This window comes from Mesorhizobium sp. M0478 (assembly GCF_040321305.1).
Lineage (GTDB): Bacteria > Pseudomonadota > Alphaproteobacteria > Rhizobiales > Rhizobiaceae > Mesorhizobium.
On sequence record NZ_JAMYRH010000010.1, the window covers coordinates 113,948 to 170,558 of the forward strand.

50 protein-coding genes, 1 tRNA gene and 1 riboswitch (1 of these 52 only partly in view) are annotated in these 56,611 nt (G+C 63.2%); of the genes, 24 read left to right on the forward strand and 27 right to left on the reverse strand.

The window, feature by feature from the left end; translation table 11 throughout:
- The 3 genes from NKI64_RS22685 to NKI64_RS22695 all read left to right on the forward strand — a co-directional run.
- Nucleotides 1–413, forward strand: the 3' portion of a protein-coding gene (locus tag NKI64_RS22685) for an ATP-binding protein (RefSeq protein WP_023738212.1). 853 nt of this gene lie to the left of the window's left edge; 413 of the gene's 1,266 nt are visible here — the last part of the coding sequence; its start codon lies off the left edge, out of view; it ends in the stop codon at nt 411–413.
- 115 nt (nt 414–528) lie between these two features.
- Nucleotides 529–1,251 carry a phosphate signaling complex protein PhoU gene (phoU, locus tag NKI64_RS22690; protein WP_023692535.1) on the forward strand — a complete coding sequence of 241 codons (723 nt, stop codon included), beginning with the start codon at nt 529–531 and terminating at the stop codon, nt 1,249–1,251.
- A 95-nt stretch (nt 1,252–1,346) separates the two neighbouring features.
- Nucleotides 1,347–2,354, forward strand: coding sequence for a magnesium and cobalt transport protein CorA (locus NKI64_RS22695; protein ID WP_023669626.1), 1,008 nt, complete (start codon nt 1,347–1,349; stop codon nt 2,352–2,354).
- Between the two features lie 132 nt (nt 2,355–2,486).
- Here the strand turns inward: NKI64_RS22695 and NKI64_RS22700 are convergent, their stop codons facing one another.
- A complete protein-coding gene (locus NKI64_RS22700) occupies nt 2,487–3,005 on the reverse strand; it encodes a GcrA family cell cycle regulator (protein WP_352670087.1) in 519 nt (172 codons plus the stop codon).
- Nucleotides 3,006–3,363: 358 nt separating this feature from the next.
- Between NKI64_RS22700 and NKI64_RS22705 the strand changes: the two genes are divergently transcribed.
- The 3 genes from NKI64_RS22705 (at nt 3,364) to NKI64_RS22715 (ending at nt 6,633) form a co-directional block, all read left to right on the forward strand.
- Nucleotides 3,364–4,563, forward strand: coding sequence for an aspartate aminotransferase family protein (locus NKI64_RS22705; protein ID WP_023681950.1), 1,200 nt, complete (start codon nt 3,364–3,366; stop codon nt 4,561–4,563).
- An 18-nt stretch (nt 4,564–4,581) separates the two neighbouring features.
- Nucleotides 4,582–5,493 carry an ornithine carbamoyltransferase gene (gene argF / locus NKI64_RS22710; protein WP_027049367.1) on the forward strand — a complete coding sequence of 304 codons (912 nt, stop codon included), beginning with the start codon at nt 4,582–4,584 and terminating at the stop codon, nt 5,491–5,493.
- Nucleotides 5,494–5,601: 108 nt separating this feature from the next.
- Complete coding sequence (locus NKI64_RS22715) at nt 5,602–6,633, forward strand: Hsp33 family molecular chaperone (RefSeq protein ID WP_027049368.1); 1,032 nt, start codon at nt 5,602–5,604, stop codon at nt 6,631–6,633.
- 186 nt (nt 6,634–6,819) lie between these two features.
- Here NKI64_RS22715 and apaG read toward each other — a convergent pair whose 3' ends face one another.
- A complete protein-coding gene (gene apaG, locus NKI64_RS22720) occupies nt 6,820–7,212 on the reverse strand; it encodes a Co2+/Mg2+ efflux facilitator ApaG/CorD (protein WP_023681948.1) in 393 nt (130 codons plus the stop codon).
- Between the two features lie 222 nt (nt 7,213–7,434).
- Between apaG and NKI64_RS22725 the strand changes: the two genes are divergently transcribed.
- Nucleotides 7,435–8,586 (forward strand): ceramide glucosyltransferase, encoded by a 1,152-nt coding sequence (locus NKI64_RS22725; protein WP_023669632.1) that lies wholly within the window; start codon nt 7,435–7,437, stop codon nt 8,584–8,586.
- Nucleotides 8,587–8,597: 11 nt separating this feature from the next.
- Here the strand turns inward: NKI64_RS22725 and NKI64_RS22730 are convergent, their stop codons facing one another.
- Complete coding sequence (locus tag NKI64_RS22730; protein ID WP_023669633.1) at nt 8,598–9,788, reverse strand: O-succinylhomoserine sulfhydrylase; 1,191 nt, start codon at nt 9,786–9,788, stop codon at nt 8,598–8,600.
- A 57-nt stretch (nt 9,789–9,845) separates the two neighbouring features.
- Nucleotides 9,846–9,923, reverse strand: a riboswitch (SAM riboswitch).
- 140 nt (nt 9,924–10,063) lie between these two features.
- Here NKI64_RS22730 and NKI64_RS22735 point away from each other — a divergent pair.
- Both NKI64_RS22735 and NKI64_RS22740 read left to right on the forward strand, forming a co-directional pair.
- Nucleotides 10,064–11,158, forward strand: a complete 1,095-nt coding sequence (locus NKI64_RS22735) for a 2'-deoxycytidine 5'-triphosphate deaminase (protein WP_023699517.1) — start codon at nt 10,064–10,066, stop codon at nt 11,156–11,158.
- A 101-nt stretch (nt 11,159–11,259) separates the two neighbouring features.
- Nucleotides 11,260–12,030 (forward strand): ABC transporter substrate-binding protein, encoded by a 771-nt coding sequence (locus NKI64_RS22740; RefSeq protein ID WP_023681945.1) that lies wholly within the window; start codon nt 11,260–11,262, stop codon nt 12,028–12,030.
- A gap of 17 nt (nt 12,031–12,047) precedes the next feature.
- On the opposite strand, the gene NKI64_RS22745 is transcribed toward NKI64_RS22740, so the two are convergent.
- From NKI64_RS22745 to chvE, 5 genes are all read right to left on the reverse strand, one after another.
- Nucleotides 12,048–12,488, reverse strand: a complete 441-nt coding sequence (locus NKI64_RS22745; protein WP_023696690.1) for a hypothetical protein — start codon at nt 12,486–12,488, stop codon at nt 12,048–12,050.
- Between the two features lie 34 nt (nt 12,489–12,522).
- Nucleotides 12,523–13,518, reverse strand: coding sequence for an AraD1 family protein (araD1, locus tag NKI64_RS22750; protein WP_023669636.1), 996 nt, complete (start codon nt 13,516–13,518; stop codon nt 12,523–12,525).
- A gap of 202 nt (nt 13,519–13,720) precedes the next feature.
- Nucleotides 13,721–15,007 carry a multiple monosaccharide ABC transporter permease gene (gene mmsB / locus NKI64_RS22755; protein ID WP_023669637.1) on the reverse strand — a complete coding sequence of 429 codons (1,287 nt, stop codon included), beginning with the start codon at nt 15,005–15,007 and terminating at the stop codon, nt 13,721–13,723.
- Nucleotides 15,004–16,536, reverse strand: a complete 1,533-nt coding sequence (gene mmsA / locus NKI64_RS22760) for a multiple monosaccharide ABC transporter ATP-binding protein (RefSeq protein ID WP_031203726.1) — start codon at nt 16,534–16,536, stop codon at nt 15,004–15,006. The genes mmsB and mmsA overlap by 4 nt, the downstream gene beginning before the upstream one ends.
- A gap of 152 nt (nt 16,537–16,688) precedes the next feature.
- Complete coding sequence (chvE, locus tag NKI64_RS22765; RefSeq protein ID WP_023681943.1) at nt 16,689–17,759, reverse strand: multiple monosaccharide ABC transporter substrate-binding protein; 1,071 nt, start codon at nt 17,757–17,759, stop codon at nt 16,689–16,691.
- A 294-nt stretch (nt 17,760–18,053) separates the two neighbouring features.
- Between chvE and NKI64_RS22770 the strand changes: the two genes are divergently transcribed.
- Nucleotides 18,054–19,061 carry a LysR family transcriptional regulator gene (locus NKI64_RS22770; protein WP_023681942.1) on the forward strand — a complete coding sequence of 336 codons (1,008 nt, stop codon included), beginning with the start codon at nt 18,054–18,056 and terminating at the stop codon, nt 19,059–19,061.
- A gap of 4 nt (nt 19,062–19,065) precedes the next feature.
- Here NKI64_RS22770 and NKI64_RS22775 read toward each other — a convergent pair.
- A tRNA-Gly gene (locus NKI64_RS22775) sits at nt 19,066–19,139 on the reverse strand.
- A 180-nt stretch (nt 19,140–19,319) separates the two neighbouring features.
- Here NKI64_RS22775 and NKI64_RS22780 point away from each other — a divergent pair.
- Nucleotides 19,320–19,583, forward strand: a complete 264-nt coding sequence (locus NKI64_RS22780; RefSeq protein ID WP_023696688.1) for a DUF6460 domain-containing protein — start codon at nt 19,320–19,322, stop codon at nt 19,581–19,583.
- 67 nt (nt 19,584–19,650) lie between these two features.
- On the opposite strand, the gene NKI64_RS22785 is transcribed toward NKI64_RS22780, so the two are convergent.
- Nucleotides 19,651–20,553, reverse strand: coding sequence for a histone deacetylase family protein (locus NKI64_RS22785; protein WP_023827396.1), 903 nt, complete (start codon nt 20,551–20,553; stop codon nt 19,651–19,653).
- 215 nt (nt 20,554–20,768) lie between these two features.
- Between NKI64_RS22785 and NKI64_RS22790 the strand changes: the two genes are divergently transcribed.
- Nucleotides 20,769–22,106, forward strand: a complete 1,338-nt coding sequence (locus tag NKI64_RS22790; RefSeq protein ID WP_352670272.1) for an MATE family efflux transporter — start codon at nt 20,769–20,771, stop codon at nt 22,104–22,106.
- 3 nt (nt 22,107–22,109) lie between these two features.
- Here NKI64_RS22790 and NKI64_RS22795 read toward each other — a convergent pair whose 3' ends face one another.
- The 3 genes from NKI64_RS22795 to NKI64_RS22805 form a co-directional block, all read right to left on the reverse strand.
- A complete protein-coding gene (locus tag NKI64_RS22795; protein ID WP_023692525.1) occupies nt 22,110–22,424 on the reverse strand; it encodes a hypothetical protein in 315 nt (104 codons plus the stop codon).
- Nucleotides 22,425–22,538: 114 nt separating this feature from the next.
- The gene (locus tag NKI64_RS22800; protein WP_023807730.1) at nt 22,539–23,615 is read right to left on the reverse strand and encodes a quinone-dependent dihydroorotate dehydrogenase; all 1,077 of its coding nucleotides are present in this window, start codon (nt 23,613–23,615) and stop codon (nt 22,539–22,541) included.
- Nucleotides 23,612–23,962, reverse strand: a complete 351-nt coding sequence (locus NKI64_RS22805; protein WP_023692523.1) for a DUF952 domain-containing protein — start codon at nt 23,960–23,962, stop codon at nt 23,612–23,614. The genes NKI64_RS22800 and NKI64_RS22805 overlap by 4 nt, the downstream gene beginning before the upstream one ends.
- A 201-nt stretch (nt 23,963–24,163) precedes the next feature.
- On the opposite strand from NKI64_RS22805, the gene NKI64_RS22810 reads away from it, so the two are divergent.
- Both NKI64_RS22810 and NKI64_RS22815 read left to right on the forward strand, forming a co-directional pair.
- Entirely contained in the window at nt 24,164–24,592 is a 429-nt protein-coding gene (locus tag NKI64_RS22810; protein ID WP_352670095.1) for a hypothetical protein, read from the forward strand.
- Between the two features lie 117 nt (nt 24,593–24,709).
- On the forward strand, nt 24,710–25,369 hold the full coding sequence (locus NKI64_RS22815; RefSeq protein ID WP_023715341.1) for a response regulator transcription factor: 660 nt from the start codon (nt 24,710–24,712) through the stop codon (nt 25,367–25,369).
- Between the two features lie 66 nt (nt 25,370–25,435).
- Here the strand turns inward: NKI64_RS22815 and NKI64_RS22820 are convergent, their stop codons facing one another.
- Nucleotides 25,436–28,918: a hybrid sensor histidine kinase/response regulator gene (locus NKI64_RS22820; RefSeq protein WP_352670098.1), complete on the reverse strand. Its 3,483-nt coding sequence runs from the start codon at nt 28,916–28,918 to the stop codon at nt 25,436–25,438.
- Between the two features lie 252 nt (nt 28,919–29,170).
- Here NKI64_RS22820 and mscL point away from each other — a divergent pair, with 252 nt between their 5' ends.
- Both mscL and NKI64_RS22830 read left to right on the forward strand, forming a co-directional pair.
- A complete protein-coding gene (gene mscL / locus NKI64_RS22825; protein ID WP_023681933.1) occupies nt 29,171–29,590 on the forward strand; it encodes a large conductance mechanosensitive channel protein MscL in 420 nt (139 codons plus the stop codon).
- Nucleotides 29,591–29,747: 157 nt separating this feature from the next.
- Nucleotides 29,748–30,914 (forward strand): pyridoxal phosphate-dependent aminotransferase, encoded by a 1,167-nt coding sequence (locus NKI64_RS22830; protein ID WP_023715343.1) that lies wholly within the window; start codon nt 29,748–29,750, stop codon nt 30,912–30,914.
- An 18-nt stretch (nt 30,915–30,932) separates the two neighbouring features.
- Here NKI64_RS22830 and hemA read toward each other — a convergent pair whose 3' ends face one another.
- Complete coding sequence (gene hemA, locus NKI64_RS22835) at nt 30,933–32,210, reverse strand: 5-aminolevulinate synthase (protein ID WP_023711399.1); 1,278 nt, start codon at nt 32,208–32,210, stop codon at nt 30,933–30,935.
- Nucleotides 32,211–32,489: 279 nt separating this feature from the next.
- Between hemA and galE the strand changes: the two genes are divergently transcribed.
- Together galE and NKI64_RS22845 are read left to right on the forward strand one after the other, a co-directional pair.
- Nucleotides 32,490–33,485, forward strand: coding sequence for a UDP-glucose 4-epimerase GalE (gene galE, locus NKI64_RS22840; RefSeq protein ID WP_352670102.1), 996 nt, complete (start codon nt 32,490–32,492; stop codon nt 33,483–33,485).
- Between the two features lie 114 nt (nt 33,486–33,599).
- Complete coding sequence (locus NKI64_RS22845) at nt 33,600–34,850, forward strand: D-amino acid dehydrogenase (RefSeq protein WP_352670105.1); 1,251 nt, start codon at nt 33,600–33,602, stop codon at nt 34,848–34,850.
- Between the two features lie 7 nt (nt 34,851–34,857).
- Here NKI64_RS22845 and NKI64_RS22850 read toward each other — a convergent pair whose 3' ends face one another.
- The gene (locus NKI64_RS22850) at nt 34,858–35,067 is read right to left on the reverse strand and encodes a hypothetical protein (RefSeq protein ID WP_352670108.1); all 210 of its coding nucleotides are present in this window, start codon (nt 35,065–35,067) and stop codon (nt 34,858–34,860) included.
- Between the two features lie 146 nt (nt 35,068–35,213).
- Between NKI64_RS22850 and NKI64_RS22855 the strand changes: the two genes are divergently transcribed.
- Nucleotides 35,214–37,040, forward strand: coding sequence for an alanine racemase (locus NKI64_RS22855; RefSeq protein ID WP_352670111.1), 1,827 nt, complete (start codon nt 35,214–35,216; stop codon nt 37,038–37,040).
- Here the strand turns inward: NKI64_RS22855 and NKI64_RS22860 are convergent, their stop codons facing one another.
- From NKI64_RS22860 to NKI64_RS22890, 7 genes are all read right to left on the reverse strand, one after another.
- Nucleotides 37,041–38,417, reverse strand: a complete 1,377-nt coding sequence (locus NKI64_RS22860) for an FGGY-family carbohydrate kinase (protein WP_352670114.1) — start codon at nt 38,415–38,417, stop codon at nt 37,041–37,043.
- On the reverse strand, nt 38,414–38,731 hold the full coding sequence (gene rhaM, locus NKI64_RS22865; RefSeq protein ID WP_023696675.1) for an L-rhamnose mutarotase: 318 nt from the start codon (nt 38,729–38,731) through the stop codon (nt 38,414–38,416). The genes NKI64_RS22860 and rhaM overlap by 4 nt, the downstream gene beginning before the upstream one ends.
- Nucleotides 38,731–39,726 (reverse strand): ABC transporter permease, encoded by a 996-nt coding sequence (locus NKI64_RS22870; protein WP_023750005.1) that lies wholly within the window; start codon nt 39,724–39,726, stop codon nt 38,731–38,733. The genes rhaM and NKI64_RS22870 overlap by 1 nt, the downstream gene beginning before the upstream one ends.
- The gene (locus NKI64_RS22875; protein ID WP_023696673.1) at nt 39,723–40,700 is read right to left on the reverse strand and encodes an ABC transporter permease; all 978 of its coding nucleotides are present in this window, start codon (nt 40,698–40,700) and stop codon (nt 39,723–39,725) included. The genes NKI64_RS22870 and NKI64_RS22875 overlap by 4 nt, the downstream gene beginning before the upstream one ends.
- On the reverse strand, nt 40,697–42,238 hold the full coding sequence (locus NKI64_RS22880; protein ID WP_023696672.1) for a sugar ABC transporter ATP-binding protein: 1,542 nt from the start codon (nt 42,236–42,238) through the stop codon (nt 40,697–40,699). Before NKI64_RS22880 ends, NKI64_RS22875 begins: the two co-directional genes overlap by 4 nt.
- An 84-nt stretch (nt 42,239–42,322) precedes the next feature.
- Nucleotides 42,323–43,318 carry a rhamnose ABC transporter substrate-binding protein gene (gene rhaS, locus NKI64_RS22885; protein ID WP_023669661.1) on the reverse strand — a complete coding sequence of 332 codons (996 nt, stop codon included), beginning with the start codon at nt 43,316–43,318 and terminating at the stop codon, nt 42,323–42,325.
- A 48-nt stretch (nt 43,319–43,366) separates the two neighbouring features.
- Nucleotides 43,367–44,170 carry a DeoR/GlpR family DNA-binding transcription regulator gene (locus NKI64_RS22890; protein WP_023669662.1) on the reverse strand — a complete coding sequence of 268 codons (804 nt, stop codon included), beginning with the start codon at nt 44,168–44,170 and terminating at the stop codon, nt 43,367–43,369.
- 183 nt (nt 44,171–44,353) lie between these two features.
- On the opposite strand from NKI64_RS22890, the gene NKI64_RS22895 reads away from it, so the two are divergent.
- The 3 genes from NKI64_RS22895 to ggt all read left to right on the forward strand — a co-directional run bounded on the left by NKI64_RS22895 (nt 44,354) and on the right by ggt (nt 49,736).
- Nucleotides 44,354–46,456, forward strand: coding sequence for a bifunctional rhamnulose-1-phosphate aldolase/short-chain dehydrogenase (locus NKI64_RS22895; protein ID WP_023741261.1), 2,103 nt, complete (start codon nt 44,354–44,356; stop codon nt 46,454–46,456).
- Nucleotides 46,457–46,563: 107 nt separating this feature from the next.
- Nucleotides 46,564–47,856, forward strand: a complete 1,293-nt coding sequence (gene rhaI, locus NKI64_RS22900; protein WP_352670120.1) for an L-rhamnose catabolism isomerase — start codon at nt 46,564–46,566, stop codon at nt 47,854–47,856.
- 140 nt (nt 47,857–47,996) lie between these two features.
- Nucleotides 47,997–49,736, forward strand: coding sequence for a gamma-glutamyltransferase (gene ggt / locus NKI64_RS22905; RefSeq protein WP_352670123.1), 1,740 nt, complete (start codon nt 47,997–47,999; stop codon nt 49,734–49,736).
- A 17-nt stretch (nt 49,737–49,753) separates the two neighbouring features.
- On the opposite strand, the gene NKI64_RS22910 is transcribed toward ggt, so the two are convergent.
- The 3 genes from NKI64_RS22910 to NKI64_RS22920 all read right to left on the reverse strand — a co-directional run bounded on the left by NKI64_RS22910 (nt 49,754) and on the right by NKI64_RS22920 (nt 53,491).
- Nucleotides 49,754–50,101: a hypothetical protein gene (locus NKI64_RS22910; protein ID WP_032885862.1), complete on the reverse strand. Its 348-nt coding sequence runs from the start codon at nt 50,099–50,101 to the stop codon at nt 49,754–49,756.
- 184 nt (nt 50,102–50,285) lie between these two features.
- A complete protein-coding gene (locus NKI64_RS22915; protein ID WP_023730992.1) occupies nt 50,286–51,635 on the reverse strand; it encodes a sigma-54-dependent transcriptional regulator in 1,350 nt (449 codons plus the stop codon).
- Nucleotides 51,632–53,491: a sensor histidine kinase gene (locus tag NKI64_RS22920; RefSeq protein ID WP_352670126.1), complete on the reverse strand. Its 1,860-nt coding sequence runs from the start codon at nt 53,489–53,491 to the stop codon at nt 51,632–51,634. The genes NKI64_RS22915 and NKI64_RS22920 overlap by 4 nt, the downstream gene beginning before the upstream one ends.
- Nucleotides 53,492–53,723: 232 nt before the next feature.
- On the opposite strand from NKI64_RS22920, the gene NKI64_RS22925 reads away from it, so the two are divergent.
- Nucleotides 53,724–55,058, forward strand: a complete 1,335-nt coding sequence (locus NKI64_RS22925) for a dicarboxylate/amino acid:cation symporter (protein WP_502901391.1) — start codon at nt 53,724–53,726, stop codon at nt 55,056–55,058.
- A 138-nt stretch (nt 55,059–55,196) separates the two neighbouring features.
- Nucleotides 55,197–55,778, forward strand: a complete 582-nt coding sequence (locus NKI64_RS22930; protein WP_023687390.1) for a histidine phosphatase family protein — start codon at nt 55,197–55,199, stop codon at nt 55,776–55,778.
- Between the two features lie 22 nt (nt 55,779–55,800).
- Here the strand turns inward: NKI64_RS22930 and NKI64_RS22935 are convergent, their stop codons facing one another.
- The gene (locus tag NKI64_RS22935; protein ID WP_352670275.1) at nt 55,801–56,553 is read right to left on the reverse strand and encodes a pseudouridine synthase; all 753 of its coding nucleotides are present in this window, start codon (nt 56,551–56,553) and stop codon (nt 55,801–55,803) included.
- Nucleotides 56,554–56,611 lie beyond the last annotated feature (58 nt).

Consider the following 56,611-nt stretch of genomic DNA (forward strand, 5'->3'; position numbering starts at 1 on the left):
TCGCCAGCGAGAACGGCGTCGTCGTCGAACGCGACTACGCCGAGGGGCCGCTCGACGTGCCCGGAGACCGCGACGAGCTGTTCCAGGTGTTCGAGAATCTCTTGGAAAACGCCTGCAAATACGGCCAGCCTGGCGGACGCGTCACGGTGTCGATCGCGCGGGGCGAGGCCGGCCCGGAACCGGGCATCGATGTCACCATCAGGGACTATGGCCCGGGCATCCCGGAAGAGCACATACCGCGCATTACCGAGCGCTTCTATCGCGTCGACGTGGAGAGCAGCCGCACCCAGAAAGGCACCGGTCTTGGCCTGTCCATCGTCAAGCATATTCTGACGCGCCACAACGCCCGGCTTTCGATCAAGTCGGAAGTTGGCAAGGGAGCGGCGTTCACGGTCCATTTGCCGGCAGGCTGAGGCGGTACTATCTGCTAACTGCCTGTTTCTTCTTTCTGTCATCCGGCTAGCGTATCAGCACAGGGTCGAGGAAAACGACTCAAAAGGCCAAAGATTTAAGGAAGGCATTTCGCCCATGCAGTCCGTACACATTGTCAGCGCCTATGACGAAGAGCTGAAATACCTGGCGAAGCGCATCGCTGCGATGGGCGGCCATGCCGAGCGCATGGTCGAGCAGGCGATCCAGGCGCTGGTCAATGCCGATCCCGGCCTCGCCCAGAAGGTCATTCGTGACGATATCGTGCTTGACGATGGCCAGCGCGAAATCGACGACAAAGCCATCGTCATCATCGCCAAGCGCCAGCCCATGGCGACGGATCTGCGCGAGATCGTCGGCGCCATCCGCATTTCGGCCGACCTCGAACGGGTCGGTGACCTCGCCAAGAACGTCGCCAAGCGTGTGGTCAGCGTCATTGACGGCCGCCAGCCGACCAGCCTGTTTCGCGGCCTCGAGGCGCTGGCCGAACTCGCTTTGACCCAGCTCAAGGAAGTGCTCGACGTCTATGCCTCGCGCTCGGTCGAGAAAATAGGCTTCGTTCGCGACCGCGACGACCAGATCGATGCCATGTACACCTCGCTGTTTCGCGAATTGCTGACCTACATGATGGAAGATCCGCGCAACATCACGCCGTGCACGCATCTGCTGTTTTGCGCCAAGAACATCGAGCGCATCGGCGACCACGCCACCAACATTGCCGAGACGATCTACTACATCGTCACCGGCGAGCAGTTGCCGGCCGAGCGTCCCAAGGGCGACAAGACCGACAAGGTTGCCCTGCCGGCGCTGCCGGTGAAGTGATCGCGCGCCCCTCGAACGCTTAATCATATTGCGCTAAACTGCCCGGATGTTAGCGTCTCGGTTCCTGGCCAAGGCCAGGCGCTCAGGAGGCTGCGATGGAATATGTCCGAGAGTTCAAGCCGGCGCCGGCATCGTCCGGCATCATCGCGTCGAGCGTCTACACCGCCGGCAAGCGCATCGCCGACATACCGATCGAGGAGGCCGGCGAATGGGCCAAGAAGTCGGGCCATGTCGTCTGGATCGGGCTGCTCGAACCCGACCGCGAGCTTCTGCTGCGCGTCAAGGCGCAATTTCATCTGCACGAACTGGCGATCGAAGACGCCGAACATCCGCACCAGCGGCCGAAGATCGAGCAATATGGCGATGCGCTGTTCATCGTTGCCCGCACTGCACAGCTGATCGACGGACGCGTCACCTTCGGCGAGACGCATCTGTTCGTCGGCTCAGGCTATATCGTCAGCGTCAGGCATGGTCCCTCGACCTCATACGCCGCCGTGCGCCAGCACTGGGAAAGCTGTCCGCACTCACTGGCCAAGGGCGAGGATTTCGTCCTCTACGCCATTCTCGACTTCATCGTCGACAACTACATGCCGGTGCTCGAGCAGATCGAGGACGAGGTCGAGGCGATCGAGGACAGGGTGCTGCTGAAGCCGATGACCGGTCCCGACATCGAGCGGCTCTATATGCTGCGCCGCGATCTGTTGCGCCTGCGCAATGCGGCGCTGCCGCTGGTCGAGGTCTGCCGCCGGCTGACCAGCGCCGACCTGCCGCAGATCCATACCGCCATGCATCCGCTGTTTCGCGATGTCACCGATCATATCCGCACCGTGCAGGAAAAGATCGACAGCCTGCGCGAGGTTCTGGCCTTCGCTTTCGAAGCCAGCCTGCTGGTCGGCCAGAGCCAGGAAACCGCGAACACCAAGAAGCTGGCCTCATGGGCCGCGATCCTGGCGGTGCCGACGGCGCTCGCCGGCATTTACGGCATGAATTTCGACGACATGCCGGAGCTGAAGATGCAATACGGCTATCCCGTCGTATTGGTCTCGATCGCGCTGATCTGCTCGTTTTTGTATTGGCGATTTCGGAAGAGTGGGTGGCTGTGATGGTAGGCAGTAGGCAGTAGGCAGTAGGCAGTAGGCAGTAGGCAGTAGGCAGTAGGCAGTAGGCAGAATAAGGTAGCGCCTCACGAGCGCTACCCCATTCCCTACTGCCCAGTCCCCAATCCCTATTCCTAACTACCGGCTTCTGCGCCGCTCTGAAGCCGGCTGGAACGCCACCCTTGCGTGGTACTTGCAGTAAGGTCCGGTTTCGGCCGCCTCGTTGCCGCAGAAGTTGAAGTCTTCCGACAGCGGATCGCCATTCGGCCATTTGCAGGTGCGCTCGGTGAGATCGGTGAGCTGCAGATGCCGCGAGATCGGCACGACGACGTTTTCGACCGGGCGGATGTAGTGGCGCGCCACTGGCTCGGCGTCGAACTGCGCCTGCAGCGCGTTCGCCCCGATCGAAGTCGCGACATGGCGCTGCGTGGTTGCGGCGCGCGGCACCGATTTCTGGATCGAAGATCCCTGCGTTGTCTTCTTCTGACGCGCCGGCGTTGCAGTCGAGCGTCCGCGGCCCGACAGCTTCAGCCGGTGCACCTTGCCGATGACCGCGTTGCGGCTGACCCCGCCGAGTTGGGCGGCGATCTGGCTTGCGCTCAAGCCCTCCGACCACAGTTTCCTGAGAAGTTCGACCCGCTCGTCAGTCCAGTTCATGAGACCGCGCTCCTGCTATGTGTGCGGCAGCCGGAATCCGTTCCCGACCCGGCAATCTTTGCCGGGGCAGACACCACATATATTAGGTGATTAGGTCCGCCGCACGAAATCTAGTTATTTCCCGACTACAATTACCTCATGTGTTGACTCGGTGACAAGAGTCCCAGGTGCAACACGAATCGGTTTTTTAGGTTTTCCCCAACTTGCCCGGTCGCTTATGAGCCGGCGTCTCGTCGGGAGCTGGCCACGCGCCTCTGCACGACGTTTTCGTTGACTTCATGGCCGAAAAACACGATAAGCCGCAAAGGCCGCCGCTTTGGCGGCTTTTTTGATTTTTCCGGTACCGGAGACGCATATAATGAGCGGTTCGGCGCTTTACGAGACCTTTGCCCGCGCCCCTTTGGCCTTCGATCATGGCGAAGGCACCTGGCTGGTTACCGACAAGGGCGAGCGATATCTCGATTTCGCTGGCGGCATCGCGGTCAATTCGCTGGGCCACAGCCATCCGCATCTGGTCTCGGCGCTGACCGAACAGGCGGCCAAGCTCTGGCACGTCTCCAATCTCTACGAGATCCCGGGGCAGGCCCGGCTCGGCGAGCGGCTGGCTGACGCCACCTTCGCCGACAAGGTGTTCTTCACCAATTCCGGCGCCGAGGCGCTCGAATGCGCGATCAAGACGGCGCGGCGCTACCAGTTCGTCAAGGGCCATCCCGAGCGCTTCCGGGTCATTACCTTCGAAGGCGCCTTCCACGGCCGCACGCTGGCGACCATCGCCGCCGGCGGCCAGTACAAATATCTCGAAGGTTTTGGGCCCAAGGTCGAAGGCTTCGACCAGGTCGGCTTCGACGACATCGACGCCGCCGAAAAGGCGATCACACCAGAGACCGCCGCGATCCTGATCGAACCGGTGCAAGGCGAGGGCGGCATCCGCCCGGTGCCGACGCAATCCTTGAAACGGCTGCGGCAGCTCTGCGACCAGCACGGCCTGCTGCTGATCTTCGATGAGGTCCAGTGCGGTATCGGTCGCACCGGAAAGCTGTTCGCGCATGAATGGACCGGCGTGACGCCCGACATCATGGCGATTGCCAAGGGCATTGGCGGCGGCTTTCCGATGGGCGCGTGCCTCGCCACCGACGACGCTGTCGTCGGCATGACGGCAGGCGTGCATGGCACCACTTTCGGCGGCAATCCGCTGGCCATGGCGGTCGGCAACGCTGTGCTCGACGTCGTGCTGGAAGACGGCTTCCTCGAAGACGTCCAGCGCAAGGCATTGCTGATGAAGCAGGGCCTGGCGGCGGTCGCCGACGAATTTCCTGATGTCATCGAAGGCATCAGGGGCAGCGGCCTGATGCTTGGCCTGAAATGCGCCATGCCCAACACCAAGGTCAACATGGCGCTGCGCGACCAGCATCTGCTGGCGGTGCCGGCAGGCGACAACGTCATTCGTCTGCTGCCGCCGCTGACCGTCACCGACGCCGAGATCGGCGAAGCGCTCGATCGCATCCGCGCCGGCGCCAAGGGCCTGACCGACGCCATCGCCGCGGCCGCCGCGAAGTAATCCCGAGAACCATTCCCGATGAGCCTTCGCCATTTCACCGATCTTTCCGCCGTTTCCGAAGGCGATCTGCGCCTGATGCTGGACGATGCGGTGGTGCGCAAGGCGCGCCTCAAGGCCGGCGAACGGACCAAACCGCTCGAAGGCAAGGTGCTGGCCATGATCTTCGACAAGCCGTCGACGCGCACGCGCGTGTCCTTCGACGTCGGCATGCGACAGCTCGGCGGCGAGACCATCATGCTGACCGGGACCGAAATGCAGCTCGGCCGCTCCGAGACCATCGCCGACACCGCCAAGGTGCTGTCGCGCTATGTCGACGCCATCATGATCCGCACCACGTCGCATGAGCGGCTGCTCGAGCTGACCGAGAATGCCACGATTCCGGTCATCAACGGGCTGACCGACGACACTCATCCCTGTCAGCTGATGGCCGACATCATGACCTTCGAAGAGCATCGCGGTGCGGTTGCCGGCAAGACCATCGCCTGGACCGGCGACGGCAACAACGTGCTGCATTCGCTGCTCGAAGCTTCGGCGCGGTTCCGCTTCAACCTCAATGTCGCCGTGCCGGAAGGCAGCGAGCCGGCGCAAAAGCATATCGACTGGTCGAAGAGCAATGGCGGCAAGCTGCACTTCACCCGCTCGCCCGAGGAAGCCGTCGACCAAGCCGACTGCATCGTCACCGACTGCTGGGTGTCGATGGGCCAGGAACACCGCGCCCGCGGCCACAATGTCTTCTCGCCCTATCAGGTCAATGCGGCGCTGATGGCGAGGGCCAAGCCCGACGCCCTGTTCATGCACTGCCTGCCGGCGCATCGCGGCGAGGAAGTCACCGACGAGGTCATCGACGGTCCGCATTCGGTGGTCTTCGACGAAGCCGAGAACCGGCTCCACGCCCAGAAGGCGGTTTTGGCCTGGTGTCTGGGCGCTTGATCTCCAGGCGCTTGCTCTCAAAACGCTTGATCCGGGGCGGCGCGATGCCTATTTGCGCCCCATCACGCAAATCAAGCGCGTTTGGACGCATGCACCCCTCCGGGCCGCATGGCCGCGCCCTGGAGCTTTGTCATGTTGGAAACGCATCAAGTGACTGAACATCACCCCAAACTCGGCGAGTTCGGCTATGCCGGCGACGATCATGTCGTACCCTTCGAGGTCGGCCCGCTCGACGTGCGCGGCCGCACCGTGCAGCTCGGGCCGATGCTCGACGCCATCCTCAACCGTCACGACTATCCCGAGCCGGTCGCCCGCCTGCTCGCGGAAGCCTGTGTGCTGACGGTGCTGCTCGGCACCTCGCTCAAATTCGAAGGCAAGTTCATCCTGCAGACCCGCACCGACGGCCCGGTCGACATGCTGGTCGCGGATTTCTCCACGCCCTCGGCATTGCGCGCCTATGCGCGTTTCGACGCCGACCGGCTGGAGGCCCTGGTGGCCGCAGGCCAGACCTCGCAGCAGACGCTGCTGGGCAGCGGCGTTTTGGCGCTGACCATCGACCAGGGCGCGCACACGCAGCGCTATCAGGGCATCGTCCAGCTCGACGGCGAGACGCTGGAGGACGCCGCGCGCACCTATTTCCGCCAGTCGGAGCAGATCCCGACCGACCTCAGGCTGTCGGTGGCCAAGCTTCTGACGCCAGGTCCCGGCGGCGCTCGTGAGCAGTGGCGCGCCGGCGGCATCCTGGCGCAGTTCCTGCCGCAGTCACCCGAGCGCATGCGCGTGCCCGACATTTCGGGCGGCGACGGCGATCCGCGTGACGTGACGCAGGAGCCGGCCGACAATTCGTGGCGCGAGCTGGTGGCGCTGCTCGGCACCATCGAGCCGACCGAGCTGATCGACCCGACCATCGGCGCCGAGCGGCTGCTCTACAGGCTGTTCCACGAACATGGCGTGCGCGTCTTCGGCGGCGTGCCGGTCGCCGACCAATGTTCCTGCTCAAGGGACAAGATACGCGGCATCCTCGAGGGGTTTTCCGCGCAGGAGATCAAGGACAGCACCGAAGATGGCGGCATCCACGTCGCCTGCGAGTTCTGCTCGAAGCAGTACGACTTCGACCCGGCGGAGTTTGCAGCTCAGTAGCATCTCTTCCTTCTCCCCGTTCACGGGGAGAAGGTGCCCGAAGGGCGGATGAGGGGCAGCGCGAACTTTGGTGAATGCCCGCGCATAGCCTACGTCATGTGCGTGGAAGATAACCTCATGAGTCCGGCGGCGCCCCTCGTTGCACTGCCGGGCATTTCTCCCCGTATAGAGATGGGGAGAAAACCCCTAATTCACCGTCCGCCGCGTCCCCGGCAGATCCAGCGAAAACGCGGGAATAGCGACGTCGAACGTCTCGCCCTTTTTGTTGCGCATGGTGTAGTGGCCGACCATGAAGCCGGAGGGCGTCGAGAGCGGGCAGCCTGACGTGTATTGATAGCTGTCGCCGGGATTGAGCTCAGGCTGGTCGCCGACCACGCCGGCGCCGCGCACTTCCTCGATCCGGCCGCTGCCGTCGGTGATGTGCCAGTAACGCGACATAAGCTGCACGAAATCGTCCGACTGGTTGTCGATCGTCACCTGGTAGCCCCAGACATAGCGGTTCTCCGCCGGGTCCGAGCGGTCCTCCAGGTAGAACGGTCTGACCTGCACTTCGATGTTGCGCGTGACGGCGCGATACATGGGCTGCTCCGGTTGCGCGGCAAGGAACATTTGTCGCGCCATGCGGTTTGATACGCGCAGAGCGGCATGTCCTGCCAGCCTCAAAGCGCAGGTGCCGACAAACAATGTCATTTAAGTGACACATGACAATGTTGGTGTGCGCAAACCTTGCCGGCGACTCAAGGCCCATCTGTCGACTGACAAAGCAGCCGCGAGCGGCCTTTCCGGAGTGACCAGATCTCGATGGAACCAGCTCTCACAGCCGCCTTCGCTTCCTCCGCTTTGCTTCTTTCCAATCTCGCCAGCATCCTGCTTGCTTCGTCGAAACTGCAAGCGCGTCGCCTTATCCCTCCGCCGTCCGGCGAGCAGCCACCGGTCTCGATCGTCGTGCCGTCGCGCGGCGTGGAGCCGTTCACACAAGAGACGCTGCAGCGAGCCTTCTCGCTCGACTGGCCGCGCTACGAACTGATCTTCTGCGTCGCTCACGCCGACGATCCCGTCGTCAAACTGATAAACAGGGCGATCGTCCTGTTTCCCAACGTGCCGGCCCGGCTGCTGATCGGCGACGACCGCGTCAGCAGCAACCCGAAGCTCAACAACTGCGTCAAGGGCTGGGAAGCGGCGCGCTATCATTGGGTTATTCTGGCGGATTCCAACGTGCTGATGCCAAGGGATTACGTCCAGCACCTGATGGCGGCCTGGCGGACCAATACCGGGCTTATCTGCTCGACGCCGATCGGCTCTCGGCCGGATGGCTTTTGGGCCGAGGTCGAATGCGCGTTCCTCAACACGCTGCAGGCGCGCTGGCAATATGCCGGCGAGGCGCTCGGTCTCGGCTTTGCCCAGGGCAAGAGCATGCTGTGGAACAAGCCGATGCTCGATACCAATGGCGGTATCCGCGCGCTGGCCGCCGAGATCGCCGAGGATGCTGCTGCAACCAAGCTGGTCAACGGACTGGGCCTGCACGTCAATCTCGTTGCCTCGCCTTTCGAGCAACCACTGGGGCAGCGCCGACTTGCCGACATCTGGTCGCGCCAGGCGCGCTGGGCGCGGTTGCGCCGCGTCACCTTCCCACTGTTTTTCGCACCCGAGATCCTGACCGGCGTCGCCGTGCCGTTGGCGTTGGCGCTGGTGGCGGCCGCAAGTGCCGGCATCAGCCTGCCGGCCACGGTGATGGCCGTGCTGACGGCGGCCTACATTCCCGAATGCGCGCTGGCCGCGGCCAAGGGCTGGCATCTGTCGCTGCGCATGGTCCCGGCGATGATGGTCCGCGACATGATGCTTCCCGCCATCTGGGCGCGCGGCTGGCTGAGCGGCGCCGTCGACTGGCGCGGCAACACCATGACCATCGGCACCAAGACGGCCGAACTGGAAGAGGTTTCGTCGGGAGCGTGACGCCTCGCGGCCTATCCGGCTGCCTTCAGCGCCTGCGCAACGTCCTCCAGCAGATCGTCCGTATCCTCAAGACCGACCGACAGCCTGAGCGTTCCCGGCCCGATGCCAAGCTCGGCGCGAGCTTCGTCGCTGAGGTTCTTGTGCGTGGTGGTCGCCGGATGGGTGATCAGGCTCTTGGCGTCGCCGAGATTGTTGGAGATCAGCACGATGTCGAGCGCGTTCTGCAAGGCGAAGGCCGCCTGCTTGCCGCCCTTGACGTCGAGGCAGATCAGCGTCGATCCGCCCGTCATCTGCTTCTTGACGATGTCGGCCTGCGGGTGGTCGGCGCGGCCGGGATAGATGACGCGGGCGATTTCCGGCCGTCCTGCCAGGAAATCCGCGATCTTGGCCGCGCTTTCCGTCTGCTGGCGCACCCGAACCGGCAGCGTCTCCAGGCCCTTGAGCAGCGTCCAGGCGTTGAACGGCGACAGGCTCGGGCCGGTGTGGCGGAAATAGTCGTGCAAATTCTCGTCGATCCATTTCTTGTCCGACAGGATGATGCCGCCGAGACAGCGTCCCTGGCCGTCAATGTGCTTGGTCGCGGAGTAGACGACGATATGGGCGCCGAGCTGCAAGGGCTTCTGCTGCAAGGGCGTGGCAAAGACATTGTCGACGATCAGCCTGGCGCCGATCGAGGTGGCGAGCGCCGCCACCGCTGCGATGTCGACCACTTCCAGCGTCGGATTGGTCGGGCTTTCCAGGAAGAACAGTTTCGTGTTCGGCCGCACCGCCTTTTCCCAGTTGGCGATGTCGGTGCCGTCGACCAGCGTTGCCTCGATGCCGTATTTCGGCGCCAGCGTCTCCACCACCCAGCGGCAGGAGCCGAACAGCGCGCGCGCCGCAACGATATGGTCGCCGGCCTTTGCGCTGCACAGGAGCGCTGCCGTCACCGCCGCCATGCCGGACGCCGTGGCGCGCGCATCTTCGGCACCCTCCAGCGCGCACATGCGCTTTTCGAACATGTCGACGGTAGGGTTGGCATAGCGCGAATAGATGAAGCCCGGCTCCTCGCCCTTGAAACGGGCCTCGGCAGCCTGCGCCGTCTCGTAGACATAGCCTTGGGTGAGGTACATCGCTTCGGACGTCTCGCCGAACTGGGAACGCAGCGTTCCCCCGTGCACGAGTGCGGTCTGAGGTTTCCAGTTACGCTTCTTGGTGCTCATCGCTTTTGTTCCAGACACAAAAAAACCGGCCGCGAAAGTCGCAACCGGTCCATATGGCCTTGCGGCCCGACGGTCCTTTAGCGACTTGTTTAACGTGGCTGCAAGCCGACCGGCCAAATCACCACGGGATAACGACCCTTTAGACCTCACCTGCGCTTGCGTCAATTGCCGGCTTCATTAAGAGGTTTGTACCAGGCAGGTTCCGCAATAATATCCAGCGGTTTTGCGGCAAGAACCTGCCACAAAGAGACCGACCTTGGAGCGGAGCCAGCCTTTTGCGGCAGACAGGCATTCTTCCCGATCAGGACATTTCCGCGCTGTTTCAGTCCGGCGCGCTGAAGTCGCCGCGCGCGCTCGATGTCGACCAGGTGCAGCCGGCGAGCCTCGATCTCAGGCTCGGCGACAAGGCTTTTCGCGTGCGCGCCTCCTTCCTGCCGGGTCCCGATCATCTGGTGGCCGACAAGCTTCACCGGCTGAAATTGCACGAATTCAGTCTCGCCGAGGGCGCGGTGCTGGAAACCGGCTGCGTCTACATCGTGCCGCTGCTCGAAAGCCTGGCGCTGCCCGCAAACGTGTCGGCCTCGGCCAACCCGAAAAGCTCGACCGGCCGCCTCGACATCTTCACCCGGGTGATGACCGATCGCGGCCATGAGTTCGACAAGATCGCCCCCGGCTATCACGGGCCGCTTTATCTCGAAGTCAGTCCACGCACCTTCCCGATCGTCGTACGCGCCGGATCGAGGCTGTCGCAGATCCGCTTTCGCACTGGCAACGCGCTGTTGTCGGAGGCAGAACTGAACGAATTGCACCGCGCCGAGATGCTGGTGGCGACCGAGCCGCCCAACATTTCCGGCGGCGGCATTGCGCTGTCGATCGATCTCGACGGCGACCAGAACGGCCTGGTCGGCTATCGCGGCAAGCATCACACCGGCTTGGTCGATGTCGACAAGCGCGCCGCCCAGGATGCCGTCGATTTCTGGGAGCCGCTCTACAAGAGCGGCGCCGGCGAACTGGTGCTCGACCCGGACGAGTTCTACATCCTGGTCAGCCGCGAAGCCGTGCACGTGCCGCCGCTCTACGCCGCCGAGATGACGCCCTTCGATCCGCTGGTTGGCGAATTCCGTGTTCACTATGCCGGCTTCTTCGATCCGGGCTTCGGCCATTCGGCCTCAGGCGGCACCGGCAGCCGGGCGGTGCTCGAAGTGCGCAGCCACGAAGTGCCGTTCATCCTCGACCACGGCCAGATCGTCGGCCGGCTGGTCTACGAACACATGCTGAAGCGGCCGCAGGCGCTTTACGGCACCGATCTCGGCTCGAATTACCAGGCGCAAGGCCTCAAGCTCTCCAAGCATTTCCGCCCCGCCGGCTGAACCTTCGATCACCGTCAGGCAAAATACTTGCCTGCGCTGCCTCACCATGCTTGGCTGCCTTTCGGTGGCCGGCAAGAGAACGGCGCGCAAGGGGAACCAAAATGCAGATTTCAAGATGGATCATATCGGCAGCGAGCGCTGCCATGCTGGTGATATCGGCCGGCTCGCTGGCTGAGGCGCAGGAGAAATTGAAGATCGGCACCGAGGGCGCCTATCCGCCCTTCAACACCATCACCGCGGACGGCAAGATCGAGGGCTTCGACATCGACATTGCCAATGCGCTGTGTGCGCAGATGAAGGTCGAGTGCGAGATCGTCACCCAGGACTGGGACGGCATCATCCCGGCGCTGCAGGCGAAAAAGTTCGACGCCATCATCGCCTCGATGAGCATCACCGAGGAGCGCAAGAAACAGGTCGCCTTCACCAACAAATACTACACGACGCCGCTGGCACTGGTGGCGCCGAAGGACAGCGACCTCACTTCCACCGAACCGGCAGCCCTTGCCGGCAAGACGGTGGGCGCGCAGGCCTCGACCACCCAGGCCGACTATGCGCAGGACGCCTATGGCAAGGCCGGCGCCGAGGCGAAACTCTACCCCACCCAGGAAGAGGCGATCACCGACCTGCAGAACGGCCGTCTCGATGCCGTCATCTCCGACAAGTTCGTGCTGATGGACTGGCTGAAGAAGGCGAGCGAAGGCTGCTGCAAGCTTGTCGGCGACGTCAAGGGCACCGAGACCCAAGCCGGCATCGCTGTCCGCCTGGAAGACACGGCGCTGCGCGACAAGCTGAATGCGGCGATAGACGCCATCGTCGCCGACGGCACTTACAAGAAGATCCAGGCCAAGTATTTCGATTTCGATATTTATTGACTTCCGGCCCGCCGGAGTCAGCCGCGAAAGAGATACTCTTTCGCGGCGCCAAGGCAGGCATGAAAATGGCCGATAAACAGCAGTTCGCGTGCGGCCAAACGTTTCCTGCCCCAAAAGCCTTCGGTCAGTTTGACCTCGTCGAGCGAAGCGTTTGAGCCGCGCTTCAACGGGAACAACTGCTTGTCGAGGCAACCGAGGACATGGGCCTTGGCGGAGTCGATGCCGCAGACCTTGCCATTGTTGTTCAGCCTGTCGGTGCGAAGCGCTGATGTCATGTGATCCGTGTTGCGCATCAGAAAGCTCACCTGGGCTTTCGAATAGCCGGTTGCCAGAAGACGGCTCGTCATCGCCAAACGGGCTTCACGATAGGACTTCGGGCTGCACTGGCCGGCGCTAAAGGCCACCGACGGTTGGGTCAGGAACAGGGCCACGCCCGTGAACACAATGACAAGCCGCATTCCGTTCATTCCGGCTCCCAAATGTGATGCTGCCTCAAAGCGCCTTCACCGCCACCTTCACCGGCTGCTCGATCTCCAGCGGGTTGCGCAGCGGCAGGCCGAAATCCCCGGCCTCGATCTCGAACACGTCGCCGGCCTGAGTCTTGATGCCGTCGGCAAAGGACAGCGTCGCCGTGCCGAACATGTGCACATGCACGTCGCCCGGCTGGCGGAAGGCCGAATATTTGAAGTGATGATGTTCGAGATTGGCGATTGTGTGCGACATGTTCGCTTCGCCCGACAGGAACGGCTTTTCCCACAGCAAATTGCTGTCGCGATAGATTCGCGATGAGCCCCTGACGTCGGCCGGCAGGTCGCCGATCAGGATTTCCGGCCCGAACGAGGCGTTGCGCAGTTTGGAATGTGCCAGGAACAGATAGTTCACCCGCTCGGTAACATGATCGGAAAACTCGTTCGACAGCGTGAAGCCGACGCGGAACGGCGCGCCGTCGTCGCCGATGACATAGATGCCGGCGATTTCCGGCTCCTCGCCGGCGTCCTGCGCAAAGGCCGGCGACATCAGTGCGGCGCCCGGCGCCACCGCCATGGTGCCGTTGCCCTTGTAGAACCATTCCGGCTGCACGCCGGTCTGGCCCTTGGCCGGCTTGCCGCCTTCGAGCCCCATGCGGAACATCTTCATGGAATCGGTAAGCTGCTCCTCGCCGCCATCGCTGAGCTTCTTGTGCATGGAATCGCGCGTCGCCGCCGAGCCGAGATGGGTCAGGCCGGTGCCGGTCAGATGCAGATGCGCAGGATCGGGATGGTTGATCGGCGACACCAGCCGGCCCTTCTTGTAGACGGCGTCGAGGTCTATCGCTTCACCGAACCCCTTGCGCTCGATCAGCGCGGCGAGGCCCGTTCCGGTGCGCGCGGCTTCCATGGCCAGCGAATAGACGCTGCGGGCGCCGTTGATGATCCTGGTCTTGCCGCCGCCATTGCGGGCGACGACGCGGATGGTCTCGGCGTCGTCGAGGATCTGGGAGATTAGCATGATGAAATCCTCTCTCATGTGCCTTGGCCGGGTTGCCCCTTGGCAAACCTTGACCTGCGCGGCTCGGACCTCGCCGCGCCACGGGTTGAACTCTTCGTCCGGATTGCGCTCGCGAGCTCCATCCCTCGGGGGACTTCTTATGCCGACAACTTGCCGGCTGCGCCGCGACCGTATGCCTCCTGCTTGCCTCGCCTGAAGCTTGTCAGGCCTTGTTCTTGTTGTAGACGTCGAAGATCACGGCGCCGAGCAGCACCAGGCCTTTGACCACCTGCTGCCAGTCGACATTGACGCCCATGATCGACATGCCGTTGTTCATCACGCCCATGATGAAGCCGCCGACGACCGCCCCGATAACCTGGCCGACGCCGCCCATCGCCGAGGCGCCGCCGATGAACACTGCGGCGATGACATCGAGCTCCGAGCCGAGACCCGCCGCCGGCACCGCCTGGCCGAGACGAGCCGCGATGATCAGGCCGCCAAGCGCCGACAGCACGCCCATATTGATGAACACCATCAGCGTCAGCCGCTCGGTGTTGATGCCCGACAGCTGCGCCGCCTTGGGATTGCCGCCCATGGCGTAGATGCGCCTCCCGATGGTCATGCGCTTGGTGACGAAGACGAACAGCGTGATCAGCACGCCCATGACCAGCAGCACCACGGGCAGGCCGCGGTAGCTGGCAAACTCATAGACCAGGAACAGCGCCAGCGCGCTGGCGACCAGCGTCTTGACGACGAACAGGGTGAAGGGCTCGGCCTCATAACCATGGCGTTCTCGTTTGCGCCGGGTGCGGACCCCGAAATAGGCATAGGCGAGCACGGCGATCAGCCCCAGCACGACCGTCGTCATGTGCAGGGTCACGCCGCTGCCCATGATGGTCTTGCCGGCTGCGTTCACGACCGGCGGGACGAGCGTCAGTGGGCCGATCACATCCGGGATGAAGCCGGAACTGAGCATCTTGAAGTCGTCGGGAAGCGGACCCACCGACGAGCCGCCGCCAAGCAACGCCTGGCAAATGCCGCGGAAGATCAGCATTCCGGCCAGCGTGACAATGAAGCTCGGTATCCGGTGATAGGCGATCCAATACCCTTGCGCGGCGCCGATCAGGCCACCCGCGACCAGGCAGACGATCGAAACCACCAGGGGATTGCTCAGCGGTCCGAGTTGCCAGATGACCATCATGTTTGCCGCCAGCGCGCCAATGAAACCGGCGACCGATCCGACGCTGAGGTCGATATAGCCCGATACGATCACCAGCAGCATGCCCAGCGCCATCACGATGATGAAGGAGTTCTGCTGCACCAGATTGCTGAGGTTGACCGGCTTGAACAACGTCCCCGACGTGGTGAACTGGAAGAACAGCATGATGACGATCAGGGCTATGATCAGTCCGTATTCGCGTAAATTCGTCGCCAGCGCCGAGACGGCGATGCGCGGGCGCTGTTCGTCGGCGACGTTGCCCTGCGGGGCGGGGGCGCTTTCGGTGCTCATGCTGCTTTTCCTTCTCCCCGGACGATGGCGCGCATTATCTTTTCCTGGCTTGCTTCCGCCGCCGGCATTTCGCCCACCATGCGCCCTTCGTTCATGACGTAGATGCGGTCGGTAATCCCCAGCAATTCCGGCATTTCCGACGAGATGACCACGATCGCCTTACCCTCCGAGGCAAGGCGCGCGATGATCGTGTAGATTTCATACTTGGCGCCGACATCGATGCCGCGTGTCGGCTCGTCGAGGATCAGCACGTCAGGATCGGCAAACAGCCATTTCGACAGCACCACCTTCTGCTGGTTGCCGCCGGAAAGATTGCCGGTCATCTGATAGACGCTTGACGCACGGATATTGGTCTTCTTGCGATAGTCGTTGGCGACCGCAAGTTCGCGCATGTCGTCGATCACGCTGTGGCGCGACACGCCGTCGAGATTGGCCAGCGTAATGTTATGCTTGATATGGTCGATGAGGTTGAGGCCGTAGGTCTTGCGGTCCTCGGTGACATAGGCGATGCCATGTTGGACCGCCTTGCTTACCGAGGAGACATCGACCGGCTTGCCCTTGAGCAGCACTTCGCCGGTGATGCGGCGGCCATAGGAGCGACCGAACAGGCTCATGGCGAATTCGGTGCGGCCGGCGCCCATCAGCCCGGCGATGCCGACCACCTCGCCCTTGCGCACATTGAGGTCGATGCCCTTGATCACCTGCCGCTCGGCATGGAGCGGGTGATAGACCGACCAGTTTTTCACCTCGAACACGACTTCGCCGATCTTGGGCTCGCGCGGCGGATAGCGGTCGTCGAGCGAACGGCCGACCATCGAGGTGATGATGCGGTCTTCGGAGATATCCTTCTTGGCCAGCGTCTCGATGGTGCGCCCGTCACGGATGACGGTTACCTTGTCGGCGACCCGGTTGATCTCGTTGAGCTTGTGCGAGATCAGGATCGAGGTCATGCCTTGTCGCTTGAATTCGAGCAGAAGATCGAGCAGCGCCTGGCTGTCTTTCTCGCTGAGCGACGCGGTCGGCTCATCGAGGATCAAAAGCTTGACGTCCTTGCTCAGCGCCTTGGCGATCTCGACCAACTGCTGCTTGCCGACGCCGATATTGGTGATCAGTGTCTTGGGGTCCTCCTTGAGGCCCACCTTCTTCAACAAGGCAGCGGTGCGCGCCTCGTTGGCATCCCAGTCGATGACGCCATATCGGGCGTTTTCGTTGCCGAGGAAGATATTCTCGGTGATCGACAGCATCGGCACCAGCGCTAGCTCCTGGTGGATGATGACGATGCCCTTGTGTTCGCTGTCATGGATACCTTTGAACTGGCATTCCTGACCCTGAAAAATGATCTGGCCGTCATATGTGCCGGCGGGATAGACGCCCGACAGAACCTTCATCAGCGTCGACTTGCCGGCGCCGTTCTCGCCAACCACGGCGTGGATCTCGCCTTCCTCGACGCTGAGGTTGACGTTCGACAGCGCCTTCACGCCGGGGAACGTCTTGGTGATGTCGCGCATCTCCAAAATCGTCGTCATCAGGGCAAGCTCCTCCTGTTGCATGTCGCTCAAAAGTGCTTGCGGTTTGAGACAACGACATGCACGGAAACAAAGTCCGGTAGAAACAATACCGGGGTCGCTTGTGAACGGAAAGGGGTCCTGCGTCGCGCAGGACCCCTGTCTTTATAAACGGATTACTTCAGTTCGTCGGCCTTGATGTAGCCGGAGTCGACGACCAGTGCCTGGTAGTTCGACTTGTCGACCTCATGCGGCGTCAAAAGGATCGAGGGGACGACCTTGACGTCGTTGTTGTAGGTCTTTTCATCGAGGCCGTCCGGCTTGCCGCCCGAGAGCACCTTGTCGACGAGTTCGACGGTGGCCTTGGCCAGTTCGCGGGTGTCCTTGAACACGGTCGAGTATTGCTCGCCCGTGATGATCAGCTTGACCGAAGCGGTCTCGGCGTCCTGGCCGGTCACGATCGGCCACGGCTGGGCATCGGTACCGTAACCGACGGCGCGCAGCGAAGCGGTGATGCCGCGCGACAGGCCGTCATAGGGCGAAAGAACGCCATCGACGCGGCTGCCGTCCGAGTAGTTGGCCGACAGCAGGTTGTCCATGCGCGCCTGGGCGGTCGCGGCGAGCCAGCGCAGCGTGCCGACCTTGTCCATGCCGGTCTGACCGGACTTGATCTTGATCGAGCCGTCATCGATCAGCGGCTGCAGCACCGAGATTGCGCCGTTGTAGAAGAAGAATGCGTTGTTGTCGTCCGGCGAGCCGCCGAACAGTTCGACGTTCCACGGCTTGGTGTTCGGGAAGCGCTCCTTGAGACCCTTGACCAGCGAGTTCGCCTGGATCACGCCGACGCCGAAATTGTCGAAGGTGGTGTAGTAATCGACATTGGCGGTCTTCTTGATCAGGCGGTCATAGGCGACGACGACGACGCCGGCGTCGGCGGCCTTCTGCAGCGCGTCCGAAAGGGTGGTGCCGTCGATCGAAGCGATGATCAGCGCCTTCGGGCCTTTGGTGATTTCGTTTTCCAGCTGGCTGAGCTGGTTGGGGATGTCGTCCTGCGCGTACTGCAGGTCGACCGTGTAGCCGAGAGCTTCGAGCTGGGACTTGACGGCATCGCCGTCATTGATCCAGCGCTGCGAGGTCTTGGTCGGCATCAGCACGCCGACAAGACCCTTGTCGGCTGCGTGCGCCGAGTAGGTCATGGCAGCGATGCCAAGGGCCGCGACGGCGGCCAGTGTCTTGATGATTTTCACGTAAAACTCTCCCTGGTTGATGGACGCGACACCTCGGGGCTTCGCGGGCCGCGCAGTCGGGCGGATGCGCCAAAGCGCCGCCGCCGTCATAATCGATCTCCGGTATCCTCCCAATCGGCCCTCAGTCTTGATTTAAATCGATACGATTTTGCTCGTCATCGACCGTCAAGTCTTGAGGACGCGCGAAAGTGTGACCCTTTGCCATAACTGTCAAATGCGATCTTCGGTGGTTGCTATACCAAAACCGGTATATGACTAGACCGGGCTGGAACAGTGGCGGAAGCGGGAAAAGGCATGGCGGCTTTACGAGGTCCTCAGGGAATTTCAAGCGGTTACGATGAATTGCCGGGCGATGGCGAGACACTTCTGCGCAGTGGCTTGAGCCTGCGTCACATGCGCATGATCGCAGCGCTGGACGATCACGGTCGGGTGAGCGCGGCCGCCCAGGTGATGAACATCTCGCAGCCGGCGGCCTCGCGCATGATTTCCGAGATGGAAGCGGTGCTTGAGGTCAAGCTGTGCGAAAGGCTGCCGCGCGGCATCACGCTCACCCCTTACGGCAAGGCGCTGGCGCGGCGCGCGCGCTCGATCCTGCTCGAAATGCGCGAGGCCGACCGCGAAATATCGGAGCTCAAGGCCGGCAAGGGCGGCTCGGTGTTCCTTGGCGCGGTGACGGCGCCGGCGATCGAACTGGCGGTCCCGGCGATCCGCGAGATACGCCGCCTTTATCCGCGCATCGAGATTACCATGCAGGTCGAGACGTCGAATGTGCTGGCGCGCGAACTGATCGCCACGCGCCATGATTTCATCATCGCCCGTGTCCCCGAAGACCTCAATCCGCGCCTGTTCGAATCGCGCGTCATCGGCGTCGAGAAGGCCTGCCTGATCGTGCGCCGAGGCCACCCGCTGAGCAACGGCCATCCTCTAAACAATGGGAAGGCGGTGAGGCTGGAGGACACCGCCGCCTTTGACTGGGTGTTCCAGTCGGGCGGGTCGCCGCTGCGCCAGGCGATGGAGAGCAATTTCCTGAACCGCAACATCGCCCTGCCGGACCGCATCCTCAACACCTCGTCGCTGCTGCTCACACTGGTCATGGTGGCGCAGTCCGACGCCATCGCCCCGGTGTCGATCCAGGTGGCAAAATTCATCCAGAACCCCGACGGTCTCGCCGGCGCCATCGATGTCGTCCAGACCGAGTTCGACATCGAGGTCCGCCCCTACAGCCTGATCACGGTGAAGAACCGCGTGCTGTCGCCGGCAGCCAAGATGCTGCACGATTTTATCTTGCGGGAAGTGGGATAGGAACTGGAGCGGGTAGAGGGAATCGAACCCTCGCGTTCAGCTTGGGAAGCTGACAAGCTACCATTACATCATACCCGCGTCGGCCTCTCGATATCATGATGGGCGTGCTTCGGGCAATCGCCCTTGGACAGCTGTTCGGAAACGGCTGTTGGAAACCCGACCGATTGCGCCGTCCGCCCGCCTTGATGCGGGCGCAGCAAGTGCGTATTCGTGGGTTTGTACCCCGAATCCGGGCACACCAATCTGGAGGCAGGCCCCTTGTCCACAGTGACGCGCTTTCTCGGTGACTCGCCCGTCAGGGTGATCGTCAAGCTGCTGGTCGTGTCGTTCCTGGTCGGCCTGGTCATGAATGCGTTCGGCTGGACGCCGATGGACGTCTTCTACCGCATCCAGGGTTTCTTCATCGATCTTTGGAACCTCGGCTTCAACGCGGTCTATCGCTTCTTGGGCTATATCCTGCTCGGCGCCGCGATCGTCGTGCCGGTGTTCATCCTGCTCAGGCTCGCGAACTACCGGAAGTGAAGCGGACCACGATCCCGAAAAGTGGAAACCGGTTTTCGGAAAAGATTGTGCTCAAACCAAAGGCCACTCAGGCAAAGTCCGACGCCACCTCGAACAGGATGGCGTGGCGCGCCGCGAGCGCTGCGACATCGGTCGAATAGCCGCCGCCGATGACACCGCAGACCGGGATGCCCAGCGCGCGGAAATGACCGATCACCATGGCGTCGCGGGCACGCACGCCGTCATCGCTGAGCGATAGCCGGCCGAGCCGGTCCTCGGCATGCACGTCGACACCGGCATTGTAGAAGACGATGTCCCAGTGCGCCTTGGCCGAGAGCTCCGGCAGGAGGACACCCAGCCGTTCGAGATAGGCGCCATCGCCGGTGCCGTCCGGCAGGGCAACGTCGAGATCGGAGGCAATCTTGCGCACCGGATAATTGCGCTCGCCATGCATGGAAAAGGTGAACGCGCGTGGCTCGTCTTTCAGGATGTCCGCGGTGCCGTCGCCCTGATGCACATCGAGATCGACGATCAGGATGTTTTTCACCGCGTCTTCGGCTAGCAGCACCAGCGAAGCGACGGCAACATCGTTGAAGGTGCAGAAGCCCGCGCCTTGCGCGCGCCGCGCATGGTGGCTGCCGCCGGCGCTGTTGCAGGCAATGCCATCGATAAGCGCCAGTCGCGCCGCCAGCACCGTGCCGCCGGCGGCGAGTTGCGCCCTGAGCGAAACGCGCGGTCCCACGGGAAAGCCGATCTCGCGCTCGATCTTTTCAGGCACTGAACACGTGATGACCTGGTCGACATAATCAGCCGCATGGGCGAGCTTCAGCCAGGAGGCCGGCGCCGGCTCGGGCATCGACAGCGCCCCCGCATGGATCAGACCCCTGATATGCAAGGCCTGCATCAGCAGCGGATATTTGCTCATCGGAAAGCGATGATTGACGGCGAAGCCGGCATCGTAGTCGGGATGATGGACGATCTGCAGGGGCATGGCTAAAGCAATTCCAGGAAAAGTGTGCAGCGGTTTTCCCGGGAGAAGCGCGTAGCGCTTCCCCTTGGGAATTGCTTAAAACCAGTACTCGGATCCGGCGGGCTCGCCAGAAGAACATTTCGGTTGGCCGTCACGGCAAGAGTGATTGCGCGGTGGCCGGAAAATGGGGCACATCGGCTGTTCGATCAAGCCGCAATCAGCAAGGCAGCAGTCCCCTGGACACGGGTGCAATCCCAGCCGACGCGAGACCCTTCGCCGTCACCAACCGTTCGGTGCTCGCCATCGCCGTGCCGATGACGCTCGCCTATCTGACGACGCCGCTGCTCGGCATCGTCGACACGGCGGTGGTCGGGCAGTTCGGCGATGCCGCCCTGCTCGGCGGCCTGGCGGCCGGGGCGCTGGTCTTCGACGTGGTCTTCAGCACCTTCAATTTCCTGCGCTCCGGTACCACCGGCCTCGTCGCCCAGGCGTTTGGGCGCGGCGACGAACTGGAGGAGCAGGCGGTGTTCTGGCGCGCCGTGCTGATCGCGGTCGCCGCCGGCATCGTGCTTGTCGTCCTTGCGCCGCTGATTGCCATCGCCGGCCAGAAATTCATCGGCGGCGAAGCGCGCGTCGGCGAGGCGATGGGCGTCTATATCCACATCAGAATGCTCGCCGCCCCCTTCACGCTGATCAACTACGCCATCCTCGGCTATGTCCTTGGACGCGGCGAGGGCGGGCTTGGGCTGATGCTGCAGGCGGTGCTCAACGGCATCAACATCGTGCTTTGCATCCTGCTCGGCCTGAAGCTTGGCTGGGGCGTCGCCGGCGTGGCCTGGGCGACCGTCACCGGCGAATGTCTGGCCATGCTGCTGGGTCTCGCCATCGTTGTCTGGCGCTTCCGGGCCGCACCCCGCCTGCCGCGGCATCGCCTGCTCGACATGCCCGCTTTCCTGCGCATGCTGTCGCTCAACCGCGATATCATGATCCGCTCGTTCTCGCTGCTCGCCGCTTTCGCGCTGTTCACCCGCCAGGGCGCGCAGTTCGGCACGCTGACGCTGGCCGCCAATGCCGTGCTGATGAACTTCTTCCTCGTCGCCGGCTATTTTCTCGACGGTTTCGCCACCGCGGCCGAACAGTTGGCGGGACGCGCGATCGGCGCACGTGCCGAGACGGCGTTCCGCCGGGCGGTACGTCTGACCTTATTCTGGGGGTTCGGCCTCGCCGGAACCGCCACGCTGATCTTCTGGCTCGGCGGCGCCGGCCTGATTTCGTTGATCACCACGTCGCCGGATGTTCGTGCTGTTGCCGACATCTATCTGCCGTGGGCGGCACTGACACCGCTGAGCGGCGTGCTGGCCTTCCAGATGGACGGCGTCTTCATCGGCGCTACCTGGTCGCGCGACATGCGCAACATGATGCTGGTGTCGTTCCTGGCCTTCAGCGCCGCATTGTTCAGCTTGGCGCCGTCTCTCGGCAATCACGGCCTGTGGGCGGCGCTGCACGTTTTCCTGCTGGTGCGCGGCTTCAGCCTGCTGGCGACTTTGCGGGTGAGGGTGCGGGAGGCGTTTTAGCCCTCAGAAACGGCCATTAGCCCAATTTCGCGTCAGCTCGCCTGCTGCCTCGCAAACGTCCATGGCCGTCCCGATGTCGGAAGGCGCAAGCGCCGCGACGACTGCATGGCAGTTTTTGGCGGGCTGCCCAGCAGAAGGCATATCGGAATAGACAAAGAAGCAAACGGCGGCTGACTGCAATGCGGTGGTCGACGAGACGTTCGCGGGCAAGGCATTCACAGCAGCGGCCTGGCAAAGTTGCCGCACATAGGGCTCCAGTTGACCATCGCCAAAGGGAGCAGCCATGGACGCAAGAATGAAAACCGCAGCCGATGGCATTGCAGCCTCGCTTTTCAATCGAACAAGCTGACAGGTCCTGTGTGCTCTAAATATGGCGTGAGACGGACAGCGGCCACTTTCGCTGCGCATCAACGGCGTAGCTTGGCCGTCAAATCAAAGCGGCTTTGCCGCCCATTCGCTGAGCCGGCTGTCGCGCAGGCCGCGCAAGGACGTCAGCTGTTCCCTGTCGGCGAACTTCGCCATGCCGGCAAGGATGCGGCCGGGCAGCGCCGGTCCGGCATAGACCATGCCGGTATAGAGCTGCACGAGGTCGGCGCCGGCGCGGATTTTCTCCAGCGCGGTCTCGGCGGAATCGACGCCGCCGACGCCGATGACGGCGCGCTCCGGCCCGAGCAGCCGACGCATCTTGGCCAGCACGATGGTCGAACGCTCGAACAGCGGTTTTCCCGAGAGACCGCCGGTCTCGCCGGCGCCGCTTGGGCTACGCAATCCGGATCGCGAGAGCGTCGTGTTGGAGACGATGACGCCGTCGATCTGCTTTTCGGTCACTTCGGCGGCGATGTCTTCAAGCTCGGCCTCGACCAGATCGGGTGCGACCTTGAGAAAGATTGGTGGCTGGGCCGATGCCGAGCCACGGGCCGATATGACGCGAGCCAGAAGTTCGCCGAGCTGTTCGCGCGCCTGCATGTTGCGCAGGCCGGGCGTGTTGGGCGACGAGATGTTGACGGTGAGATAACTGGCGTATTTCGCAAAGCGGGAGACGCCGAGCTCATAGTCATGGACACGATCGGCGCTGTCCTTGTTGGCGCCGATGTTGACGCCGACGATGCCGACGCGTCCCTTGCGCGCGGCAAGGCGCATCTCGGCCGCTTCGTGGCCCTCATTGTTAAAACCCAGCCGGTTGATCACCGCATCATCCTCAGCCAGCCGGAAAATGCGCGGCTTCGGATTGCCGGCCTGCGGCAGCGGCGTCACGGTGCCGACTTCGGCAAAGCCGAAGCCGAGGCCAAGCAGCGCGTCAGGCACCTCGGCATTCTTGTCATAGCCTGCGGCCATGCCGAGCGGATTGGGGAAGGCGATGCCACAGAGGCTGAGCTTCAACCTGTCGTCGCGCACCGTCCGCGCGCCGACCGGCAGACCGCATCGCAGCGCCGCGATCGACATGCCATGCGCCGTTTCCGGATCGAAGGTGAACAGCAGTTTCTGGCCGATGCGATCGAACACGCTCATTCGGCCTCCAGCGCCGGAAACTGGTGTGCGCCATCAGCGCCGAGCGGCAATGGTTTCACCCACAGCACGGCGTTCATGTCGAGCACGCCATAGAGATGCGGAAACAGCGCGCCGCCGCGCGAGACCTCGTATTTCAGCGGGTCACCGAGCAGCGCCCCGTCGATGGCGATCAGCAGCAAATCCGTCTGGCCGGCGAAATGCTTCGCCGCCGTCTCCCTGGCCTGATCAGCAGTGGAGAAATGGATGAAGCCGTCGGCGACGTCGATCGGAGCGCCGGTGAAGCGGCCGTTTTTCTCGGCCTCGCGCCAAAGGGCTTCGGGCGCGATCTTGTAGATGATCTGAGACATTGTTGCGCTATAAAGCAATTCCAGGAAAAGTGTGAAGCGGTTTTCCGCCCGGAATTGCGTTAAAACAAGGAGATAGAGCGGAGCGCCGTGGAACGGCGACCCGCTCTGGTCCGGATGGCTCATGCGGGGAAGGGCAACTCGTCCGCATTTACGGCGCAAAGCTCTGATAGGTTGCGCATACTGGCTCGTGGAGGATGGAACATGCGTCTGCAGCACATACTGATCCCCGCCGCACTGGTCTCGCTGGTTGCGGCATCGGCCTGGTCCGAAGAGACCGACCGCTACCGGCTGGAAAAATCCGCCAACGGTTATGTCCGTATGGACACCCGGACCGGCGCCATGTCGATCTGCGAGGAGCGCTCCGGCCAGCTCATCTGCAAGATGGCCGCCGACGAACGCGCCGCCTTCCAGGAGGAAGTCGACCGTTTGCAGGCCTCGATGAAAGCAATGGACGAACGCGTCGCCAAGCTCGAGAACTCGCTGTCCGCCCGCCTCGAATCGAAGCTGCCGAGCGAGGAGGATTTCGACAAGACGATGAGCTATATGGAGCGCATGCTGCGCGGCTTCATGGGCATCGTCAAGGAGATGGACAAGGATGACGGCGCCAATCTCAATTCGAAAAAGACCTGAACTGCCCGGCGGGGAAATGCCCCGTCCGGCCATTGCCGCTTGAAACAAAGCGCTTCGCCGCATAATCGTCCGGTCCCGTAAAAGCCGATAATCAATAAGGGATTTGGGGAGGAACATTTGCCGTCGGGCTACACCTTCGTCATTGCCGACGACCATCCGCTGTTCCGCGGCGCCTTGAAAGAGGCGCTTGCCGGCGTCGGCGATGTCGCCGCCATTCACGAGGCCGGCGATTTCGAAAGCGCCAAGGCGCTGGTCGTGGCCAATGAGGATGTCGACCTGGTGCTGCTCGATCTGTCGATGCCGGGCGCCAGCGGCCTGTCCGGCTTGATCGCGCTGCGCGGCATCCACCCGGCGGTGCCCCTTGTGGTGGTGTCGGCGCATGACGACCCGGTGACCATCCGGCGTGCGCTCGATCTCGGCGCATCCGGCTTCATCTCCAAATCGGCCAGCATGGAGGAAATCCGCAGCGCTGTGCAATCGGTGCTGGCAGGCGATATCGCCGCGCCCGTCGGCATCGACCTCGGCGTCGAGCGCGACCCCGAAATATCCGACCTGATCAAGCGGCTGCAGGCGCTGACGCCGCAGCAGACGCGTGTCCTCGGCATGCTGGCCGAAGGCCTGCTCAACAAGCAGATCGCCTACGAGCTCAGCGTCTCCGAAGCGACTGTAAAGGCGCATGTCTCGGCCATCCTGCAGAAACTCGGCGTCGACAGCCGCACCCAGGCGGTGATCCAGCTGTCCAAGATCGGCAGCGATCCGTTGCAGCCAGCAGGCTAAAGCTATTCCAGGAAAAGTGCGTAGCGCTTTCCCTTGGGAATTGCGCAAAAACAAAGAGATAGGACTCTACTCGGCCGCCGACGCCAGCGGCCTGACCCTGGCCATCATCGAGCGTAGCACGGCCGGCTTCAGCGGCTTGTTGATCACCGGCACGTCAATGGCGGCGGCAGCGGCACGGACCTCGGTGGAGCGGTCGGCGGTGACCAGCACGGCCGGCAGGTCCGAACCATGGATGTCACGCAGGCGCGCGATGATGTCGAGGCCGCTTCTGCCATCGAGATGATAGTCGGCAAGCACGATGTCGGGACGATCGGCCCTGCCAAAATCCTCCGAACCCGAAAACGTGCCGACGCTGCAGCCCCAGCCTTCGAGCAAAAGCCGCATGCCATCGAGAATGCGAGGGTCGTTGTCGATGCACATGACGCGCAGGCCGGCCAGCGAATTCGCGGTGCGGGCAGGCGCCTTCGGCTCGACCTCGCGCCGCGGCGCCTCAACCGCCGCAACCGGCAGGATAACGGAAAAGCGCGTACCCTTGCCCGGGTTGGAAAAGATCTGGATCTCGAGCCGCAGTACCCGCGCGATGCGGTCGACGATGGACAGGCCAAGGCCGAGACCTTCGGCTTCGCGCACGCCTTCGTCCAGCCGGGTGAACTCGTTGAAGACCGTGTTCAGCTTGTCGCCGGCAATGCCGATGCCAGTGTCGATCACCTGGATTTCGGCGAGTTCGCCGCGCCGTCGCACGCCGACCAGGATGCGGCCATGGGGGGTGTATTTGATGGCGTTGGAGACCAGATTCTGGATCAGCCGGCGCAGTAGGTTGCGGTCCGTCATCACGCTGAGCGACGAGGCTATGATCGTCAGATCGAGTTTCTTTTCGGCGGCGAGCGGCTGAAAATCATTGCCGATCTGGCGCAGCAGCCCGTCCAGGCGGAAGGCGCTGTCGTCCGGTTTCATCGCGCCGGCGTCGAGGCGGGAAATGTCGAGCACGGCGCCCAGGATCGTCTCGACCGATTCCAGCGAGGATTCGATGTTGATAGCGGCCTTGCCGGCCGGGCCCTTGCCGGCCTTTTCGATCAGCGACGAGCAGTAGAGCCGGGCGGCGTTCAGCGGCTGCAGGATGTCGTGGCCGGCGGCGGCGAGGAAGCGCGTCTTGCCCAGATTGGCCTCCTCGGCCAGCATCTGCGCCTGCGCCAGCTCCTCATTGACCCTAGTCAGTTCGATGGTACGCGTCTTGACCCGCTGCTCCAGCGATTCATTGGCCCGCTTCAGCGCCAAATCCTGTTCGACGCGTCCTGATATGTCGGCATAGGTGGCAACGATGCCACCGTCCGGCATCGGGTTGGAACGCAGTTCGAGGATTCGGCCACTGGTCGTCAACTCCATCTGCCATGGGCTGACGAAGCTGGTCAGCCGGTTGAGCATCGCCACGCGCTGGTCGGCCGGGATATCGCCGCGCTCGGCGAGGTGGCGCAGGATGCGGTCGAGCGAGACGCCGACCTGGCCCATCTCGTCGGGCAGGTCGAACAGCGCGCGATATTGTCTGTTCCAGCAGATCAGGCGGAAATCGCGGTCGAAGACGGTAATGCCCTGTTCCATCTGGTCGAGCGCGATCTGCAACAGGTCGCGATTGTGCTGCAGCGCTTCGGTGGCGTCATCGAGCAGGCGGAAGGCGTCCTTGGACTCGCGGTCGTTGCGGCGAAACAGCAGCGACAGGATCAGCCGCGCCGAAGACGAGCCGACAGCGCTCGCCAGCAGCTGCTCGGAAAAGCGGATGACATCCATGCTGGCCTGCTCATTGCCGTGCAGCGAGACGCCAGTGCTCTTTTCGAAGGACTGGAAGGAGCGCTCGGTGCGCTCGACGCCGAGGTAGCGCGAGATGGTGTCTTTCAGCACGTTGACGGTGATGGCGGTGCGGAAGCGGCGCAGGCTGGGCATCGGGCCGGATTCGCGCGGCACGAAGATCGACGCCTGGATACGCTCCAGCGGTACTGACGCGCGCGACAGCGAGCCGAGCACGAAGAACAGCGTGTTGACCGACAGGCTCCAGAGCACGCCGTGGTTCAACGGTTCGGCGACGGTGCCGAACAGAGCCTGCGGCCGCAGCGCCTCGAAACCGAACAACCCCTGCACGACGATGTCCGCGTCGGCTGCCGAGAGCGACGGCAAAAGCAGCGTATAGCCCCAGACGAGGATGCCGGCGACCATGCCAAGGGCCGCGCCGCGGCCATTGGCGCCGCGCCAGATCAGCCCGCCGATCAGCGCCGGCGCGAATTGGGCGATTGCCGCGAACGACATCAGGCCGATCGACGACAGCCGCGCCGAGTTGGTGCTTTCGCGGTAGTAGAGGAAGGCGATGAACAACAGGATGAAGATGGCGCCGCGCCGCACGTTGAGGATGAGCGTCGACCAATCCTCATTCTCAGAGGTCGTGGTCTTGAGCAGGCGGCGCACGAACAGCGGGATGACGAGGTCGTTGGAGATCATGATCGACAGCGCCACGCTTTCGACGATCACCATGGCGGTCGCCGCCGACAGCCCACCGATGAAGGCGGCCATGGCGAGGAAGTCATGGCCGCCGAACAAGGGCAGCGCAAGCACATAGAGGTCACTGGTGGTTTTGGCGCCGACCAGCGCCAGGCCGGCGAAGGCGATCGGCAGCACGAACAGGTTTATCGCCACGAGATAGAGCGGAAACACCCAGGTCGCGGTGCGCAGTTCGGCCTCGCCGCGGTTCTCGACGATGGAGACGTAGAACTGGCGCGGCAGCATGATGATGGCAAAGCCGCTCAGGCAAGTCAGCACCAGCCAGGTGGCGAGCGAGGTGTTGTAGCCCATGGCTTGCCGCACCTGGCTGTTTTCGGCCAGCTTGTCGATCATGTCGCCCGGGCCACCGAAGATCAGGAAGGTGACCATCAGGCCGATCGCCAGGAAGGCGGCGAGCTTGACCACGGTTTCGACCGCCACCGCCAGCACCAGCCCGTCCTGGTGCTCGGTGGCGTCGGCATGGCGGGTGCCGAACAGCACCGCAAACAGCGCCAAGAGCATGGCCACCACCAGCGAGATGTCGCTGACGAAGGGATCGAAGGAGGGCGGCGATCCCGTATAATGCTCGACCATCAGGCCGACCGAACCGGAGATGGCCTTCAATTGCAGTGCGATATAGGGCACCGCGCCGATGGTGGCGATCAGCGTGGCGATCGCCGAGACGGCAAAGCTCTTGCCGTAGCGCGCGCCGAGGAAGTCGGCGATCGAGGTGATCTTCTCGCTCTTGGCCAGCCGCACGATGCGATTGAGCAGCGGAAAGCCGAACACGAACACCAGCACCGGCCCGGTGTAGATGCCCAAAAATTCGAGGCCGCGCTCGGACGACAGGCCGACCGAGCCGAAGAAGGTCCAGGAGGTGCAGTAGATGGCGAGGCTGAGCGCATAGATGAAGGGCCGGGCGCGGCCGGGTCCCAGCGCCGTTGAACGCCGGTCGCCGAGGCTGGCGATGACGAACAGCAGCGTTACATAGGCGACCGCAATGATGACGATGAACCAGCCCTGCACGGCCCGAAAATCCTCCTCGGCCAGCTTTCACCCCGGCCTGCCCAGAGGCAATCACAGCTCTAAGGTCAAGTCCATCGCGGCTTTCCGGCGCATGGCCGCGACGCCGCCCTGTCGAACCGTGACCCAAGGTAAGGAGAAAGCGGTGTTTTCCAGCTTTTGCTTCTGTTGCAACCGCAGGTTCTTGTTATGGTGCGCACGGGCCGACGCCGGAGGGACGGCGGCAGCGCGGTCCGTCATGACAAGGAGGGTCGAATGCTGAAAGAATTCCAGGAATTCATTTCCAAAGGAAATGTGATGGACCTTGCGGTCGGCGTCATCATCGGCGCGGCCTTCAGCAAGATCGTCGATTCTCTTGTCAATGACATCATCATGCCTTTCATCGGCGCACTTGGTGGCGTCGACTTTTCCAACTACTTCATAGGCCTCTCATCAACAGTGCATTCGACCAATCTTGCCGACGCGCGTAAGGAAGGCGCGGTGTTCGCCTACGGCAATTTTATCACCGTGGCGCTGAATTTCGTCATCCTGGCTTTCATCATCTTCCTTATGGTCAAGGCCGTGAACAACATGCGCAAGCGGCTCGAGCGCGAGAAGCCGGCCGCACCTGCGGCTCCGCCGCCGGCTGACGTCGCACTGCTCACCGAAATTCGCGATCTCCTCGCCAGGAAATAGACAAGGCCAGATTTCTGGACCAAAACCCCGGTCGTTCGCGGCCGGGGTTTTCTGTTGCCGCATCTGCTAAGAGCATCCGCCAATGCATGTCGCCCATAAGTGCGCAGCGGTTCTGGATAATGACATGCATCAAAGCAGACATCAAAACGGACCTGTCATGACCCTGATCGATAGCTTGCGCGCCGAAGCGGTGGCCGCCCCCGAAAGCGGCATTGTCGCCGTCGTCAATTACGGCCGTACGCGCGAGGGCATGATCCCGCTCTGGGCCGGTGAAGGCGATTTGCCGACGCCTGCCTTCATTTCGGAAGCCGCCGCCAAGGGGCTCGCCAATGGCGAGACCTTCTATACCTGGCAGAAAGGCATTCCGGAGCTGAGGCAAGCGCTTTCTCGCTACTATGCCAGGCATTTCGGCAAGAGCTTCGCCGAAGAGGAATTCATCGCCACCGGTTCCGGCATGCATGCCATTCAGTTGGCATTAGCAGCGGTCGCCGGCAGCGGCGACGAGGTGGTCTATCTCTCCCCGGCCTGGCCGAATTTCGCCGCCGCCGCCGGTATTTCCGGCGCTACCCCGGTTGCGGTCACGCTCGACCAGTCCGGCAATGGCTGGTCCTGCGATGTCGACAAGATTGCAGCTGCGGTGACGCCGCGCACCAAGGCGCTGTTCGTCAACACGCCATCGAACCCGACCGGCTGGACGGCCGATAAGGAAACACTGCAGGCGATCCTGAATCTCGCCCGCGAAAAGGGCCTGTGGATCATCGCCGACGAGATCTATTCGCTGTTCCACTACGGCCACGGCCGTGCGCCGTCCTTCCTCGACATTTCGACCGCGGAAGACCGCATCCTGTTCGTCAACTCCTTTTCCAAGAACTGGGCGATGACCGGCTGGCGCGTCGGCTGGATCAAGACCCATCCCGAGCTGCAGCAGGTGTTCGAGAACCTGATCCAGTATTCGACCTCAGGCGTCGCCCAGTTCATGCAGCGCGGCGCCGTCGCGGCGCTGGACCACGGTGATGCCTTCATCGTCGAGCAGGTGGAGCGCGCCAGGAAAGCGCGCGACCTGGTCTGCGATATTCTCGGCGCAACCGGCAAAGCGCGCTTCACCGTGCCGCAAGGCGCGTTCTATTTGTTTTTCACGGTCGACGGCATCACCGATCCGCGCCGGGCTGCTTTCGACATCGTCGACAAGGCCAATGTCGGCCTGGCGCCGGGCACCGCCTTCGGCCCTGGCGGAGAGGCGTTTTTGCGCCTGTGCTTCCACCGCCGCCTCGACCAGCTCGAGGAAGCGGCACATCGCTTGGCGGGATGGATGAGGACGGTTTGAGATAAATGGCCGGCGGCTTCAGCCGCCCGACTTCGGCACCAGCAGCGGCACAATCCGGTCGCTCTTGGCGACAGTGGGCCGCCCTGCGGAGCCATAGGGAATGCCCAGCGCATCCCATGTCTCGACCAGCGCGTCCTGCAGTCCCGCAATCAGCGCATCGGTATGGAACGGCGTCGGCGTGATGCGCAGCCGCTCGGTGCCGCGCGGCACGGTCGGATAGTTGATCGGCTGGATGTAGATGCCGTGCACGCCGAGCAGACGGTCGCTGGCCATCTTGCAGAGTTCGGGGTCACCGACCAGCACCGGCACGATATGGGTCGGCGATTCCATCACCGGCAGGCCAGCTGCAGACAGAACCTCCTTGGTCCGCGACGCCTGGCGCTGTTGCGCATCGCGCTCGGCCTGCGAGCGCTTGAGGTGGCGGATGGACGTGGTGGCGGCGGCGGCGATGGCCGGCGGCAGCGCCGTGGTGAAGATGAAGCCCGGCGCATAGGAGCGCACCGCGTCGATGACTGCGCTGTTGCCGGCGATATAGCCGCCCAGCGTGCCGAACGCCTTGGCCAGCGTGCCTTCGATGATGTCGATGCGGTCGGCCAGCCCCTCGCGCTCGGTGATGCCGCCGCCGCGCGGTCCGTACATGCCGACGGCATGGACCTCGTCAATATAGGTCATGGCGTTGTAGCGTTCGGCCAGTTCGACGATCTGCTTGATCGGCGCGATGTCGCCATCCATCGAATAGACGCTCTCGAACACGATCAGCTTGGCGCGTTCGCGGCCCGCCACCTGCAGCAGGCTTTCGAGATGCGCGACGTCGTTGTGGCGGAAAATCTTCTTTTCGGCGCCCGAGCGCCGTACGCCCTCGATCATCGAGGCATGGTTCAACTCGTCTGAAATGATCAGGCAGTTGGGCAAAAGCCGCGCAATGGTCGAAATCGAGGCCTCGTTGGAGACGAAGCCGGAGGTGAAGACGAGCGCGGCTTCCTTGTCGTGCAGGTCGGCCAGTTCCAGCTCGAGCTCGACCAACGGGTTCGAGGTGCCGGAAATGTTGCGGGTGCCGCCGGCACCCGAACCCATCTTGCCGGCCGCGTTCTGGAAAGCGGCGATGACATCGGGGTTCTGGCCCATGCCGAGATAGTCGTTGGAGCACCAGACGGTGATTTCCTCGGCGCGGCCGTTGGAACGCCAGATGGCGCGCGGAAACTTGCCGACAATGCGCTCGAGATCGGCGAAAACCCGGTAGCGCCGCTCGGCGTGGAGCTGGTCGATCGCTTCCTCGAAGAACCGCTGATAGTTCATGTCGCCTTCCCAGTTTTGCGCGGGATCATAATCGTTGGCCCATTCGTCGTCCACCGGGCCATTTTGGTCAAAATGCCACGCCCCACGCCTGTTTCTAACGATCCCATATCGTGGCCTATTCCCTTGATGTGGATCAATTTTGTTTCCGTACGACGCCACAGGCCGGTGAGACTGTTACGAATTTAACATTCAGGCGTTTCTAATGGCCTTGCCGAAGGCTTTCCAGTAAGGCGGTCATTGAGACAGTTTCCGATAAATCATAAGTAAAAGAGGACGCGGATGACGGTTTTGGTAACGGGCGGCGCCGGCTATATCGGCAGCCATATGGTCTGGGAACTGCTGGATGTGGGTGAGAGCGTCGTCGTGCTCGACCGCCTTTCCACCGGCTTCGAGTGGGCGGTGGCGCCGGAGGCCAAGCTGGTCGTCGGCGACGTTGCCGACAAGGAACTGGTCGCCTCAATCATTCGGGACAACAAGGTCGACGCGATCATCCATTTCGCCGGGTCGATCGTGGTGCCGGAATCGGTTGCCGATCCGCTCGCTTATTACGAGAACAACACCTCGAAGACCCGCACGCTGATCGAAACCGCGGTACGAGAGGGTGTCCCCCATTTCATCTTCTCCTCGACCGCTGCCGTCTATGGCGGCGCAGGCCTTGAGCCGGTGCGCGAGGATGCCCGCCTGGCGCCGGAATCGCCCTACGGCCTGTCCAAGCTGATGAGCGAATGGATGCTGCGCGATGCAGCGCTTGCGCATCCCTTGCGCTACACGGCGCTGCGCTACTTCAACGTCGCCGGCGCCGATCCCAGGGGCCGGACGGGGCAGTCGACGCCTGGCGCCACGCATCTGATCAAGGTCGCCTGCGAGACCGCGCTCGGCAAACGCCCCTTCATGCAGGTGTTCGGCACCGATTATCCGACGCCGGACGGCACCTGCATGCGCGATTATATCCATGTCAGCGACCTGGCCGCGGCGCACCGGCTGGCGCTGCAGCGTCTGCGCGCCGGCGGCGGCAGCCTCGTCGCCAATTGCGGCTACAGCCACGGCTATTCGGTGCTCGAGGTCATCGACAGCGTGCGGCGCGCCTTCGGCCGGGATTTCGAGGTCAAGATGGGCGACCGGCGCCCCGGCGACGCCGCCGCCGTGGTTGCCAATTCGGATCTCGCCCGCGCCGAACTCGGCTGGACCCCGCAGCGCGACGATCTCGACCAGATCGTCACTGATGCGCTCGCCTGGGAGCGTATCCTCATCGGCAAGAACTCCGCGCGGGGCTGAGCCCAGAGGCTCCCAATACTTCCCGAGGGCTCGCAAGGCGCGCGGCGAAGCGCTATTGAAGGCATTGGCGATGCGGCGTGGAGGCGCTGCGCCGCGAAGAGCTTTGGGGGTGGAATGAAGATAACGGTGCTTGGAGCCGGTGTTGTCGGTACCGCGGCCGCGTATTATCTGGCCGCCGATGGCCATGAGGTCACCGTCATCGAGCGCCATCCGGCGCCGGCGCGGGGCACCAGCCAGTCCAATGCCGGCCTGGTGTCGCCGGGCGACGCCACCGCCTGGGCCTCGCCGGCAGCGCTGAAGACCTTCCTGCGCGCGCTTTGGAACCATGATCTAGGCATCAAGGTCAGGCTGCGTTTCGATCCCTATTTCCTCGCCTGGAGCCTGCGCTTCCTGCGCCAGTGCACAGTGGCGAGGCTGCGCGCCAACAGCCAGGTCAAACTGCGCCTGGCGCTCTATTCGCGCGACTGCATCAACGCGCTCTCCGATGCCACCGGCATCCACTATGACGAGCGCAAGAAGGGCATTCTCTACTTCTTCCGCTCACAGCACAGCCTCGACACCGGCACCGACAATTACCAGTTTCTGGCAAAGCATGGCCTGCCAATCGAGATCGTCGGCCGCGACCGGCTGGTCGAACTGGAACCAGGGCTCGCTGGGGTGAAGGAGAAGATCGCCGGCGGCGTTTATTCGCCGATCGACCAGACCGGTGATTCCAGGATATTCGTCGACGGGCTCGCCGCCTATGCGGCCGAAAAACTCGGCGTCAGATTCCTGTTCGACACCACGGTCGAGGGGCTCGACATCGAGGGCGATCGGGTGCGCGCGGTCATGACTTCGGCCGGCCCGGTGACGGGCGACGCCGTCGTCATCGCCATGGGTCCGGAGAGCGGCCTGATCGGCCGCCGCTACGGTATCGACCTGCCCGTCTATCCGGTTAAAGGCTATAGCGCGACCATCCCGCTGGAGGACGAGAGCAAGGGACCGACCATGGGCGGCGCCGACGAGGACCGGCTGGTTGGTTACTCCAGGCTCGGAAACCGCCTGCGCATGTCCTCGACAGCCGAGTTCACCGGCTTCGACCGCAGCTTCAAGCCCAGCGACTTCAAGTCTATGCTGAGCACCGGCAAAGACCTTTTCCCTGGCGCTTTCGACGAGAAGAAGGCGCTGTTGTGGGCAGGTCTGCGGCCGATGATGCCCAACTCGGTGCCGGTCATCGGCAAGGCGAAATACAAGAACCTTTACCTCGACACCGGCCACGGCCATGTCGGCTGGACCATGGCCTGCGGCTCGGGCAAGTTCCTGGCCGACCTCGTCGCCGGCCGCAAGCCGGAGATCGACCCGCAAGGGCTGGTCTACGGGAACTGAGGGAGCTCTAGTCGTCGTGTTGGCATCGAGTCCATTCGCCGTGCATCCATTCGGCAAGCCATCCGCGCTCAAGCTGGCCAATCTGTGCCAAGTTTTCCTGCCTGGCGGTCAAATGGCCGAGACCGATAACTTCGAAATCTCCACAGTCCGCGGGATGATCATGTTCGCCGCAGGTCAGTTGCCACTCACCATCGAAATGATGAACGACCAGCGTCACCGGCCTCTCCGATCGAAAGACGTGCCCACATACAATTGCTCTGGTTTCCAACATTGAGGCCGTCACTGCGCAAAGTTTGACAAATATCGTACGACGATCTGGAAGATGCATCTGGCTGACAGATTCTACAAACCCTGAGTGACGAAATGTCGGGACCGCAAGTCGCTATCGACCTTGGCCGCATCGAGCGCAACGCCCGCACCATCGTCGAGCGCTGCGCGCTGTCCGGCATCAAGGTGTTCGGAGTTACGAAGGGCACATGCGGCATGCCGCAAGTGGCGCGGGCCATGCTGCGCGGCGGTGTTGCCGGCATCGCGGAATCGCGCTTCGAAAACATCCGCCGGCTGCGCGACAGCGGCATCAATGCGCCGGTCATGCTGCTGCGCAGCCCGCCCATGGCGCGCGTAGAGGAGGTCGTGCGCACCGTCGACATCAGCCTGCAGTCGGAACTGACCACCATCCGCGAGATATCGCGCATTGCCGAGCGCATGGGCCGCGTCCACGATATCATGCTGATGATCGATCTCGGCGATCTCCGCGAAGGCATCTGGCCAAGCGACCTGATCCCCACCGTCGAGCAGATCCTACAATTCAAGGGCGTGCGCATCGCCGGCATCGGCACCAATCTCGGCTGCTTCGGCGCCATAATGCCGACGCCGGAGAACCTTGGCCAACTCGTCGCCCATGCCTACAAAACCGAGCGCCTGTCCGGCAAAAGCCTCGACTTCATTTCCGGCGGCGCCTCGTCATCGCTGACGCTGCTGCTCGAAGGCAAGCTGCCGCCCGGCATCAACAATCTGCGCGTGGGCGAGGCGATCCTGCAAGGCGGTGTCGAAACCTTTCGCGACGTGCCGTGGCCCGAACTCGAACCCGATGCCTGCCGGCTGACCAGCGACATCATCGAGGTCAAACTCAAGCCTTCGCGGCCGATCGGCACATCCGGCTACGACGCCTTCGGCAACCAGCCGGTCTTCGCCGACGAGGGCGACCGGCTGCGCGCCATCGCCAATATAGGCCGCGAGGACGTGCTGGTCGAAGGGCTGACGCCGATCGCCAAGGGGGTGAGGGTGCTCGGCGCTTCCAGCGACCATCTGCTGCTCGATGTGCAGGATGCCGATCCGCGACCTACCGTCGGCGACCGTGTCGCCTTCCGCATGAATTATGGCGCCATGCTTCTGGCGATGACCTCGGAATATGTCGAGAAGGCGCCGATGCACGACGTCGCGGATTTCTCCGGCCGCAAGATGGTGTCGATCTCGGCCGAACCGGAAGCCGGCGGGATTATCGCCCGCGAGGGAACCGGCGCGCGTCTGGAGGCGATGAATTTCGACGTGGTCGAACTCGCCGACGTCGAGCGGCCGCCCTCGGGCTTGATCCGGCTCGCTGCCGGCGCCGATCGCCGTATCGCCCACAAGGCGCTGACCGCAACGGCGCGCGCGACGCATTCCTTCGGCCTGATCTGGATCGATTCCATCGCCGCCCTGATGCCCGAGGACGAGGAGGCCAAAGACATGCCTGAAGTCTCGGTGCTGGCCCGCGCGCTCGGTCTCGATCACAAGCCCTGCGCACTGCAGCCGCAGCTGTCGCCGGAAAATGTCGTCATCGTCGGCCTGCGCCATGCCGATCCGGCGGAGGCAAGGGTGCTCAAGGATTCGCGTGTCTCGGCCTTCACCATGACCGACATCGACGCCATGGGCATGCGCGACCTCATGCACGAGGCGATCCGCATCGCCACCTCGGGCACGCAAGGCTTCCATCTCAGCTATTCGCCGACGGCGACCGAATTCGCCGGCTGGGCTGCGGGCTCCGGCGGGCTGACGGTGCGCGAGACGCATCAGGCAATGGAGGCGATCTCGCTGTCCGGCGGTCTGCTGTCGATGGATGTTTCCGGACTGACCGCCGGTCTGGAGCCGCGGATCGGCGCCGACGCCGTCAACTTCGTCATGTCGGCCTTTGGGAAGCGGATTTTGTGATCAGCCTTGCGCGTCGACTGCCGCGCGCCACGCGGTGACATAGGCCGCCCAGACCGGGTCGGTCTGCGGCTCAATTCTTTGGCCCTTGCCGTGCGTCACTGGCTGATCGGATGCGAGCAGTGCCGCGCCGATGCTGGTGCCGGTGGCCGCCTCGGAGGCGATGACGATGCGCGCGGTCGCTGCCGCCAGCATGCCGACAAAGAGCCGGTTGCGAGCAAACGGTCCTTCCACGGTGGTCGGGCCGTCGGCGCCGATCAGCTCGAGGCAGGTCGCCGTCATCAGTGCCAGATAGAAGGAAATGGCGGCGAACCGCTCGCCTTTGCTGATGCCGTCGGCATCAAGCCATTCCGCGGCATGGTGCGGGAACGGTCCCGACCCCTGCTGCGTAGAAGGTAAAAGCAGCATTTTTCCGGTCAGAACGGCCAGCACCTCGCTGCCGCTGCAGTCCTGCGGCTTGTCCTTGGTCAGCTGGGAAAATTCGCGGCCACCCATGAACCGCGCCGAGGGGACGGGAGCGCCAAGCGCGCTGACATTGACCAGCGTGTCGCGCGCAGCATCGAGCGCAATCTCTCTGCCGCCGACCACCATCGATACCACCCAGGTGCCGGTTGAGACGACCGAGAAGGGCGGCTCGTCGGACAGAAGATGCGGCAATAGGGAGGCGTTGGAATCGTGCAGTCCGCAGAAAACCGGGGTCTGCGGATCGAGCCTGGTGCGCGCGGCAAGCGGAGGCAGGATCGGGCCGAGCTGGTCCCTGGCCGGCCGCACCGGCGCCATCAGCCTGCGCCAATCCAGCCTGTCGACCATCGAGGAAAAGTCCGCCTCCCAAGGGCTCCACAGATCGGTGTGGCAGCCGAGCGAGGTCACCTCGTTGGCGGCAACGCCGGTCAGGCGCAGCGCCCAGTATTGCGGATACATCAGCATCGCGGCGGCCCTGGCGAATTCGGTGGGAAAACGCTTCTCAAGCCAGAAGAATTGCGCACCGAGATTGAGGCCGAGCGGCAGGCGCGGCGTCCCGGTCTCAATGAAGGGCGGACGGATCGCACTATACTCTGTAGCCAGCCTGTCGGGGCCGTCGAACTCATAGTCGAGGACAGGCAGCACCAGTTCGCCCGCGGCGTCGACCAGCACGCCGGTCGCACCATGCGTGGTGATCGAAATCGCGTCGATACGCTGTTCGCGGTCGAGGCTGGCAAGGCTGTTGAGGATAAACGTCCACAGCGCCTCGACATCGTGATGCGGATAGGGCGCTTGTCGCAGCGGCGCGTTCGCCATGCGGCGCAACCCCACCTCGCTCAGCGTGACGAGATCGACCAGCGCCACCTTGGCGTTGGTCTTGCCGATGTCGATGACGGCGATGTGGCGCAGCGCACTCATGCCATATGGAACATTGTTTCCAGGGGGATGGCCATTGGTTGGTTGTCCGGCCTGGTCTCCATGATGTCGGCCATGTGCGCCCACCAGCGCTGCATCACCGGGTGCTTCGGCAGGTCGGCCATGCCATGGTCGTCGCGCCGCCACAGCACGCCGAACAGGATGTTGGTGTCTTCATCGAGATGGATCGAATAATCGGCGACGCCGGCCTCTCTCAGCAGCGCCACCAGCGACGGCCAGATCTCATCGTGGCGCTTTTTGTACTCGGCTTTCATGCCGGGTTTGAGCTGCATCTTGAAGGCGTATTTCTCAGGCATCAGCCGTTACCACGCAGCCGCCGCCAGACGATCGGCAGCGCGATGACGACGATCAAGAGCAGGCCGATGAAGATCGACATGACGATGCCGGGCACGTTGAGCAGGCCGAGGCCGAAGGTCACCAGCCCCATGATGAAGGCGGCGAGCACGACGCCTAAAATGCTGCCGGAGCCGCCCAGAATGCTGACGCCGCCCAGCACCACCATGGTGATGACCTCAAGCTCGTAGCCCTGCGCGATGGACGGTCGCGTCGAGCCGAGCCGCGAGGTGATCAGCACCGAGGCGATGCCGGCCATCAGCCCTGTCAGGCAAAACAGGATGAATTTGATGCGGCCGACACGAACGCCGGAAAACTGTGCCGCGACCGGATTGTTGCCGATGGCAAAGACACGGCGGCCGAAGCTGGTGCGATGCAGCAGGAACCAGTAGGCGACGGCCGCGATGAGGAAGAGCACCAGTTCGAACGACACCACCCACCAGACATAGCCCTGGCCGAAGAAAGCAAAACTCTCGGGATAGCCCTTGTAGGCCTGGTCACCGAGGATGATGAAGGCAATGCCGCGAAACAGGCTCATCGTGCCGATGGTAACGACGATGGACGGCAGGCCGAGCCTCGTCACCAACAGGCCGTTGAAGGCGCCGCAACCGAGCCCGACGACGATGCCGATAGCCACCAGCACCGGCGTGTCGGCGCCGGCCTGTACCGCCATGCCCATCATGGTCGAGGCGAGCGCGATGATGGCGGCGACCGACAGGTCGATCTCGCCCGAAATGATCAGCAGCGCCATGGCGAAGGCGATCAGGCCTTTCTCGGTGAAATTGAAGGTCAGGTCCGACAGCGAATAGGCATCGAGGAAATAGGGCGATGCGAAACTGTTGATGGCGAAGATGGCGACCGCCACGACGACCAGCAGCGCTTCCCAGGAAAAGATCGCTGAAGAGAGCGGCTTGTCGAGCCGGTCTGGAATGTGGCGCGGGGCGGGGGTGTCGGTCATGCCGCCTCCGCCTTCCTCAGAATGATCCGCCCCTGCTGGCGTTCGCCGCGCGCGTTGAGCACGACGGCCAGGATGATGGCGCTGCCTGAAATCGCCATCTGCCAGAATGGCGAGATGTTGATCACCGGCAGTGCGTTGGAGATGATGCCGAGGAACAGCGCCCCTAACACCGCGCCCCCGACCGAGCCGATGCCGCCGGCAATCGAAATGCCGCCGATGACGCAGGCGGCGATGATATTGAGTTCATAGCCATTGGCGACCTCGACCGAGGCGATGACATAACGAGAAATCCAGAGATAACCGGCGAGCCCGCCGATCATGCCGGAAATGCAGAAGACGATGAATTTGGTTCGGCCGACATCGATGCCGGCATAGACCGACGCCGTCGGGTTGACGCCGATGGCATAGATCGAACGGCCAAGCGCGGTTCGCGTCATCACCACGAAGAACAGCGCGATGACCAGTATGGCGATCCAGGACAGAACCGGAATGCCCAGGAAAGCTGCGCGCTGGAAGCCGATGAAGTCCGGGCTCATCTTGTCGGCATTGACCCAGGCGCCGCCGGAGAGGACGAAGGTGGCGCCGCGATAGATGGTGAGCGTGCCCAGCGTCACCACGATCGACGGAATGTTCAGCCGCCACACCAGCAGCCCGTTGATGGCGCCGAGCACCAGTCCGACGGCCAGCGCAATGACGATCAGCAGCGGGATAGGGATCGCCGGATTCGCGGCGTTCAGCATCGCCACCACCATGCCGGTGAAGCACAGGTTGGAGGCCATCGACAGGTCGATCGAGCGGGTCAGGATGACGACCATCTGTCCCAGCGCCAGGATCATCAGGATCGAGGTGTCGTTGAACACCTGGGCGAGATTGCCGGGGTCGGCAAAGGCCGGGAAACGCGTCGAGATCAGAGCAATCAAAACGACGATCGCCGCTGCCAGCCAGATCTCGCGGTATTTAAGGAGAGCCTTCATGCCGCGATCCCCGCTGCCGTCCGGACCAGCGTTTCGGCGTCCAGCCCCTTATTATCGTAGACCGCCGCAACCAGCCCTTCGCGCATGACGACGACGCGGTCGGACATGCCCAGAATCTCCGGCAGTTCCGACGACACCATGATCACCGACAGGCCCTGCGCGACGAGCTCGGCCATGAAGCCGTGCACGGCGGCCTTGGAGCCGATGTCGATGCCCTTGGTCGGCTCATCCAGGATGATCACCTTGGGCGCCGTCGCCAGCCATTTCGCGATGACGATCTTCTGTTGGTTGCCGCCCGACAGCGTGCCGACATCCTGGCTGAGCGAGGAGGCCCTGAGGTCAAGCCGCTCGGTGTAGGAGCGGGCGAGCGCGAATTCTTCCGACAATCGCAGCAGGCCGGATTTGGAGGTGCGCTTCAGCGAAGGCAGCGAGACATTCTGGAAGATCGGCAGGCCGATCACCACGCCCTGCTTGCCGCGCTCTTCCGGCACATAGACGATGCCGGCTTCGATGGAATCCGCCGCCGATTTCGGCGTGATCGTCTTGCCTTCCAGCGTGATCGTTCCACCCGATATGCGGGTGATGCCCGATATCGCCTGCATCACCTCTGACCGCCCGGCGCCGACAAGGCCGTAGAAACCGAGGATCTCGCCCTTGTGCAGTTCGAAGCCGATGTCGTTGAATTCGGTCGGGTGCGAAAGGCCAGCGACCGACAGCACCGGCGCGCCGATCTCGGCGTTGCGTTGCGGAAAGATGTGATCGACCGAGCGGCCGACCATCATGCGCACGATCTGGCTCTGGCCGGTATCCTTGATAAGGCCCTCGCCAACCATCTCGCCGTCGCGGAACACGGTGTAGCGATCGGCGATCCGATAGATCTCGTCGAACTTGTGGCTGATGAACAGGATCGCCTTGCCTTCCTCCTTGAGGAATTCGATCAGCAGGAAAAGCTCCTCGATCTCCTTCATCGAAAGGGCTGCGGTCGGCTCATCCATGATGACGATCTGCGCATCGATCGACATCGCGCGAGCAACCGCTACCAGATGCTTGTTGGCGATGCCGAGGTCTTTCAGCCGCGCATCGGCGTCGATATGGCCGGCATGCATGGTGTCGAGCACTTCGCGCGCGTGTTTTCGCATGGTGCGCCAATCGATGGTGCCTAGCCGCGTGCGCGGCGCATGGCCGAGAAAAATGTTTTCGGCGACGCTCAGATCGTCGAACAGCACGGTTTCCTGATGAATGGCAGTGACGCCGTGGCCGAAGGCGGCATGCGCGCTGGGCAGGGTGACGGCCTGGCCGTCAATGCTGATCGTGCCGGCGTCCGGCTGGTAGATGCCGGTCATGATCTTGACCAGCGTCGACTTGCCGGCGCCGTTTTCACCGATCAGCGCCGTAACCTGGCCGGGGTAAAGCGACAGGCTGACATTGTGCAGCGCGCGCACGCCGGGAAAGCTTTTGGAGACGCCGGACAGCGTCAGGCGCGGGGCAGGACCCGTGGGCTCCTCCTTCGCAATGCCGTGCTGGGCTGTCGTGTCCATATCCGTATCAAGCCCTGAAACAAGGTCCGTTTAAAGTCGCGGCGGGATTTTGGTCCCGCCGCGCTTGGTCCGAGACGTCCGAGATCAATAGATCTTGGAGAACTTTTCGATGTTGGACTTGTCGAACTGGAAGGGCGGAGCCATCGCAGCCGAGTTGCTGTCATCGAGCGTGACCTTGCCGACGCGGCCGATCGACAGCGTTGCGCCCGGCTTTGCCTCTTCCTTCTTCACCGCCAGATCATGAGCGAGGTAGACGGCGGAGTAGCCGAGGTCGATCGGATTCCAGAGGGCAACCGCCTGGCTGGAACCGTTGTCGATGAACTTCTTGAACTCCGACGGCAGCGCGAGACCGGTGACATTGACCTTGCCGATCAGGTTCGCGTCGGTGACGACCTGGGCAGCGGCAACGACGCCGACGGTGGTCGGCGCGATGATCGCCTTGAGGTTCGGATAGGATTTCAGCAGGCCCTTGGCTTCGTCGGTGCTCTTTGCCGAATCGTCATCGCCGTAGACGGTGGCGACGAGTTTGATCTTGGGGAATTTTTCCGGCAGGATTTTCTTGGCCGCGTCGATCCAGGCGTTCTGGTTGGTCGCGGTCGACGAAGCCGACAGAATGGCGACTTCGCCGCCTTCCGGCAGATAGTCGGCGGCAAGCTTGATGATGGTCTCGCCGATCAGGCCGGTGTCGGACGGGTTGAGGTGCAGCTGGCGGCCTTCCTTGGCGACGCCCGAATCCCACGAGATGACGGTGATGCCGCGCTCCATCGCCTTCTTCAGCACCGGCACCAGCGCGTCGGCGTCATTGGCCGAAATCGCAATGGCGTTGACCTTCTGCGCGATCAGCGAATTGACCACTTCGATCTGCGCTTCGGCGGTCGCCTTGGTCGGGCCGGTGTAGATGATGTCGACATCGCCGAGTTCCTTGGCCGCCTCTTCGGCACCCTTGTTGGCGGCGTCGAAGAAGCCGTTGCCGAGCGACTTCACCACCAGCGCGATCTTGACGTTCTCGGCATAGGCGGCATTCACGAACATGGCGGCCGAGAACGCGGCCGTCACCATCAATTTCTTCAGAAAGCTCATCGTATTTCCTCCCTTGAGCGTTGCATTCCATCGTCGCTGCGGTTGGCCTCAGGCCTGCAGCGAGGATTCTTCCTTTGCCGACTTGCGGGCGACGATCAGCGTCACACCCGCGGCCTCCAGCATGTTGGCTTCGCGATCCTCGATGCCGTCATCGGTGATGACGGTGGCGATGCGCTTGAGCCCGCACAGGATCAGGCTCGAGCGCTGGCGGAATTTCGATGAGTCGACCAGCACCACCAGTTCGTCGGCCTGGTCGATCAGTTTCTGCTCCGCCTGGATCAGCAGCGGGTCGCCTTCCATCAGGCCAAGCGGCCCGAGCCCTTGAGCGCCCATGAACATGCGGCGCGCGTAGAAATTACGCGTCACGTCATTGTCGAAGGGCGAGAGGATGATGTTCTGCTCGCGGTAGATGGTGCCGCCCGACAGCATGACGGTGTTCTTCGAATGCTTGAGCAGGTGCTCGGCGATGGGGAACGAATTGGTGAAGATCGGCATGCGGCGTCCGGTCAGGAAATGCACCATCTGGAAGGTGGTGGTGCCGCCATTGATGATGATCGGCTCGCCGTCCTTGCACAACTCCACCGCTTCGCGCGCAATCGCACGCTTCTGCGAAGCGTTAAGCGTTTCGTTGACGGAAAAGGGCCGGCCGGCGAGGCCGATGAACTGCGGTGGCGAGATCGCTTCGGCGCCGCCGCGCACGCGGCGCAGGCGCTTTTGCACATGAAGAGCCGCGATATCGCGCCGGATCGTCGCCTCGGAGGAGTCCGTCAGGTCGACCATCTCCTGCACCGTCACCACAGGCTTTTCCTGGACGGCGGACAGAATGATCCTGTGGCGCTCTTTTTCGTGCATGGTTCCTCCCTGCATGGTCATGAGGCACTAGAAAACCACCAGTGTCAATCATTTCCGCTCATATAATTTCATTGTGCAGTGCAATATGATCGATCTTGATCGTTTATGATTGACAACCGAGATGCTTGCGTAGACATTTCCGGCAAAATGGACCGCGCCTTTTGCGTCCCAGGGAGGATAATCATGCTCGACAAGCGCTCCGGCTCGCGCCTTGCCAACCTTTGGGACGATGCGAAAGCCAAGGGGCTGAGCGAGCCTGAGCTTCTGGTCTATCGCTCCAACACGCTCGGCTCCGACAAGCGTGTCACCAATTATGGCGGCGGCAACACCTCGTCCAAGATCCGGCAGGAGGACCCGCTCTCCGGCGCCGAAGTCGAAGTGCTATGGGTCAAGGGCTCGGGCGGCGACAGCGCCTCGATCAAGCTGGACGGTTTCGCCACGCTTTACATGGACAAACTGCAGGCGCTTAAAGGCCTTTATCGCGGCGTCGCGCATGAGGACGAGATGGTGGGCTATCTTCCCCACTGCACCTTCAACCTTAATCCACGCGCGGCCTCGATCGACACACCGCTGCACGCCTATGTGCCGAAGCCATTTGTCGACCACATGCATCCCGATGCCATTATCGCCATTGCCGCTGCCAAGGATTCCAAGGCGTTGACCAAGGAGATCTTCGGTGACGCCATCGGCTGGCTGCCGTGGAAGCGGCCGGGCTTCGAACTTGGCCTGTGGCTGGAGAAATTCTGCGTCGAACACCCCGAGGCCAAGGGCGTCATCCTCGAAAGCCACGGCCTGTTCACCTGGGGCGACACACCCAAGGAATGCTACGAAACGACCATTTCGGTCATCAACCAGGCGATCGAATGGTTCGAGCGCCGCTCCGAGGGGCTCGCCATATTCGGCGGCGAAGTCGTCAAATCGCTGGACGCGGCTGAGCGCCGCGCCACCGCGGCAAGACTGATGCCGAGAATACGCGGCCTGATTTCGGAGAAGAGCCACAAGCTCGGCCATTTCGACGATTCCGCCGCCGTGCTCGAATTCGTCAACTCCAGGGATTTGCGCCCGCTGGCGGCACTCGGCACTTCATGCCCGGATCATTTCCTGCGCACAAAAATTCGCCCGCTGGTTATCGAGTTCGACCCAGCGAAGCCCGACGTCGAAGCCGTGATTGCGCGCCTCGCCGACGATATTGCTGAGTACCGTGTCGGCTACCAGGCCTATTACGACAGCTGCAAGCATCCGGACTCGCCCCCGATCCGCGACCCCAATGCCGTGGTCTACCTGATGCCCGGCGTCGGCATGTTCACCTTCGCCGGCGACAAGGCCACCGCCCGCATCTCTGGCGAATTCTACGTCAACGCCATCAATGTCATGCGCGGCGCCTCGACCGTTTCGTCCTATGTCGGCCTGCCGGCGCAGGAGGCCTTCGACATCGAATACTGGCTGCTCGAGGATTTGAAGCTGCAGCGCATGCCGAAGCCGAAGTCGCTCGCCGGCCAAATCGCGCTGGTCACCGGCGGCGCCGGCGGCATCGGTCGCGCCACCGCCAGTCGGCTGCTGCGCGAAGGCGCCTGCGTCGTGCTGGCCGATATCGACGAGGCCGCACTTGCCAGCGCCAACGACGAACTGGCGAAAGCCTATGGCAAGGACTTCGTCCGGCCGGTGCTGATCAACGTCACCGCGGAGGAGCAGGTGATTTCCGGCTTCACCCAGACAGCCGTCGAGTTCGGCGGCATTGATATTCTCGTCTCCAACGCAGGCCTCGCCTCCTCGGCGCCGATCGAGGAGACGACGCTGGCGCTGTGGAACAAGAACATGGACATATTGTCAACCGGCTATTTCCTGGTCTCGCGCGAAGCCTTCCGGCTGTTCCGCGCCCAGAAGATCGGCGGCAATGTCGTCTTCGTCGCCTCCAAGAACGGTCTTGCGGCGTCGCCCAACGCCGCCGCCTATTGCACCGCCAAGGCCGCCGAAATCCATCTCGCTCGCTGCCTGGCGCTGGAAGGCGCCGAAGCCCAGATCCGGGTCAATGTCGTCAATCCGGACGCCGTGCTGCGCGGTTCGAAGATCTGGACCGGCGAGTGGAAGGAACAGCGCGCCGCCGCCTACAAGATGTCGACCGACGACCTCGAAGAACACTACCGCTCGCGCTCGATGCTGAAGCGCTCGGTGTTTCCCGAAGACATTGCCGAAGCGATTTATTTCTTCGCCTCCGACATGTCGGCCAAATCCACCGGCAACATCATCAACGTCGACGCCGGCAACGCGCAGAGCTTTACGCGCTGAGTTAAGAGCGGAGCGCTTCTCTTCTCCCCGTCACTATAAGGGGAGAAGGTGGCCCGAAGGGCCGCATGAGGGGCAGCGCTGACTGAACGCATTGGGAGGAATAGCACTTGTCCGAAACCATCGTCGCCGCCGATCTCGTCTCCAGCCACAACGCCCAGCGCAAACCCGACCTCGAGCGCGACTACGCCTCTCTCGGCGAACGCCTCGACCGCCGCGGCATCGCCATCGATGCCATCCGCGACAAGGTCGAGAAATTCGCCGTCGCCATTCCGTCCTGGGGCGTCGGCACAGGCGGCACGCGGTTTGCCCGTTTTCCCGGCGCCGGCGAGCCGCGCGACATTTTCGACAAGATCGAGGACTGCGCCGTCATCAGCCAACTGACGCAGGCGACACCGACCGTCTCGTTGCACATCCCGTGGGACAAGGCCGATCCGAACCGGCTGAAGCAGGCCGCCTCGCGCTTCGGCCTCGGCTTCGACGCCATGAACTCCAACACCTTTTCGGATGCCAAGGATCAGACGCTCTCCTACAAATTCGGCTCGCTTTCGCATGCCGATGCCGGCACGCGCCGCCAGGCCGTCGAGCACAATCTCGAATGCATCGAGATCGGCAAGACGCTGGGGTCCAGGGCGCTGACAGTGTGGATCGGCGACGGCTCGAATTTCCCCGGCCAGGTCAATTTCGCCAAAGCCTTCGAGCGCTATCTCGACGCCATGAAGGAGATCTATGCCGGACTGCCCGCCGACTGGAAACTGTTCACCGAACACAAAATGTACGAGCCGGCTTTCTACTCCACGGTCGTGCAGGACTGGGGCACCAATTACATGATCGCCAAGGAGCTGGGCGACAAGGCCTACTGCCTGGTCGACCTCGGCCACCATGCGCCCAACGTCAACATCGAGATGATCGTGTCGCGGCTGATCCAGTTCAAGAAACTTGGCGGCTTCCACTTCAACGATTCCAAATATGGCGACGACGACCTCGATGCCGGCTCGATCGATCCCTACCGGCTGTTCCTGGTCTTCAACGAACTGGTCGATGCCGAGCTGTCCGGCGCCGAGGGTTTCGATCCCGCCCACATGCTCGACCAGAGCCACAACGTCACCGACCCGATCGAAAGCCTGATGCTGTCGGCAGTCGAGGTGCAGCGCGCCTATGCGCAGGCGCTGCTGGTCGACCGCAAGGCGCTCGAAGGTTTTCAGGACGGCAATGATGCGCTGATGGCGACGCAGACGCTGAAAGCTGCCTACCGCACCGATGTCGAGCCGATCCTGGCCATGGCGCGGCTGAACACAGGCGGCGCCATTGATCCAGTCGCCGCATATCGCGCGGCGGGCTACCGGGCGAAGGTCGCGGCGGAACGGCCGGCGGTTGTGGCCGGTTCAGGCGGGATTGTTTGAGATTGGCTAGTCTCCACCACAGGGGGGAGATCAGCTTGCCTCCGCCAGCAGGCGAACACCAATATATGTTCGCTCATATTGATGATGGACTCGGCCGCTCCATGTAGGTCTTCTAGGCACACTGCACTTGGAGCACCGCCATGCCCTTGACCCGCCGGACGCTGATTGGCGTCACCCTTTCGCTCGCAATTGCGCTCGCGCCATCCGGCGCGCTCCATGCCGCCTCGCCTCAACCGGCGAAGGGCGAGCACGGCATGGTCGTCACCGCCCAGCATCTGGCGTCGGAAGTCGGCGTCGAGGTGCTGAAGAAGGGCGGCAACGCTGTCGATGCGGCGGTCGCGGTCGGTTATGCGCTCGCCGTCGTCTACCCCAATGCCGGCAATATCGGCGGTGGCGGGTTCATGACCATCCGCTTCAAGGACGGCAAATCGACCTTCCTCGATTTCCGCGAGCGCGCGCCGCTGGCGGCAACCAAGACCATGTATCTCGACAAGGACGGCAATCCGGTGAAGGGCGCCAGCCTTGATGGCTACCTTGCGGTCGGCGTACCGGGTTCCGTGGCAGGGTTCGAGATGGCTCGTGAAAAATATGGCACGCTGCCACGCCAGGATTTGATGGCGCCGGCAATTGCCTATGCCAAGGATGGCTTCATCCTCGACCAGGGCGACGCTGCTTCATTCGCAAGCAATGCCGCACGGCTGGCGAAGGACCCTGCCGCCGCCGCCATCTTCCTGAAGCCGGACGGCAAACCCTATGGCGCCGGCGAGCGTCTCCTCCAGCCCGATCTTGCAGCCTCGCTCGCCGCCATCTCCGAAAAAGGCGCCGACGCCTTCTACAAAGGCTCCATCGCCGGCGCCATCGTCAAGGCGAGCGGCGCCAGGGGCGGCATTCTGGCCAAGGCAGACTTCGAGCAATATAAGGTACGCGAGCTGCAACCGGTGAGCTGCACCTATCGCGGTTACGAGATCGTCTCTTCGCCCCCGCCAAGCTCGGGCGGCGTCATCATCTGCGAAATCCTCAACGTGCTGGAGGGCTACCCGCTGTCCTATCTTGGCGCCGGCTCGGCCGAGACGGTGCACGTCATGGTCGAGGCGATGCGCTACGCCTATGTGGACCGCAACTCGGCGCTCGGCGATCCCGATTTCGTCGACAATCCGGTCTCGAAACTGCTCGACAAGGGTTACGCCAAGGAGATCCGCGACAAGATCGACCCGTTCCGCGCCGGCGTCTCGCAGGATTTGATGCCGAAGGGCTTCGGCGAGTCGAAGGAAACGACGCACTATTCGATCATCGACGATGACGGCAATGCGGTCGCGATCACCTATACGCTGAACGGCTCGTTCGGCGCCGGCGTGGTCGCGGACGGCACCGGCATCCTGCTCAACAACGAGATGGATGATTTCACCCAGAAGCCTGGCGTGCCCAACCTCTACGGTCTCGTGCAGGGAGAGGCCAATGCTATCCAGCCGAAGAAGACGCCGCTGTCATCGATGAGCCCGACCATCGTCGCCAAGGACGGCAAGCCGTTCATGGTTATCGGCAGCCCCGGCGGCTCGCGCATCATCACCATCACGCTGGAAGCCATCGTCAACGTCATCGACCACGGCATGAACATCCAGGAGGCGATCGACGCATCGCGCATCCACCATCAATGGCTGCCCGACACGATCTATGTCGAACCCTTCGGCCTGTCGCCCGACACTGAAAAACTGCTGGCCGGCATGGGCTACCACCTCGATCTCGCGGATTCTACCTGGGGTCAGGCGGCCGGCATTCTTGTCGGGGGCAAGAGCCTGGCGGAAATCGAGAAGGGCGGCGGCGCCCGCTACAACGGCGCCATCGACAGCCGCGCCGCATCCGGCGAGGCGATTGGCTACTGATCAAAACAAGAGATTGATCAGAGGACGAGCGTAAGCGTCGACCCGACGAGCATCAGCGCCGCGATCACGACGAACGCCGCGTAGATGCGGGGACGGTCGAGGAGCAGCGCATTGCCCGATATCCAGGCCGCGGTTGCGCCGCCAAGCGCAAACAGGAAGCCGTTCCGGTGACCAAAGGTCATGGAAGCGGCCATCAGCCCGCCAATGATCAGCGCGCCGAAGACGATGATCACGGCAACGGCGTATTTCTCGAAGTCGTTGCCGCCGCCCATGGCCGGGCCGATCGCGTTCAAATTCGTCAGATCGTCCGGATCGAACGGGTTGGTCGATCCATATTCATCTTGACCGACAGGTTCTCGCATCATTCATTCTCCGCTGACGGCAACAAATCATCAACATCTGCCGAGCGCAACCGGATCGCGCCGTGCCGAAGGCCGCCGATGCGGTCTTCAACACTTTCTGATGCCGACTTGCCACGGTTTTTTTGCGCCGGTTCACAAAATCTACCCTGCTTTCGGGTCCACACGCCTGAATTGCCTGGAAAATGAATTACCTGGAAAAATCGCTGCGCACGATGCCGTGCCGCTGCAGCTTGTCGTAGAAGGTCTTGCGCGGAATGCCGAGCGCTTCGATCGTGCGCCGGACATCGCCGTCATTGCGGCCAAGCGCCTCGCGGATGACATTGGCTTCATAGCGTTCCAGCCGTTCCGGCAGTGAGCTGGCGTCATCCGGCTCCGCCGGGGCGGAAGGTGGCGCTTGCGCCGCTTCCTCGAGTCCCAGCACGAAACGCTCGGCGAAATGCGCGAGTTCACGCACATTGCCCGGCCAGTCGTGCTGGCTCAGATGGCGGTGCACTGAGGCAGGCACGGCTGGCATTTGCCGGCGGAAGCGGGCGGCTGCACGCTCTGCGAAGTAGAAGAACAGCAGGGCGACGTCGTCGCGGCGTTCGCGCAGCGGCGGGATCGAGATCGTCACCACATTGAGCCGGTAGTAGAGATCCTCGCGGAAGGCGCCGCGCCGGCTGGCATCGCCGAGATCGACCTTGGCGGCGGCGACGACGCGCAGGTCGACCGGCCGGATTTCATTGGTGCCGAGCGGCGTCACCTCGCGCATTTCCAGCACCCGCAGCATCTGCACCTGGGTCGAGGCCGGCATGCTTTCGATCTCGTCGAGAAACAGCGTGCCGCCGCTCGAATGCTCGATGCGGCCGATGCGCTTCTTCTGTGCGCCGGTGAAGGCGCCGGCCTCATGGCCGAACAGTTCGCTTTCGATCACCGTATCCGGCAGCGTGCCGCAATTCAGCGCCACGAAATTGCCCTTGGCGCGGCGGCTCCAGCGGTGCAGCAGGCTCGCCACCACCTCCTTGCCGGAGCCGGTCTCGCCAGTCACCAGCACGTCGACATCGGTGTCGGCGATTTGCCGCAGCGTGCGGCGCAGCCGCTCCATCGCCGGCGTCTGGCCGATCAGCGGCAGGCCGTCCTGCGCCTGTTCGGCGCTTTCGCGCAGCGCGCGGTTCTCCATCACCAGCCGGCGTTTTTCCGCCGCCCGTGCCACACTTTGCGCCAGCCGGTCGGCGGCGAACGGCTTGGTGATGAAGTCGTAGGCGCCATCCTTGATCGCCTTGACCGCAACCGCGATGTCGCCATGTCCGGTGACCAGGATTACCGGAATGTCGGCATCAAGCTGCAAGACGCGGTCGAAGAGCTGCAGGCCGTCAATGCCGGGCATGCGGATGTCGGACACCACCACGCCGGGAAAATTGGCGTCGAGCCCGGCCAGCGCCTCGGCCGCCACCGCAAAGGCCGAGACGGAAAAACCAGCGAGTTCCAGCGTCTGCCGCGTGGCCCTCAGCAATTCGCTGTCGTCGTCGATCAATACGACCGGTGCGGTGTCCATCATGCTGCCCTGGCGAGGTGAATGGTAAAGCGCGTGCCGTCTCTGCCGCTCGCCACCTCGATGCGTCCGCCATAGTCGGCGACGATGTCCTGCGAGATGACGAGGCCGAGCCCGAGGCCTTTTTCCTTCGAGGTGTTGAACGGCGTGAACAATGACTTGAGGATGGCAGGCGAAATGCCCGGCCCATTGTCGGCGACGGCAAGCGCCACGCCGTCGGCCGTCTCCTGGGCCGAAACCTCCACCCTGGCGCCGTCGCGCCCGTCCAGCGCTTCCAGCGCATTCTGGAACAGGTTGATCAGCACCTGTTCGAGCCGCAGCCGGTTGCCCATCACCTTGAGCGTTACCGGCGGCAGCGTGATATCGAGCGCGTCCAGCCGGCCGGCAAAGCGGCTTCTGAGCAGCACCACGGCGCCCTCGATGACGCCGCGCAGTTCGACCGGTTCGGCTGCCGTGCGCCCCTTGCGGGCAAAGACCTTCAACTCTTCGGTGATGCCACCGATGCGCTCGGTCAGCGCGGCAATCGCGCCAAGGTTCTCCTCGGCCGAGGCGGTCTGCTTGCGCTCCAGGAACACACGCGCATTGTCGGCATAGGCGCGGATGGTCGCCACCGGCTGGTTGATCTCATGCGCGACGCCGGCGGCAACCTGGCCGAGGGTAGCAAGACGGTTGGCCTGCACCAATTCCTGCTGCATGACCTGCAGCTTGGCTTCGGTGCTGCGGTGATCGGTGATCTCGGCCTGCAGCCGGTCGCGAGCCAGGCTGAGGTCATGCGTACGCTCGACGACGCGGCGCTCGAGCTCGATGCGCGCTGCCTGTTCGGCGGCGATGCGCATCTGCGCCGACTGACGGCGCCACAGGAGGTAGCCGGCCAGCGCCAGCAACGGCACCACGACGCCCAGCGCCAGCAGCCGCATCTCACGCACCGCAGCCGCGATCGGCGCTTCGACCGGCACGAGATAATCGAGCCGCCATGGCGTCGATTGGACCAGTGTCGAAAGCCTGAGATATTCGGCATCGCTGCCGCCCGGTGTTATCGCATGCACCATCGACACGTCAGGGCTCAATGCCTCGGGGCGTGTGATCGGCAAGGGGATCAGCGGCGCGTTGCCGAATTGCTGGCTGCTCCGGATGGCGGCAGCCACCGGGCCGGTCAGCGGCGCGGTGGTCATGAAGCGCCAGGACGGCACGCTGGTGATCAGCACGACGCCGTGGTCGTCGCTGACATAGGCCGGCCGGTTGGCCTCATGCCAGTCGGCTTCAAGCTGGTCGAATTCCATCTTGACGACGACGACGCCGAGCGGTGCCGCCGCATTGCCGACGCGACGCGAAATATAGAGGCCCGGGCGCTTGCTGATGTTGCCCAGCGCAAAATATTCGGCCGTTCCCGATTGCATGGCGCCGGAGAAATAGGCGCGGAAACCATAGTCGTTGCCGACGAAGCTGGTTGTTTCGCGCCAGTTGCTGGAGGCGATCGCAAACCCGTCGACGCCGGTGACGTAAAGCACCGAAGCCTTGGTGCCGGAGACCAGCCCTTCGAGCTTGCGGTTGAGCACGTCGATCGTGACAGCGCCCTTGTTCTGCAGGGCGTCATGCACCTGCTGGTCCTCGGACAAGAGCAGCGGCAGCGCCCGCGGGCTTTCCAGCACGGCGCGCAGCAACGCAACCTTCAGATTGGCATCGGTGCGGCCTTGCGCCGCCAGTGCCGCGACCTCGGCGCGGCGCGCGTAGAGGCCGGCGCCGGTGAGCGCCGTGGCAACGATCACCAGCGCGATCGCCGCAAACAGCAGCCAGGCGCGACGCGCGCGTTTGCCGAGTTGCTCGGGCGTCGGCGACAGGACCGCGGCAGGGCGTTGCAGCATTCCCTATTTGTGCATGATTTCGCACAAAGCACAATTCAGTCATGCGGATGTCCGCACTTGCGGTTGCGGCGCACCAGCTCGGTCGACAAAGATCTCCAACAAAATCAATGGATACGGTAATGCCGCTCAGTCTGGCACGGCAGTTGCAGTGACCAGTACAGCAGTCGCGAGGCTGCGGAAACAACTTGCCCCGGGAGGTCGAGCTTTCGATCGGGGCGCCATGGAGGACGTCATGCAGCCAGCATTCGCTGCCGCCGAACCGCGCGGCAAGCTACCCTTTTACCGTCATCTCTACGTGCAGGTCCTGACGGCGATCGCCGCCGGCATCCTGCTCGGTCATTTCTATCCCGAACTCGGTGCTTCGCTGAAGCCGCTCGGCGATGCCTTCATTAAGCTGGTCAAAATGGTGATCGCGCCGGTCATCTTCCTGACGGTGACCACAGGCATTGCCGGCGTCTCCGACCTGAAAAAGGTTGGCCGCGTCGCCGGCAAGGCGATGATCTATTTCCTGGTCTTTTCGACCCTGGCGCTGGTCGTCGGCATGGTCGTCTCCAACGTCGTCCAACCGGGCGCCGGCATGCACATCAATGCGGCGACGCTCGACCCCTCGAAGGTCGCCACCTTCACCGAGAAGGCGCATGACACGACCATCGTCGGCTTCCTGCTCAACATCATCCCCGACACCATCACCGGCGCCTTCGCGCAAGGCGACATCCTGCAGGTGCTGTTCTTCTCGGTGCTGTTCGGCATCTCTCTCGCTCTGGTCGGCGAGCGCGGCCGCCCGGTCGTCGGTTTCCTGCAGGCGCTGACCTCGCCTATCTTCCGCCTGGTCGCCATCCTGATGAAGGCCGCCCCCATCGGCGCCTTCGGCGCCATGGCCTTCACCGTCGGCAAATACGGCATCGGCGCGATTGCCAACCTCGCCTTTCTGATCGGCACCTTCTACCTGACGTCGCTGCTCTTCGTGCTGGTCGTGCTCGGCGCTGTCGCTTGGTACAACGGCTTCTCGATCCTCGCCTTGATCCGCTACATCAAGGAAGAGCTGCTGCTGGTGCTCGGCACCTCGTCCTCGGAAGCCGCTCTTCCCGGCCTGATGGCCAAGATGGAGCGCGCCGGCTGCAACCGCTCGGTGGTCGGCCTGGTCATCCCGACCGGCTATTCCTTCAACCTCGACGGCACCAACATCTACATGACGCTGGCGGCGCTGTTCATCGCCCAGGCGACCGATACGCCGCTCACCTATGGCGACCAGATTCTGCTGCTGCTGGTTGCCATGCTGAGCTCCAAGGGTGCCGCCGGCATCACCGGCGCCGGCTTTATCACGCTGGCCGCCACGCTCTCTGTCGTGCCTACGGTACCCGTTGCCGGCATGGCGCTGATCCTAGGGGTCGACCGCTTCATGTCGGAATGCCGGGCGCTGACCAACTTCGTCGGCAATGCAGTGGCGACGATCGTTGTGGCGCGCTGGGAAGGCGAACTCGACCAGACCAAGTTCGCCGCCGCCATGGCCGGCACATTGTCCGAGGAAGCCGACCTGGCGCTGTCGGGCGATCTGCAGCCCGCCTGATTACTGAACGCAGACGTTCGCCACAAGGCCGCAGCCGGTTCGCCCGTTGCGGCCTTTTGTTTTGGCGCGCATGGCGGCTGGTGTTGGCCAAAGCTTCCCGGCTAGGATGTCGGCGGTTTTCAACCGAAAGGCCGGCGAATGAGCAGTGCATACCCCGAGATCTATCTGGTCCGTCACGGCGAGACGGAGTGGAGCGCTTCGGGAAAACACACCGGCCGCACCGACATACCGTTGACGGCAAAGGGCGAGGCGGCGGCTCGCGGCGTGGCGGACCGGCTCAAGGATCTGTCCTTCCAGGCGGTGTGGTCGAGCCCGTCGCAGCGCGCCTTCAGCACCTGCACGCTTGCCGGCTTCGGCGCTGCTGCCGTCAAGAAGGACGACCTGCAGGAATGGGACTATGGCGCCTATGAGGGCGTTAAGACCAAGGAGATTCTTGTGCAGCGCCCCGGCTGGCAATTGTTCCGTGACGGCTGTCCCGACGGCGAGTCGGTAGCGGATGTCGGCGCCAGGGCCGACAGGATCATCGCCGGGCTGCGGGCAATCGAGGGCAATGTGCTGGTGTTTTCAAGCTCGCATTTCCTGCGCGTGCTGGCCGCGCGCTGGCTCGGTCTGCCACCCGAAGGCGGTGCGCACTTCGTACTTGATACCGCGAGCCTCAGCATCCTCGGCTATGAGCACGATCTGAGCGAGCCGGTGATACGCAGGTGGAACCAGAAGTAGGGTTTCGCGGCAAGCCTGCCTCTTAACGCGCGAGCACCGCCAATTCCTCCGATGTCAGATGCCGCGCCTTGCCCTTGGCGAGTTCGCCGAGCTGCAAACCGCCGATCGCCACCCTGACCAGCCTCAGCACCTCGATGTCGAATGCCCCGAGCAGGCGGCGGATCTGGCGGTTGCGGCCCTCGTCGAGCACGATTTCCAGCCAGGCAGTGCGGCCGCCGCTGCGCAGCAGCTCGATCGAACTTGCGGTCAGCAGTTCGCCGTCGACGATCGCTCCGTCGCGAAAGCGCGCCAGCATCGCTTCGTCGGGCGCGGTGCCGATCTGGACATGATAGGTCTTGGCGACATGCGAGGCCGGATCGAGCAGGCGGTTGGCCCAGCGCGTGTCGTTGGTCATCAGCAACAGGCCTTCGCTGGCCTTGTCGAGGCGGCCGACCGGCGACACGAAAGGCAGCTCGAGCCCGGTGAGGCAGTCATAGACGGTGCCGCGATCCTGTGGGTCGTCGCGGGTGGTGACTAGCCCGCGCGGCTTGTTGATCATCAGGTAGACTTTTGCCTCGCCGACGATCTGCTCGCCGTCGACAGCGATGCGGTCGCGGCCGAGATCGACACGCAGCGACGGATCGCGCACCACCTTGCCGCCAACCCGCACGCGCCCTTCGGCGATCAGCAGCTCGGCCTGCTTGCGCGAACACAGGCCGAGTTTGGAAAGCGCCCGGTTCAGGCTGACGCCTGCGCTCGCGGTCTGGTGTTGGGCGGTGTCTGGTGGCCGTGCCATGTCCTGCTTGCCATCCCAATGATCGGCATCGACAAATGCCACGCCCCGCATTGGCTTC

Coding starts and splice junctions, on each gene's coding strand:
- phoU (WP_023692535.1), top strand. CDS start 529: ATGCAGTCCGTACACATTGTCAGCGCCTATGACGAAGAGCTGAAATAC.
- NKI64_RS22695 (WP_023669626.1), top strand. CDS start 1,347: ATGGAATATGTCCGAGAGTTCAAGCCGGCGCCGGCATCGTCCGGCATC.
- NKI64_RS22700 (WP_352670087.1), bottom strand. CDS start 3,005: ATGAACTGGACTGACGAGCGGGTCGAACTTCTCAGGAAACTGTGGTCG.
- NKI64_RS22705 (WP_023681950.1), top strand. CDS start 3,364: ATGAGCGGTTCGGCGCTTTACGAGACCTTTGCCCGCGCCCCTTTGGCC.
- argF (WP_027049367.1), top strand. CDS start 4,582: ATGAGCCTTCGCCATTTCACCGATCTTTCCGCCGTTTCCGAAGGCGAT.
- NKI64_RS22715 (WP_027049368.1), top strand. CDS start 5,602: ATGGCCGCGCCCTGGAGCTTTGTCATGTTGGAAACGCATCAAGTGACT.
- apaG (WP_023681948.1), bottom strand. CDS start 7,212: ATGTATCGCGCCGTCACGCGCAACATCGAAGTGCAGGTCAGACCGTTC.
- NKI64_RS22725 (WP_023669632.1), top strand. CDS start 7,435: ATGGAACCAGCTCTCACAGCCGCCTTCGCTTCCTCCGCTTTGCTTCTT.
- NKI64_RS22730 (WP_023669633.1), bottom strand. CDS start 9,788: ATGAGCACCAAGAAGCGTAACTGGAAACCTCAGACCGCACTCGTGCAC.
- NKI64_RS22740 (WP_023681945.1), top strand. CDS start 11,260: ATGCAGATTTCAAGATGGATCATATCGGCAGCGAGCGCTGCCATGCTG.
- NKI64_RS22745 (WP_023696690.1), bottom strand. CDS start 12,488: ATGCGGCTTGTCATTGTGTTCACGGGCGTGGCCCTGTTCCTGACCCAA.
- araD1 (WP_023669636.1), bottom strand. CDS start 13,518: ATGCTAATCTCCCAGATCCTCGACGACGCCGAGACCATCCGCGTCGTC.
- mmsB (WP_023669637.1), bottom strand. CDS start 15,007: ATGAGCACCGAAAGCGCCCCCGCCCCGCAGGGCAACGTCGCCGACGAA.
- NKI64_RS22770 (WP_023681942.1), top strand. CDS start 18,054: ATGGCGGCTTTACGAGGTCCTCAGGGAATTTCAAGCGGTTACGATGAA.
- NKI64_RS22785 (WP_023827396.1), bottom strand. CDS start 20,553: ATGCCCCTGCAGATCGTCCATCATCCCGACTACGATGCCGGCTTCGCC.
- NKI64_RS22795 (WP_023692525.1), bottom strand. CDS start 22,424: ATGCCATCGGCTGCGGTTTTCATTCTTGCGTCCATGGCTGCTCCCTTT.
- NKI64_RS22800 (WP_023807730.1), bottom strand. CDS start 23,615: ATGAGCGTGTTCGATCGCATCGGCCAGAAACTGCTGTTCACCTTCGAT.
- NKI64_RS22805 (WP_023692523.1), bottom strand. CDS start 23,962: ATGTCTCAGATCATCTACAAGATCGCGCCCGAAGCCCTTTGGCGCGAG.
- NKI64_RS22810 (WP_352670095.1), top strand. CDS start 24,164: ATGCGTCTGCAGCACATACTGATCCCCGCCGCACTGGTCTCGCTGGTT.
- mscL (WP_023681933.1), top strand. CDS start 29,171: ATGCTGAAAGAATTCCAGGAATTCATTTCCAAAGGAAATGTGATGGAC.
- NKI64_RS22830 (WP_023715343.1), top strand. CDS start 29,748: ATGACCCTGATCGATAGCTTGCGCGCCGAAGCGGTGGCCGCCCCCGAA.
- hemA (WP_023711399.1), bottom strand. CDS start 32,210: ATGAACTATCAGCGGTTCTTCGAGGAAGCGATCGACCAGCTCCACGCC.
- galE (WP_352670102.1), top strand. CDS start 32,490: ATGACGGTTTTGGTAACGGGCGGCGCCGGCTATATCGGCAGCCATATG.
- NKI64_RS22845 (WP_352670105.1), top strand. CDS start 33,600: ATGAAGATAACGGTGCTTGGAGCCGGTGTTGTCGGTACCGCGGCCGCG.
- NKI64_RS22855 (WP_352670111.1), top strand. CDS start 35,214: ATGTCGGGACCGCAAGTCGCTATCGACCTTGGCCGCATCGAGCGCAAC.
- NKI64_RS22860 (WP_352670114.1), bottom strand. CDS start 38,417: ATGAGTGCGCTGCGCCACATCGCCGTCATCGACATCGGCAAGACCAAC.
- rhaM (WP_023696675.1), bottom strand. CDS start 38,731: ATGCCTGAGAAATACGCCTTCAAGATGCAGCTCAAACCCGGCATGAAA.
- NKI64_RS22870 (WP_023750005.1), bottom strand. CDS start 39,726: ATGACCGACACCCCCGCCCCGCGCCACATTCCAGACCGGCTCGACAAG.
- NKI64_RS22875 (WP_023696673.1), bottom strand. CDS start 40,700: ATGAAGGCTCTCCTTAAATACCGCGAGATCTGGCTGGCAGCGGCGATC.
- NKI64_RS22880 (WP_023696672.1), bottom strand. CDS start 42,238: ATGGACACGACAGCCCAGCACGGCATTGCGAAGGAGGAGCCCACGGGT.
- rhaS (WP_023669661.1), bottom strand. CDS start 43,318: ATGAGCTTTCTGAAGAAATTGATGGTGACGGCCGCGTTCTCGGCCGCC.
- NKI64_RS22890 (WP_023669662.1), bottom strand. CDS start 44,170: ATGCACGAAAAAGAGCGCCACAGGATCATTCTGTCCGCCGTCCAGGAA.
- NKI64_RS22895 (WP_023741261.1), top strand. CDS start 44,354: ATGCTCGACAAGCGCTCCGGCTCGCGCCTTGCCAACCTTTGGGACGAT.
- ggt (WP_352670123.1), top strand. CDS start 47,997: ATGCCCTTGACCCGCCGGACGCTGATTGGCGTCACCCTTTCGCTCGCA.
- NKI64_RS22910 (WP_032885862.1), bottom strand. CDS start 50,101: ATGATGCGAGAACCTGTCGGTCAAGATGAATATGGATCGACCAACCCG.
- NKI64_RS22915 (WP_023730992.1), bottom strand. CDS start 51,635: ATGATGGACACCGCACCGGTCGTATTGATCGACGACGACAGCGAATTG.
- NKI64_RS22920 (WP_352670126.1), bottom strand. CDS start 53,491: ATGCTGCAACGCCCTGCCGCGGTCCTGTCGCCGACGCCCGAGCAACTC.
- NKI64_RS22925 (WP_502901391.1), top strand. CDS start 53,724: ATGCAGCCAGCATTCGCTGCCGCCGAACCGCGCGGCAAGCTACCCTTT.
- NKI64_RS22930 (WP_023687390.1), top strand. CDS start 55,197: ATGAGCAGTGCATACCCCGAGATCTATCTGGTCCGTCACGGCGAGACG.
- NKI64_RS22935 (WP_352670275.1), bottom strand. CDS start 56,553: ATGGCACGGCCACCAGACACCGCCCAACACCAGACCGCGAGCGCAGGC.